This is a genomic window from Leifsonia sp. 466MF, assembly GCF_900100265.1.
In the GTDB taxonomy this organism is placed as follows: domain Bacteria; phylum Actinomycetota; class Actinomycetes; order Actinomycetales; family Microbacteriaceae; genus Leifsonia.
The window spans coordinates 1128186-1182708 of the sequence record NZ_LT629696.1 but is presented as its reverse complement, the minus strand read 5'-3'; the positions used below and the strand labels follow the sequence as shown (position 1 = coordinate 1182708).

61 protein-coding genes and 1 pseudogene (2 of these 62 only partly in view) are annotated in these 54523 nt (G+C 69.9%); 30 read left to right on the top strand and 32 right to left on the bottom strand.

Annotated features, from left to right (window positions below):
* On the bottom strand, nucleotides 1-1158 hold the 5' portion of the coding sequence (locus BLR91_RS05650; protein ID WP_089876486.1) for a PucR family transcriptional regulator. 582 nt of this gene lie to the left of the window's left edge; only the first 1158 of its 1740 coding nucleotides appear in the window; the start codon lies at nucleotides 1156-1158; its stop codon lies beyond the left edge, outside the window.
* 92 nt (nucleotides 1159-1250) lie between these two features.
* Here BLR91_RS05650 and BLR91_RS05645 point away from each other — a divergent pair, with 92 nt between their 5' ends.
* The 4 genes from BLR91_RS05645 to BLR91_RS05630 all read left to right on the top strand — a co-directional run bounded on the left by BLR91_RS05645 (nucleotide 1251) and on the right by BLR91_RS05630 (nucleotide 6390).
* Nucleotides 1251-2747 (top strand): CoA-acylating methylmalonate-semialdehyde dehydrogenase, encoded by a 1497-nt coding sequence (locus BLR91_RS05645; RefSeq protein ID WP_089876488.1) that lies wholly within the window; start codon nucleotides 1251-1253, stop codon nucleotides 2745-2747.
* A gap of 14 nt (nucleotides 2748-2761) precedes the next feature.
* Entirely contained in the window at nucleotides 2762-4180 is a 1419-nt protein-coding gene (locus BLR91_RS05640) for an aspartate aminotransferase family protein (protein WP_231918830.1), read from the top strand.
* Nucleotides 4181-4288: 108 nt separating this feature from the next.
* A complete protein-coding gene (locus BLR91_RS05635; protein WP_089876492.1) occupies nucleotides 4289-5383 on the top strand; it encodes an NYN domain-containing protein in 1095 nt (364 codons plus the stop codon).
* Between the two features lie 56 nt (nucleotides 5384-5439).
* Nucleotides 5440-6390: an NADP-dependent oxidoreductase gene (locus tag BLR91_RS05630; RefSeq protein WP_089876495.1), complete on the top strand. Its 951-nt coding sequence runs from the start codon at nucleotides 5440-5442 to the stop codon at nucleotides 6388-6390.
* Between the two features lie 31 nt (nucleotides 6391-6421).
* On the opposite strand, the gene BLR91_RS05625 is transcribed toward BLR91_RS05630, so the two are convergent.
* The 3 genes from BLR91_RS05625 to BLR91_RS05615 are packed head-to-tail and all read right to left on the bottom strand — an operon-like array spanning nucleotide 6422 to nucleotide 7429.
* A complete protein-coding gene (locus BLR91_RS05625; protein ID WP_018191525.1) occupies nucleotides 6422-6712 on the bottom strand; it encodes a DUF4287 domain-containing protein in 291 nt (96 codons plus the stop codon).
* Between the two features lie 2 nt (nucleotides 6713-6714).
* Nucleotides 6715-7050: a DUF7882 family protein gene (locus BLR91_RS05620; RefSeq protein ID WP_020077261.1), complete on the bottom strand. Its 336-nt coding sequence runs from the start codon at nucleotides 7048-7050 to the stop codon at nucleotides 6715-6717.
* Between the two features lies 1 nt (nucleotide 7051).
* Complete coding sequence (locus tag BLR91_RS05615; protein WP_089876497.1) at nucleotides 7052-7429, bottom strand: DUF7882 family protein; 378 nt, start codon at nucleotides 7427-7429, stop codon at nucleotides 7052-7054.
* A gap of 85 nt (nucleotides 7430-7514) precedes the next feature.
* On the opposite strand from BLR91_RS05615, the gene BLR91_RS05610 reads away from it, so the two are divergent.
* From BLR91_RS05610 to BLR91_RS05600, 3 genes are all read left to right on the top strand, one after another.
* On the top strand, nucleotides 7515-7760 hold the full coding sequence (locus BLR91_RS05610) for a hypothetical protein (RefSeq protein ID WP_089876499.1): 246 nt from the start codon (nucleotides 7515-7517) through the stop codon (nucleotides 7758-7760).
* A gap of 27 nt (nucleotides 7761-7787) precedes the next feature.
* Nucleotides 7788-9191, top strand: a complete 1404-nt coding sequence (locus tag BLR91_RS05605; RefSeq protein ID WP_231918829.1) for an MFS transporter — start codon at nucleotides 7788-7790, stop codon at nucleotides 9189-9191.
* A 491-nt stretch (nucleotides 9192-9682) separates the two neighbouring features.
* Entirely contained in the window at nucleotides 9683-10360 is a 678-nt protein-coding gene (locus BLR91_RS05600) for an alpha/beta hydrolase family protein (RefSeq protein ID WP_089876503.1), read from the top strand.
* A gap of 9 nt (nucleotides 10361-10369) precedes the next feature.
* Here the strand turns inward: BLR91_RS05600 and BLR91_RS05595 are convergent, their stop codons facing one another.
* Nucleotides 10370-10831, bottom strand: coding sequence for a phage tail protein (locus BLR91_RS05595; RefSeq protein ID WP_089876505.1), 462 nt, complete (start codon nucleotides 10829-10831; stop codon nucleotides 10370-10372).
* 111 nt (nucleotides 10832-10942) lie between these two features.
* On the opposite strand from BLR91_RS05595, the gene BLR91_RS05590 reads away from it, so the two are divergent.
* Entirely contained in the window at nucleotides 10943-11482 is a 540-nt protein-coding gene (locus tag BLR91_RS05590) for a sugar O-acetyltransferase (protein WP_089876507.1), read from the top strand.
* Between the two features lie 140 nt (nucleotides 11483-11622).
* Here BLR91_RS05590 and BLR91_RS05585 read toward each other — a convergent pair whose 3' ends face one another.
* Nucleotides 11623-12123, bottom strand: a complete 501-nt coding sequence (locus BLR91_RS05585) for a hypothetical protein (protein ID WP_089876509.1) — start codon at nucleotides 12121-12123, stop codon at nucleotides 11623-11625.
* A 124-nt stretch (nucleotides 12124-12247) separates the two neighbouring features.
* Between BLR91_RS05585 and BLR91_RS05580 the strand changes: the two genes are divergently transcribed.
* On the top strand, nucleotides 12248-12898 hold the full coding sequence (locus BLR91_RS05580; RefSeq protein ID WP_089876511.1) for a hypothetical protein: 651 nt from the start codon (nucleotides 12248-12250) through the stop codon (nucleotides 12896-12898).
* Between the two features lie 12 nt (nucleotides 12899-12910).
* Here the strand turns inward: BLR91_RS05580 and BLR91_RS05575 are convergent, their stop codons facing one another.
* From BLR91_RS05575 to BLR91_RS05560, 4 genes are read right to left on the bottom strand one after another with little or no spacing between them, the layout of a single operon-like run.
* A complete protein-coding gene (locus tag BLR91_RS05575; protein WP_089876513.1) occupies nucleotides 12911-13171 on the bottom strand; it encodes a hypothetical protein in 261 nt (86 codons plus the stop codon).
* Nucleotides 13164-13556 carry an ADP-ribosylation/crystallin J1 gene (locus BLR91_RS05570; RefSeq protein WP_089876515.1) on the bottom strand — a complete coding sequence of 131 codons (393 nt, stop codon included), beginning with the start codon at nucleotides 13554-13556 and terminating at the stop codon, nucleotides 13164-13166. Before BLR91_RS05570 ends, BLR91_RS05575 begins: the two co-directional genes overlap by 8 nt.
* A 38-nt stretch (nucleotides 13557-13594) precedes the next feature.
* Complete coding sequence (locus BLR91_RS05565; RefSeq protein ID WP_197674312.1) at nucleotides 13595-14020, bottom strand: DUF6228 family protein; 426 nt, start codon at nucleotides 14018-14020, stop codon at nucleotides 13595-13597.
* Between the two features lie 43 nt (nucleotides 14021-14063).
* A complete protein-coding gene (locus BLR91_RS05560; RefSeq protein ID WP_089876517.1) occupies nucleotides 14064-14804 on the bottom strand; it encodes a hypothetical protein in 741 nt (246 codons plus the stop codon).
* Nucleotides 14805-14904: 100 nt separating this feature from the next.
* Here BLR91_RS05560 and BLR91_RS19970 point away from each other — a divergent pair, with 100 nt between their 5' ends.
* On the top strand, nucleotides 14905-15459 hold the full coding sequence (locus BLR91_RS19970; RefSeq protein WP_157694659.1) for a hypothetical protein: 555 nt from the start codon (nucleotides 14905-14907) through the stop codon (nucleotides 15457-15459).
* Between the two features lie 238 nt (nucleotides 15460-15697).
* Here the strand turns inward: BLR91_RS19970 and BLR91_RS05555 are convergent, their stop codons facing one another.
* Nucleotides 15698-17932 (bottom strand): LuxR C-terminal-related transcriptional regulator, encoded by a 2235-nt coding sequence (locus BLR91_RS05555; RefSeq protein ID WP_089876519.1) that lies wholly within the window; start codon nucleotides 17930-17932, stop codon nucleotides 15698-15700.
* Nucleotides 17933-18216: 284 nt separating this feature from the next.
* Here BLR91_RS05555 and BLR91_RS19965 point away from each other — a divergent pair, with 284 nt between their 5' ends.
* Nucleotides 18217-18678: a hypothetical protein gene (locus BLR91_RS19965; RefSeq protein ID WP_157694660.1), complete on the top strand. Its 462-nt coding sequence runs from the start codon at nucleotides 18217-18219 to the stop codon at nucleotides 18676-18678.
* Nucleotides 18679-18837: 159 nt separating this feature from the next.
* Here the strand turns inward: BLR91_RS19965 and BLR91_RS05550 are convergent, their stop codons facing one another.
* The gene (locus BLR91_RS05550; RefSeq protein WP_089881528.1) at nucleotides 18838-19425 is read right to left on the bottom strand and encodes an LON peptidase substrate-binding domain-containing protein; all 588 of its coding nucleotides are present in this window, start codon (nucleotides 19423-19425) and stop codon (nucleotides 18838-18840) included.
* A gap of 50 nt (nucleotides 19426-19475) precedes the next feature.
* On the opposite strand from BLR91_RS05550, the gene BLR91_RS05545 reads away from it, so the two are divergent.
* Entirely contained in the window at nucleotides 19476-19973 is a 498-nt protein-coding gene (locus BLR91_RS05545; protein ID WP_089876524.1) for a DUF427 domain-containing protein, read from the top strand.
* Between the two features lie 741 nt (nucleotides 19974-20714).
* On the opposite strand, the gene ychF is transcribed toward BLR91_RS05545, so the two are convergent.
* The gene (gene ychF / locus BLR91_RS05540) at nucleotides 20715-21788 is read right to left on the bottom strand and encodes a redox-regulated ATPase YchF (protein ID WP_089876526.1); all 1074 of its coding nucleotides are present in this window, start codon (nucleotides 21786-21788) and stop codon (nucleotides 20715-20717) included.
* Nucleotides 21789-21841: 53 nt separating this feature from the next.
* Nucleotides 21842-22588, bottom strand: coding sequence for a class I SAM-dependent methyltransferase (locus BLR91_RS05535; protein WP_231918827.1), 747 nt, complete (start codon nucleotides 22586-22588; stop codon nucleotides 21842-21844).
* Nucleotides 22589-22760: 172 nt separating this feature from the next.
* Between BLR91_RS05535 and BLR91_RS05530 the strand changes: the two genes are divergently transcribed.
* Nucleotides 22761-23342, top strand: a complete 582-nt coding sequence (locus BLR91_RS05530; protein WP_039731421.1) for an exonuclease domain-containing protein — start codon at nucleotides 22761-22763, stop codon at nucleotides 23340-23342.
* 125 nt (nucleotides 23343-23467) lie between these two features.
* Nucleotides 23468-24868 (top strand): DNA recombination protein RmuC, encoded by a 1401-nt coding sequence (rmuC, locus tag BLR91_RS05525; RefSeq protein ID WP_089876530.1) that lies wholly within the window; start codon nucleotides 23468-23470, stop codon nucleotides 24866-24868.
* A gap of 15 nt (nucleotides 24869-24883) precedes the next feature.
* Here the strand turns inward: rmuC and glpX are convergent, their stop codons facing one another.
* Entirely contained in the window at nucleotides 24884-25885 is a 1002-nt protein-coding gene (glpX, locus tag BLR91_RS05520; protein ID WP_018191542.1) for a class II fructose-bisphosphatase, read from the bottom strand.
* Between the two features lie 221 nt (nucleotides 25886-26106).
* Between glpX and fbaA the strand changes: the two genes are divergently transcribed.
* On the top strand, nucleotides 26107-27135 hold the full coding sequence (gene fbaA / locus BLR91_RS05515) for a class II fructose-bisphosphate aldolase (RefSeq protein ID WP_089876532.1): 1029 nt from the start codon (nucleotides 26107-26109) through the stop codon (nucleotides 27133-27135).
* A gap of 79 nt (nucleotides 27136-27214) precedes the next feature.
* Nucleotides 27215-27829 carry a DUF6264 family protein gene (locus BLR91_RS05510; protein ID WP_089876534.1) on the top strand — a complete coding sequence of 205 codons (615 nt, stop codon included), beginning with the start codon at nucleotides 27215-27217 and terminating at the stop codon, nucleotides 27827-27829.
* A gap of 43 nt (nucleotides 27830-27872) precedes the next feature.
* Here BLR91_RS05510 and BLR91_RS05505 read toward each other — a convergent pair whose 3' ends face one another.
* On the bottom strand, nucleotides 27873-28904 hold the full coding sequence (locus BLR91_RS05505) for a 4-hydroxy-3-methylbut-2-enyl diphosphate reductase (RefSeq protein WP_089881530.1): 1032 nt from the start codon (nucleotides 28902-28904) through the stop codon (nucleotides 27873-27875).
* A 73-nt stretch (nucleotides 28905-28977) separates the two neighbouring features.
* Between BLR91_RS05505 and xseA the strand changes: the two genes are divergently transcribed.
* The 6 genes from xseA (at nucleotide 28978) to BLR91_RS05475 (ending at nucleotide 33992) form a co-directional block, all read left to right on the top strand.
* A complete protein-coding gene (gene xseA, locus BLR91_RS05500) occupies nucleotides 28978-30288 on the top strand; it encodes an exodeoxyribonuclease VII large subunit (RefSeq protein ID WP_029042995.1) in 1311 nt (436 codons plus the stop codon).
* A gap of 10 nt (nucleotides 30289-30298) precedes the next feature.
* Nucleotides 30299-30577 carry an exodeoxyribonuclease VII small subunit gene (locus tag BLR91_RS05495; protein ID WP_018191547.1) on the top strand — a complete coding sequence of 93 codons (279 nt, stop codon included), beginning with the start codon at nucleotides 30299-30301 and terminating at the stop codon, nucleotides 30575-30577.
* On the top strand, nucleotides 30574-31236 hold the full coding sequence (locus BLR91_RS05490) for a DUF4245 domain-containing protein (RefSeq protein WP_089876537.1): 663 nt from the start codon (nucleotides 30574-30576) through the stop codon (nucleotides 31234-31236). Before BLR91_RS05495 ends, BLR91_RS05490 begins: the two co-directional genes overlap by 4 nt.
* Before the next feature lie 38 nt (nucleotides 31237-31274).
* A complete protein-coding gene (locus tag BLR91_RS05485; protein WP_172823249.1) occupies nucleotides 31275-31871 on the top strand; it encodes a carbonic anhydrase in 597 nt (198 codons plus the stop codon).
* Between the two features lie 35 nt (nucleotides 31872-31906).
* Entirely contained in the window at nucleotides 31907-33313 is a 1407-nt protein-coding gene (locus BLR91_RS05480) for a class II fumarate hydratase (protein WP_020077235.1), read from the top strand.
* Between the two features lie 100 nt (nucleotides 33314-33413).
* Nucleotides 33414-33992, top strand: a complete 579-nt coding sequence (locus BLR91_RS05475) for an AAA family ATPase (RefSeq protein ID WP_231918826.1) — start codon at nucleotides 33414-33416, stop codon at nucleotides 33990-33992.
* Between the two features lie 130 nt (nucleotides 33993-34122).
* Here the strand turns inward: BLR91_RS05475 and BLR91_RS05470 are convergent, their stop codons facing one another.
* From BLR91_RS05470 to BLR91_RS05460, 3 genes are all read right to left on the bottom strand, one after another.
* Entirely contained in the window at nucleotides 34123-35487 is a 1365-nt protein-coding gene (locus BLR91_RS05470) for a PhoH family protein (RefSeq protein WP_442911231.1), read from the bottom strand.
* Between the two features lie 251 nt (nucleotides 35488-35738).
* Entirely contained in the window at nucleotides 35739-36857 is a 1119-nt protein-coding gene (locus BLR91_RS05465; protein WP_018191554.1) for an aminotransferase class V-fold PLP-dependent enzyme, read from the bottom strand.
* Between the two features lie 62 nt (nucleotides 36858-36919).
* Complete coding sequence (locus BLR91_RS05460; protein ID WP_018191555.1) at nucleotides 36920-37696, bottom strand: isoprenyl transferase; 777 nt, start codon at nucleotides 37694-37696, stop codon at nucleotides 36920-36922.
* Between the two features lie 97 nt (nucleotides 37697-37793).
* On the opposite strand from BLR91_RS05460, the gene trhA reads away from it, so the two are divergent.
* Nucleotides 37794-38639, top strand: a complete 846-nt coding sequence (trhA, locus tag BLR91_RS05455; protein ID WP_089876541.1) for a PAQR family membrane homeostasis protein TrhA — start codon at nucleotides 37794-37796, stop codon at nucleotides 38637-38639.
* A 40-nt stretch (nucleotides 38640-38679) separates the two neighbouring features.
* Here the strand turns inward: trhA and BLR91_RS05450 are convergent, their stop codons facing one another.
* On the bottom strand, nucleotides 38680-39132 hold the full coding sequence (locus tag BLR91_RS05450; RefSeq protein WP_018191557.1) for an Lrp/AsnC family transcriptional regulator: 453 nt from the start codon (nucleotides 39130-39132) through the stop codon (nucleotides 38680-38682).
* A gap of 114 nt (nucleotides 39133-39246) precedes the next feature.
* Here BLR91_RS05450 and BLR91_RS05445 point away from each other — a divergent pair, with 114 nt between their 5' ends.
* Nucleotides 39247-39879, top strand: a complete 633-nt coding sequence (locus BLR91_RS05445; protein WP_089876542.1) for a LysE family translocator — start codon at nucleotides 39247-39249, stop codon at nucleotides 39877-39879.
* A 6-nt stretch (nucleotides 39880-39885) separates the two neighbouring features.
* Here the strand turns inward: BLR91_RS05445 and BLR91_RS05440 are convergent, their stop codons facing one another.
* A complete protein-coding gene (locus BLR91_RS05440) occupies nucleotides 39886-40164 on the bottom strand; it encodes a hypothetical protein (protein WP_089876544.1) in 279 nt (92 codons plus the stop codon).
* Nucleotides 40161-41012, bottom strand: a complete 852-nt coding sequence (gene mca, locus BLR91_RS05435) for a mycothiol conjugate amidase Mca (RefSeq protein WP_089876546.1) — start codon at nucleotides 41010-41012, stop codon at nucleotides 40161-40163. The genes BLR91_RS05440 and mca overlap by 4 nt, the downstream gene beginning before the upstream one ends.
* Before the next feature lie 115 nt (nucleotides 41013-41127).
* Here mca and BLR91_RS05430 point away from each other — a divergent pair, with 115 nt between their 5' ends.
* Nucleotides 41128-41538 (top strand): DUF4307 domain-containing protein, encoded by a 411-nt coding sequence (locus BLR91_RS05430; protein WP_020077226.1) that lies wholly within the window; start codon nucleotides 41128-41130, stop codon nucleotides 41536-41538.
* Between the two features lie 109 nt (nucleotides 41539-41647).
* Nucleotides 41648-42139 carry a transcription elongation factor GreA gene (gene greA, locus BLR91_RS05425; protein ID WP_018191562.1) on the top strand — a complete coding sequence of 164 codons (492 nt, stop codon included), beginning with the start codon at nucleotides 41648-41650 and terminating at the stop codon, nucleotides 42137-42139.
* Between the two features lie 88 nt (nucleotides 42140-42227).
* Here the strand turns inward: greA and ilvA are convergent, their stop codons facing one another.
* The 7 genes from ilvA to BLR91_RS05390 form a co-directional block, all read right to left on the bottom strand.
* Nucleotides 42228-43490 carry a threonine ammonia-lyase gene (ilvA, locus tag BLR91_RS05420; RefSeq protein ID WP_018191563.1) on the bottom strand — a complete coding sequence of 421 codons (1263 nt, stop codon included), beginning with the start codon at nucleotides 43488-43490 and terminating at the stop codon, nucleotides 42228-42230.
* A 50-nt stretch (nucleotides 43491-43540) separates the two neighbouring features.
* Nucleotides 43541-44803, bottom strand: coding sequence for an AI-2E family transporter (locus BLR91_RS05415; RefSeq protein WP_089876547.1), 1263 nt, complete (start codon nucleotides 44801-44803; stop codon nucleotides 43541-43543).
* 129 nt (nucleotides 44804-44932) lie between these two features.
* Nucleotides 44933-45532, bottom strand: a complete 600-nt coding sequence (locus BLR91_RS05410) for a hypothetical protein (RefSeq protein WP_231371268.1) — start codon at nucleotides 45530-45532, stop codon at nucleotides 44933-44935.
* A gap of 20 nt (nucleotides 45533-45552) precedes the next feature.
* Nucleotides 45553-46641: an ABC transporter ATP-binding protein gene (locus BLR91_RS05405; RefSeq protein ID WP_089876549.1), complete on the bottom strand. Its 1089-nt coding sequence runs from the start codon at nucleotides 46639-46641 to the stop codon at nucleotides 45553-45555.
* A 1-nt stretch (nucleotide 46642) separates the two neighbouring features.
* Nucleotides 46643-47509: an ABC transporter permease gene (locus BLR91_RS05400; protein WP_089876551.1), complete on the bottom strand. Its 867-nt coding sequence runs from the start codon at nucleotides 47507-47509 to the stop codon at nucleotides 46643-46645.
* Complete coding sequence (locus BLR91_RS05395; RefSeq protein ID WP_020077223.1) at nucleotides 47497-48495, bottom strand: ABC transporter permease; 999 nt, start codon at nucleotides 48493-48495, stop codon at nucleotides 47497-47499. Before BLR91_RS05395 ends, BLR91_RS05400 begins: the two co-directional genes overlap by 13 nt.
* Nucleotides 48474-49610: an ABC transporter substrate-binding protein gene (locus BLR91_RS05390; protein ID WP_089876553.1), complete on the bottom strand. Its 1137-nt coding sequence runs from the start codon at nucleotides 49608-49610 to the stop codon at nucleotides 48474-48476. Before BLR91_RS05390 ends, BLR91_RS05395 begins: the two co-directional genes overlap by 22 nt.
* A 140-nt stretch (nucleotides 49611-49750) precedes the next feature.
* Here BLR91_RS05390 and BLR91_RS05385 point away from each other — a divergent pair, with 140 nt between their 5' ends.
* The 4 genes from BLR91_RS05385 (at nucleotide 49751) to BLR91_RS05370 (ending at nucleotide 52497) form a co-directional block, all read left to right on the top strand.
* Nucleotides 49751-50980 (top strand): winged helix-turn-helix domain-containing protein, encoded by a 1230-nt coding sequence (locus BLR91_RS05385; RefSeq protein ID WP_089876555.1) that lies wholly within the window; start codon nucleotides 49751-49753, stop codon nucleotides 50978-50980.
* Nucleotides 50977-51423 (top strand): hypothetical protein, encoded by a 447-nt coding sequence (locus BLR91_RS05380; protein ID WP_089876557.1) that lies wholly within the window; start codon nucleotides 50977-50979, stop codon nucleotides 51421-51423. Before BLR91_RS05385 ends, BLR91_RS05380 begins: the two co-directional genes overlap by 4 nt.
* A gap of 68 nt (nucleotides 51424-51491) precedes the next feature.
* Nucleotides 51492-52271: a hypothetical protein gene (locus tag BLR91_RS05375; protein WP_089876559.1), complete on the top strand. Its 780-nt coding sequence runs from the start codon at nucleotides 51492-51494 to the stop codon at nucleotides 52269-52271.
* A 40-nt stretch (nucleotides 52272-52311) separates the two neighbouring features.
* On the top strand, nucleotides 52312-52497 hold the full coding sequence (locus BLR91_RS05370) for a hypothetical protein (protein WP_089876561.1): 186 nt from the start codon (nucleotides 52312-52314) through the stop codon (nucleotides 52495-52497).
* Between the two features lie 19 nt (nucleotides 52498-52516).
* Here BLR91_RS05370 and BLR91_RS05365 read toward each other — a convergent pair whose 3' ends face one another.
* The 3 genes and pseudogenes from BLR91_RS05365 to BLR91_RS05355 form a co-directional block, all read right to left on the bottom strand.
* Nucleotides 52517-53251, bottom strand: a complete 735-nt coding sequence (locus BLR91_RS05365; protein WP_089876563.1) for an ABC transporter permease — start codon at nucleotides 53249-53251, stop codon at nucleotides 52517-52519.
* A gap of 304 nt (nucleotides 53252-53555) precedes the next feature.
* Nucleotides 53556-54081: pseudogene (locus BLR91_RS20465) on the bottom strand (ABC transporter ATP-binding protein); the annotation flags it as partial.
* A gap of 11 nt (nucleotides 54082-54092) precedes the next feature.
* A protein-coding gene (locus tag BLR91_RS05355; RefSeq protein WP_231918825.1) for a TetR/AcrR family transcriptional regulator crosses the window boundary here: on the bottom strand, nucleotides 54093-54523 show its 3' portion. The gene runs 217 nt beyond the window's last position; the window shows 431 of its 648 coding nt (coding positions 218-648); the start codon falls outside the window, past its right edge — the gene reads right to left on this strand; the stop codon is at nucleotides 54093-54095.

Sequence of the window (54523 nt, the reverse complement as noted above, 5' to 3'; positions counted from 1 at the left end):
GGCCACCGCGTCGGCACCCGCCGTCCGTGCCGCCTCCACGGCTCGCGCTGCGGCCGACACGGGCAGCGTCCCGGAGCGCAGCCGCACCGCCACCCCGGCGACCAGCCGGCCGGAGAGCGGGAAGCCCGCCGCCTCGAACCGGGCGGTCACGCCGCCCTCCCCGGAGAACCGCCGGCCGATCAGCGCCGCGAGCAGCGCGTCGTGGCTGCGCCGCGTCCACTCGTCGTCGTCGCGGTCGGAGAGCCGGCTGAGCGCGAGCGCGACCGCGGCCTGCTCCAGCACATTGGAACGCCCGGCGGGATGCGGCTCACCAGGCAGCGCGACGAGGTGCCCCCAGCGCATGCCCCGCGCTTCGACCGGGACGATCGTCCACCCACTCGCGCCCGACCGGTGGGCCGCCCGCGAACGCTGCTCCCAGTCGGCGAGCTCGTCCTCGCCCGACGTGTTCGCCCCGCCCGAGACCGGGCCGCCGCCAGCCGCTGGCCCGCCGGCCCGTATCCCACTGGCCGCCAGCCCGCTGGCCGCGATCACCCGGTGGCCGGTGTCCTCCAGCACCACCGGCGAACCGAGCACCCGCGCCGCCTGCTCCACGATGAAGTCGGCCGGGCTCCCGCGCAGGCTGAGCCCGGTGAAGAGCGCGTGGATGTCGTCCCGCGCCCGCAACGCCACCATCTGCTCCGCGATGATGCGCGAGTGAACGGCCTCCGTGATCGCGACGAAGCGCGCCTCCCGGTGGAGGACGACGAACGGCAGCCCGGCCGCCTGGAACTCCTGGACGAGCGCGGCGGGCGCGCTCGGCATCAGGGGTCCGAGTTCCAGCACAAGGCCGGCGACGCCCGCGTCCACCAGCACGCGTCCGAGCCGGCGCAGGGCCGCGGGATCGGCCGGCCAGCCGACGCCGGTGGCGAGCAGCAGTTCGCCGCCGGAGCCCAGCCGGGCCGCTTCGGCCGTCTCGGCGACGTGCACCCAGCGCACCGGCGCATCCAGCCGATCCCGGCCGGTCAGCACCTCAGGCAAGGCGACGGCGACCGGCTCCATGCGGAGCACCTCGCGCACCGTCGGCAGCACCGACGACGACGGCACGACCGGCTGCGCCGCGCCGCCCGAGCCCTCCGGACGAACTGTTCGGACCGCGTGCGGGTCCCGACGATCTGGCATCGCTCCTACCGCCTCTGCTCTGTGATCATTGGGAGGAAAGCTTACTGTCACCGCCGGGCAGAACGTCCGGCGAAACCGCGAGGAGGATCCCCGTGGCCCTGATCCGCCACTTCATCGCCGGCGAAGAGACCGCCGCAGAGTCGACCGGCGCCCTGCGCACCGGCCCGGTGTTCAACCCGGCAACCGGCGAGCGCCAGCACGAGGTCGCCCTCGCCGACGCCGCCGAGACCGAACGGGCGATCGCCGCAGCGCGCGCCGCCTTCCCCGCCTGGCGCGCCACCAGCCTGACCAAGCGCGCCGACGTGATGTTCCGCCTCCGTCACCTGCTCACGGAGCGTCGCGACGAGCTCGCCGCCATCGTCACCAGCGAGCACGGCAAGGTGCTCTCCGACGCTGCGGGCGAGATCGGCCGGGGGCTCGAGAACGTGGAGTTCGCGAGCGGCCTGATCGACAAGCTGAAGGGCGAGTACAGCGAGCAGGTGTCCACCGGCATCGACGTGCACAGCGTCAAGCAGCCGGTCGGAGTGGTCGCCTGCATCACCCCGTTCAACTTCCCGGTCATGGTGCCGCTGTGGATGGTCGCGAGCGCCATCGCCTGCGGCAACACCGTCGTGCTGAAGCCGAGCGAGAAGGACCCGAGCGCCTCCGTGTTCCTGGCGAAGCTGTCCCGCGAGGCCGGACTGCCGGACGGCGTCCTCAACGTCGTCCACGGCGACAAGGAGGCGGTGGACACCCTCCTCGACTCCCCCGACGTCGCCGCGGTCAGCTTCGTCGGATCCACGCCGATCGCCCGCTCGATCTACCAGCGCGCGTCGGCGAACGGCAAGCGCGTCCAGGCGCTCGGCGGCGCCAAGAACCACATGGTGGTGCTGGCGGACGCCGACATCGACGCCGCCGCCGACGCCGCGGTCTCGGCCGCCTACGGCTCCGCCGGCGAGCGCTGCATGGCGGTCAGCGTGGTGGTCGCGGTCGGCGACGTCGGCGACCGGCTGGTGCCGGCCATCCAGTCGCGCCTCGGCGCCCTGCGCATCGGGCCGGGCACGGATGCGGCCAGCAAGATGGGCCCGCTCATCACGCGCGAGCACCGCGACAAGGTGGCGTCGTACGTCACAGGCGCCGCGGCGGAGGGCGCGACGGTCGTGGAGGACGGCACCGCGCGCTCGTTCGACGGCGACGGCTTCTTCGTCGGAGTCAGCCTGCTCGACAACGTGAAGCCCGGCATGAAGGCGTACGACGACGAGATCTTCGGCCCGGTGCTGTCAATGGTGCGCGTCGACACCTTCGACGAGGCGATCGAGCTCATCAACGCCAACCCGTACGGCAACGGCGTCGCCCTGTTCACCCGTGACGGCGGGGCGGCCCGCCGCTTCGAGTTCGAGGTGGAGGTCGGGATGGTCGGCATCAACGTGCCCATCCCCGTGCCGGTCGGCGCCTACTCGTTCGGCGGCTGGAAGAACTCGCTGTTCGGCGACTCGCACATCTACGGACCGGAGTCGTTCCACTTCTACACGCGCAGCAAGGTGGTCACCACGCGCTGGCCCGATCCCCTGCATTCGCGCATCGAGCTGGCTTTCCCGGGCAACGCGTGAGCGAGGAGACGACGATGACGGACACCATCCCGACCACCGGCACGCGGACCGGCTACCTCGACCGGCACGGCGTCGAGCATCCGTTCGGGGATGCGGCGGCGGAGCGCCAGGTGCGCAGCGACGACCGCGCGCACGTCTTCCACTCGTGGAGCGCCCAGGCGAAGATCGACCCGCTGCCGATCGCCGCGGGCGAGGGCTCCACGTTCTGGGACTACGACGGGAATGCGTACCTCGACTTCAGCTCGCAGCTGGTGAACCTGAACCTGGGGCACCAGCATCCCGATCTCGTCGCCGCCATCCAGCAGCAGGCGGGCCGACTCGCCACGGTGCAGCCGTCCATGGCGAACGACGTGCGCGGCGAGCTCGCTCGGCGCATCGCCGAGGTGGCTCCGGGGACGCTCAACAAGGTCTTCTTCACCAACGGCGGGGCGGATGCGAACGAGTACGCGGTGCGCCTGGCGCGCGCGGTGACCGGACGCCGCAAGGTGCTGTCGATGTACCGCTCGTATCACGGCGGCACCTCGACCGCGATCGCCCTCACCGGCGACCCGCGGCGCTGGGCGAATGAGCCGAGCGACCCGTCGGTCGCGCACTTCTTCGGCCCGTACCCCTACCGGAGCGCCTTCCACTCGACCTCGCCGGAGGAGGAGACGCAGCGCGCGCTGGAGCACCTCGAGAACGTGATCGTGCTGGAGGGCGCCGGCACGATCGCGGCGCTCATCGCCGAGACCGTCGTCGGCACGAACGGCGTGCTGGTGCCGCCGCCCGGGTACCTCGCGGGCGTGCGGGAGCTGTGCGACCGGTACGGGATCGTGTACATCGCCGACGAGGTCATGGTCGGCTTCGGGCGGATCGGCGAGTGGTTCGCCGTGGATGCGTTCGACGTCGTGCCCGACCTGATCACCTTCGCGAAGGGCGTCAACTCCGGGTATGTGCCGCTCGGCGGCGTCGTCATCTCGGACGCCATCGCCGCGCGGTTCGACGATGTGGCGTTCCAGGGCGGCCTCACCTATTCGGGACACCCGCTGGCCTGCGCCGCCGGGGTCGCGACGTTCGACGTGTTCGAGCGGGACGGCATCCTGGAGCGGGTGCGCGACCTCGGCTCGCGTGTGGTCGAGCCGGAGCTCCGGTCGTGGCAGGAGCGGCACCCGTCGCTCGGCGAGGTGCGCGGCCGCGGCCTGTTCTGGGCGCTGGAGCTGGTGCGCGACCGCGAGACGCGGGAGCCGCTGGTGCCGTTCAACGCGGCGGGACCGGATGCGGCGCCGATGGCCGAGGTCGCGGCGGCCTGCAAGGCCGCGGGCGTCTGGCCGTTCACCCACTTCAACCGCGTGCACGTCGCGCCGCCGCTGGTCATCGAAGAGGACGAGCTGCGTCGTGGTCTCGCCGCGATCGACGCGGCACTCGACGTCGCGGACCGCTACGCGCGGGTCTGACCGGCGAGTGGATGGGCGGCACCTCGTGTCGTCCATCCACAGCCGCAGCTTGTCCACATCCTGCTTCCCGCCGGTCGGCTCACGGCGGCCGCAAGCTATCGTGGCAGCATGAGTGAACCCGGAGACGGCCGTGTCGCTGTCTACATAGACTTCGACAACATCGTCATATCCCGCTACGACCAGGTGCACGGTCGTGGCTCCTATATGCGCGATCGGCCCAAGTCGAGTTCGACCGCGCCCAAAGCGGGCTTCGCCGAGAAGCTGGCGGAAGCGCGCGTCGACCTGGGTGCGGTGATCGACTTCTCCTCGTCGTTCGGCACGCTGGTGCTGACGCGGGCGTACGCCGACTGGTCGTCCGCCGTCAACGCCGAGTACCGCGGCCAGCTCGTGGGCCGCGCGGTCGACCTCGTTCAGCTCTTCCCGGCCGCCGCCTACGCCAAGAACGGCGCCGACATCCGGCTCGCGGTCGACGCGGTCGAAGACCTCTTCCGGCTTCCCGAGCTCACGCACGTCGTCATCGTCGCGGGCGACTCGGACTACATCCCGCTGGCCCAGCGGGTGAAGCGCCTCGGGCGCTATGTGATCGGGATCGGCGTCGCCGGCTCGACCGCGAAGTCGCTCGCCGCGGCGTGCGACGAGTTCGTCAGCTACGATGACCTCCCCGGCATCGCCCGTGACGAGGCGGAGGACGCGGACGACGTCGAGGTCGCGGCCGGCACCGAGCCGGTGACCGCGGTCGCCGCGGAGCCTGCGGGTGACCAGGCCGAGACGGATGGCGCCGCTGCCGAAGCCGGGGCGGTGGATGCGTCGGCTCCAGCCGCCGAGCCTGCCCAGCGGCCGACGCGCGGCAGCCGCAAGCGCGCCGCGGCCACGACCAGCGCCGACGACGCGGACGAGGAGCAGAGCGAGGACCCGCAGCACGTGGCCACCCGCCTCCTCGCCCGCGCCATGCAGCTCGGCCACGAGAAGGACGACTCGCCGTGGCTGCACAGCTCGACGGTCAAGGGCCAGATGAAGAGGATGGACCCGTCCTTCAGCGAGAAGGCCCTCGGGTACCGCTCGTTCAGCGACTTCATCAAGTCGCGCGGCGACCTGGTCGAGCTCGACGACAGCTCGACCGCCCAGATGCTTCGCCTCGCACCGACCCGCCCGCGCCGTGCCCGGCACAGCGGCCGCGCTGCGGACCGCGTCTCCGCCACCTGAGACGGCATGGTGGAGGTCTTGAGCCGGCGCACAGCCGACGGGAGTTGACTGCGACCATGGCGAGCCAGAAGACAGGACGACAGTGGCGAGCGACCCGCTGGGGCGGGCCGGAGAGGTGGGAGTTCGCGGAGGTCGAGGTTCCGGAACCTCGGCAGGGCGAGGTCACGATCGAGGTCCGCGCCGCGGGCGTCAACCCGGCGGACTACAAGCACGTGTCCGCACCCCGAGAGGGCCTCGAGCTCCCAGTCCCGATCGGCTACGAGGTGGCCGGCGTCATCGCGGCCATGGGTCCGGATACCGAGATCGCGTCCGGCGGCGGGGCCGTCGGCGACGCGGTTGTCGCGTTCCGCATCCAGGGCGGCTATGCCACCGCCGTCACCGTCCCGGCGAAGGACGTGTTCGCCAAGCCCGCTCGGCTGGCCGACGAAGAGGCCGCGAACCTGCTGCTCGTCGGCACGACGGCCGCCCAGATGCTCGACGTGACCCACGTGCGCGCGGGCGAGACCATCCTCGTGCACGGAGCATCGGGCGCGGTCGGCGTGAGCATCCTCCAGCAGGCGGCCGAGATCGGCGCACGCGTCATCGGAACGGCGAGCGAAGCGAGCTTCGCCCGGGTGCGCCGCTTCGGCGGCCTGCCGATCGCATACGGACCGGGGCTCGCAGAGCGGGCGACGGAAGCCGCCCAGGGCCCCATCGCCGCGGCGCTCGACACGGTCGGAACCGACGAGGCGATCGACGTCTCCCTCGAACTCGTCCCCGACCGGCTGCGCATCGTCACGATCGTCGCGGCCCAGCGCGCACAGCAGGAGGGCTTCCCCGCCGTCTTCGGCGCGCAGCCGGAGAGCCAGGCGTTCCGCGATTCCGTGCGCGGCCCGCTCCTCGAGCTGGCCGGCAGCGGCCGCCTTCAGGTCCCGATGGCGCGGACGTATCCACTCGCCGATGCGCCGGAGGCCCTCGCGTTCCTGAAGGAGGGACACCCGGGCGGCAAGCTCGCGCTGCTGCCCTGAGTGCGGCCAGGCGGGCCGCGAGGCGAAGGAATCAGCCGGCGGGCTTGGTCGCCTTCCCGTCGAGCCACAGCGTCGCCGACTCGTCCCGGTGCACGCCGTCCGTCCCGACGAACTTCGTGTCGATCTGCGGGCCCTTGGTGATCACATGCACCATCGCCATCCCGTGCCCGCGCCCCAGCCCGTAATCGTCCTTCAGCCAGGCGAGGATCTCACCCGCCTTGGTGCCCGGGCCGAACCCGCGCTCCCCCGCCTCCGCGACCAGTTCGCGCGGCGTCTTGCCGGTCTTGTCCTCGACCGCGTCGAGATAAGCCTGGAACGACATCCTCAGTCCCCTCTCTCGTCGCGCTCGACGATGGCCTCCGCCTCCGCTTCGGAGACGACCACCATTCCACCGGTGCGCTGGCTCGTGCGCAGGAGCACATCCATCCACTTGTCGTTGAGTCGCGGCGGCTTGGTCCCGCTGAACACGAACGCCAGCGGGATGTCCCGGCTGATCCAGAGGCTCACCCGGCCTCCGCCGAGGTCGGCGGGGATCTGCCAGTTCAGCAGGAAGCTCTCGTGGCGGCGCAGCTTCGTGACGACGGCGATCTTGACGTGCGCCAGGGTGCGGTCGTCGAACTCGTACTCCTGCGGCGCGGTCCCGTAGACCAGCCTTCCCACGTCACGCCCCCTCGCGGCGCTTGCCGTTCCTCGTCCGGCTCGCCCGATAGGTGCCCTCCGGGACCTCTTCGCGGATCTCCGCGCGCAGGTCGTCCTCGAGCATCAGCCCGGAGTTGCTGTTGGCCCGCTCGCCGAGGATGGTCAGCCAGTCGCGGTTCAGCTCCGGCAGCTCCGGCCGCGCGAACACGAACTGCAGCGAGATGGAGGGGTCGAGCCAGATCGACCGCAGCACGCCCTCGGAGCCGGCCGTGCGATCCGTCCAGATGAGGAGGAAGCCCTCCCGGCGCCGCAGCTTGGTCTGGACCACCGCTTGGAGGTGCGCGAGCACCCGGTCGTCGAACGTGAAGCCGTCGGCCCCGTCGTAGATCAGCGTTCCCACGCGAGTCCTTCCTGTCTGGATCACTTTCTCCAAACCACCGCGCGCCGTCAAGTCACGGTTGTGCGAATCGCCGTAAAGTCCGGTCATGGACGCACTTACGCGAACCATCAAAGCGGCCCTCCTCTACGAGGACGGCCGGACCCTCGACAGCGTCGTGGTCGTGCCCCTGATCGGCGGGTGCCCTCCCGGCGAGATCCGCGTCGCCACCCTGTTCGCCGGGGCCCTCGCCTACGACGTGTACGAGCTGGCCGACGAGGAGGAGTACTCGTCGATGCCCGCCTACCCCTACCGCTCCACCATCCCCGTCACGACCGAGGACCTCGACGACTGATCGCGCGATCCGGGTAGCGTGGACGGGGTGACCCGCTCCGACGATCCTGCGCGCCCGCGCGCGGGGGCGGCCGTCGCCGCGCTCAGCCTCGGCACGCTGCTGAACCCGCTCAACTCGTCGATGATCGCCGTGGCCCTCGTGCCGCTGCAGCACGACTTCGGTGTGGATGTGACGGCCGTGACCTGGGTCATCACGTCGTTCTACCTGGCGTCGGCCGCCGGCCAGCCGCTGATGGGTCGACTCGGCGACCGCTTCGGCCCGCGCCGTCTGTTCCTGTTCGGGATGCTGGTCGTCGTCCTCGCCTGCGCGCTCACGCCGTTCGCAGGCTCCCTCGCCGCCGTCTGCGTCGGCCGAGTGGCTCTCGCGGTGGGGACGGCGACCGCGTTCCCCTCGGCGATCGCCCTGCTGCGACCGCTCGCGGCGGCCTCCGGGGTGGGGACGCCGCGACTGCTCGGCCGCATCCAGATCGCCAACACCTCCGGCGCCGCCATCGGGCCGGTGCTCGGCGGCGCATTGATCACGTTCCTCGGCTGGCAGTCGATCTTCTGGGTGAACGTGCCACTGGCCCTGATCGCCTTCGTCGGCGTGTGGTTCTTCGCACCGGCGGACGCCGAGCGGGAGCGGGTGCCGCTGGGGCGCACGCTGGCCGAGTCCGACATCCCGGGCATCCTGCTGTTCATCGCGACCCTCACGTCGCTGCTTGTCTTCCTGCTCGACCTCGAACCTCAGCCGCTCTGGTGGCTGCTGCCGGTGTGCGCCGTGGCCGCCGTACTGTTCGTCTGGCGGGAGTTGCGCACAGCGCACCCGTTCCTCGATCTGCGGCTGCTGGCGGCGAACCGGCGTCTGCTGCTGGTGTACCTCAGCTTCGCGATCTTCAACGTCGTCTACTACTCCGCCTTCTTCGGTCTGCCGCAGTACCTGCAGACGCACGGAGGCTACAGCGCGGGCGTCGCCGGACTGCTCATGTTCCCGCTCGCGGCCGTGACCATCGTCGTCACGCCGCTCGCCGCGCGCGCGATCGAGTCCGTCGGGCTGCGGCCGACGTTGATCACCGGTGCGATAGCGCTCGTCGTCGGGGCCGCCCTTCTCGCCGTCGCCGCCGCGACGACGGCACCCTGGGTCGTGCTCGTGCTCACTGCGGCGCTCGGCATCCCCTACTGCGTCGTCAGCATCGGGATGAATCAGGCGCTCTACTCGGCGGCCCGCCCGGAGGACAGCGGTGTCGCCGCGGGCATCTTCCAGACGTCGCGCTATGTCGGGGCGATCGTCGCGACCACGGTGCTCGGACTGCTGTTCAGCGGTGGGACGACCGCGGGCAGCTGGCTGGCGGCCGTCGGCGTCGCGACCGTGCTGGCGGTGGTGCACCTGGCGCTGCTGGTGTTCGTGCGGCCCGGGCGGGCGCGGCGTGCGGCCGCCGCCGCTGCCTCCTGACCGCGGCTGCCGGCGTTTTGGCCTGGGGGTCGCAACACGCCGTTATGGGCGCGCCAGAACGGCGTGTTGCGACCCACAGGCGGTCGGCCGGTCGCCTGCGCTCAGGCGACCAGGGTGGTGCCGGGGGGCACCATGCGTTGCTGGGCGATCGACGACGCACGGCAGAGCGGATTTCGGCAGCCCACCGCGACCGTCACCACTGCCCATGCCCCGCGTGACGTCGGCACCAGCCGCCGTTCCGCGGAGATCGGCCCTCCGCACACTCTGCACACCCGTGAGTCCGCGACCATCGTGATCATCCCCATCCGACCCGTGGCGCCCGCATCGCCTCTTCCATGGTCCGCCCGGCGGCGTGCGGAAGCAAGAGTTGCGGCGAATGCCGGGCGGTCGGGATGTGCGCAATTCCGTCCCCAGCCGCGCACCGCACCGACTCATCCACAGTCGGGGCGCGCACCGCCCTCTACCGGGCCCGCACGGGTAGCGTCGACTCCATGCAGATCGACGTCCCCACTTCGGTCGGCCCCGGCCGACTGACCGTCTCCGCGGCCGAGCATCCCGCCGCGGTGCTCTGGCTCGGTCACGGCGCCGGCGGCGGCATCGAGGCGGCCGACCTCGCTGTCCTCGCCGCCCGGCTGCCCGGCGAAGGCATCACCGTCGTGCGCTACGAGCAGCCGTGGCGTGTCGCGGGCAAGCGCGTGGCCGCCCGCCCGGACACCCTCGACATCGCGTGGCAGGAGACGGCGCCCCGGGTGCGGGAGCTCGCCGGCGACCTTCCCCTGGTGACGGGTGGCCGCAGCGCGGGCGCGCGGGTCGCCTGCCGGACGGCGACGGCCCTCGGCGTTCGAGCTGTCGTCTGCCTTGCGTTCCCGTTGCACCCGCCGGGCAAGGCCGATCGGTCGCGGCTCAACGAACTGCTCGAGCCGGTCGTCCCTGTGCTCGTCGTCCAGGGCAGCGGCGACCCATTCGGGTCAGCGGCTCTCGTCGCCTCCGAAGTGGGGGCGGCGGAGGTCGGCACCTCCTCGGCCGAGGCAGCCGATCGCATCCGGGTGGTGGAGGTCCCGGGCGCCGATCACGGCATGAGGGTGCCGAAGGCGTCCCCGCTGGGTGCAGCCGGTGTGCGAGACCTCATCGCTTCGACCGTCGCGGAGTTCGTCCGCGCCGTCGTGTGACGGAGGAGGTCAGTACTCGCCCTTGATCACGAAATAGGACCCGCGGATGGTCCCCGCGAGCCGGGACTTCTGGCGCGCGAACTTGAACGACGACAGCTCCTCCGGCACGTCCATCCCGTCGGAGAGCTTGAATCCGACCGCCCGCTTGCCGCCCTCGGCGAGCGTGTACATCACGTTGATCGACAGTCCGGACTCGTAGAAGACGTACGTCATCCGCATCCCGTCGACCTCGAAGTCCGTGGCCTCGAGCGCCGGAGAGCCGATGACGATGTCGCGCTCGTCTTTCAGGACACGCGCCACCCGGTCCACCGCATCCTGCTCTTCCTCCGCGGTCCCGACGGTGAAGACGTGGTCGTACTTGTTGCGGTAGTACCGCGCTTCGTTCGCGCGGAGGCCGGCGAGCGCGTCCGCGACGGGCGACGATTCCAGCCCGACGGTGGAGACGTTCGCGAAGTCGACGACGTACGGCATGGGTCCTCCTGGATGTGCGGTGTCGAGCCTTACCGTAGCGTGCGCCGCGCTCTGGACGCGCGCTGGCGTGTCCGCTGCCCGCACGCACCGCGTCCGCGTCAGGATCGTGGGGTGTCCGAGCTGCTGATGCGCATCCACAGTCCCGAGTTCCAGGCGATGTCCGAGCGGGTGCTGGAGGTGACCGCGATCACCTCGCGGCTGAACGTCCTCCCCTTCGACGACGAGGAGGGCAAGTCCGCACTGTTCGAGCAGATCCTGGGCCGCCCTCTCCCGCCACGGGTGACCATCTACCCGCCGTTCTTCACCGACCACGGCCGCAACCTGGAGCTGGCGGAGCGGGTGTTCATCAACCAGAACTGCACGTTCCTCGACTACGCGGGCATCACCCTCGGCGAGAGCGTCATGGTCGCCCCGAAGGCGACCTTCATCACCGTCGGCCACCCCGTCGACACCGACGACCGCCGCATCTGGCTGACCGGCGGCCCCATCACGGTCGAGGAGAACGTGTGGATCGGCGCGGGAGCCACCATCCTCCCCGGCGTCACCATCGGCCGCGACTCCGTGATCGCCGCCGGCGCGACCGTCGCGGAGGACGTGCCCGCGCGGACGCTCGTCGCCGGCCCGAAGGCGGCGGTGCTGCGGAGCTGGTGAGGGGGCCGGCGGCCGCGGAACCGGAGGATTCCCGCTCCGACACACCGCGAGCCCGCAGGAAACGGAGGACCGCGCGCTCCCGAGGTGGCGCACTAGCCTCCGTTTCGGCTGAATCGGGCGCCTCGATGCATCCCGAGTCGTCAGAAACGCACGCTCGACTTTCCCGCGCGCCGACGGCTCCACTCCCGTGGCCAGCGAACGTGAGCGCACGAGAACGCGAGGAGCAGCCAACCCGCGAGCAGTGTCCATGGATTCGGCTCCAACACGTCGAAACGCTCCCCGAAGTCGTCACTGATCGTGGTCCGCGCCGCGAGAACGAGGGAACCGACGATCAGCGCCGCGCCCGCGGACATCCCGACGAAGGCGAGTTCGGCATGGTCGCGCCAGAAATGGCGGGCACGAGGAATCAGGCGGAGCGGAAGGCCTCCCGCCATGACGATGACCGTCGTCACGATGGCCGCCGCGGCGCTCAGCATGAACCACCCGATCATCGTCGGGATGCCGTCATAAGAGCCTGCCGCGAGGCAGACGACCAGCCCTGCGAAGCCCATGACGGCGAGGGTCAATGCCGACTGTCCACCCGCCTCCAGGAGCCCGCGCAGGATGCCGGCCGTCACGCCGTTCTGCTGCCCGCCACGCATGCGTCCACGCTAGTGAGGCGCAGCCCCGGAGGGATCATCCCTCAGAGGGATCCTCGGCGGGACGACGAGCACGCGTCCGCGCGCGAAGGACACGTCGAGCGGCATGAGATGACAGGATCGACCCGTGACCGCCGAATCGACCGACGAGCCGCTGAAACGACCTGCCGGCTCCGGGCGGACGACCGAGGTCCGGCTGCGGCAATCGAGTCGGGGTGCACGCGTGGCGGCCATCACCACGCTGATCGTCTTCCTCCTCGCCTGCCTGCTGGGTCAACTCCATCCGTCCCCGGATGTGTCAGCGCTCGATCGGAGTCTGGCCCCGCTCATCTGGGCTGCCGACTGCCTGCTCGCTGTCGCGGTGGTGAGGTCCCTGCTCGTCGGGGTCTACCTTTCTGAGCGCCACATCCGGGTGCGGAGCTGGTTCCGCACCTACACGATCCCGCTCGATGCCGAGACCCGGTGCCGACCCGACAGGTGGCGCAGTTGGTTCGTCACCCGCGGTACCTCGTACCGGTCGGTGCAGATGCTGTTTCTGTCCTGGACGCGCGAAGGAAGACGCACCTTCCGCTCGTTTCCGGCGACGGCCGTACGCCGCTCCCGCGCCATCGCCCAGGCGGACGTCGTCAACGCGTTCATCAGCGCCACCGCAGCGGGCGCGGCGCCGGCCGTCCGGGACTTCGCTCGCGGATCCGAATGGCTCCGGATCACCGCCGACTCCCGTCGACGGCTGGCTGAGCGGGACGCCGAACGGGACCACCGCGGCGTGCGCGCATGAATGGCGCGGCTGCTACTTGGTGAAGACCGCGTCGAGGACGCGCCCGTCGACGAGGTTCAATCGCACGCGCCAGCACGACCACGTATGAGCGACGACGGCGTCATCCACCAGCCGAGCATCCGTCCATGCGTCATCGGAGCCGAAACCGGTCGGAGTCGCAGTCCAGAGGACGGCCCCATCGGGCTGGACAAGTGAGACGGACTCGAACAGGTTCCCATCCGGGTGTGGGTCCAGCCGGAGGGTGACTCCTCCACCGCTGTCATGGTCACTCACGGTCGTGGGCCTCCACCACATCGCCGTCCGGCCCGCGCCGGAAGCTGCGCGTCACCTCGATGCGCCCGACGATGTTGCCGTTGAGTTCCTCGACCTGCTCGGCGGGAATCCAATACTCGAGGATTGTCTCACCGCCGACCTGCCGCACCTCGAAACGGTCCAAGAAGTCCTTGCGCACGCGGAAGCGGGTGACGTGCCCGACGCCGGACGCTTTGACGTTCCAATCTCGCGCAATGCGGACCGCGTAGTCCTCGTTGAGCACCGGATAGAAGATCGGCTGGTCCGGCAACCGCGGAGGCCATCGTGTCCAGCCGGATTCCTCCACCAGCACCAGCTCTTCGGGCCCCGTCGGACGCCAAAGCGTGACGGTTTCGACGTCGGTCATGGCTCATATGCTAAACGGACGTTCGAGCCTCGCTTCGACTATTGCGACCTGCGTTCAGCAAGGAGGTCGGCGAGATCCCTCGCACCCCGGCTGAGTTCTTCCCCGGGCTCGATGAGCAGCGTCGACCGAGCGGACCAACGACGGTGCGGTCCCCCCTGAAGGCGCACGTCGAGCTCGACGTGGCCACGGTGCGCCGCTGCGATCGACAGCTCGCCCTCGACCGACTCCCACACGCGTTCGCCGGTCCATCCGCGCCAGTCCTGAGCCAACTGCCTGAAGAACTCGACCAAGTCGTCGAACCCCTGCGCGTAGTTGGCGACGACTTCCGTGCGGGCGTTCAGGCCTCCGACTTCCAGGACGGCAGTCACGTATTCCGCTGAACCATCTCCTGCGCGACGCACGTCGCCGAACCGCAGCGCACCGCGTTCGTTGCCGATGGTCGCAGCATCCACGAGATCGATCATGGCGCAGGACCGATGGATGCGCGTGCCCGCGCGCCGCGACGGCTCAGCTCAACGGGCGGACGCGGAGATGCGGACCAGCCCAGGTCACGAAGAGCTCGTCCGCGCCGTGCGTCTCGAGGATGATGCTCAGCTCTTCGAATTCGAGGATCACGCCGTCCAACGCGTCGAGGGAGGTGCGGGTCGTGCGATAGCCGAGGAGTCGCTCGCCGACGACGGCGCGATAGGGGTCCTCCCGCGTCACATCGAACTCGCGCCACGCGCCGGACGCCCGAACGAACCTGCGGTTCTCGTCCGATAGCGGTTCGGCGAAAGGATCCTGCCAGCGGGTGACGCCGACCGCGAGCCGCTCGCCATCACCCCCGGCGTCGAAGCGGCGAACCTCACCGGAGTCGAAACAGAGTTGAATGGGACCGTCGTCCGACGGCGCCGAGCGCCCGTCGACATAGCGAAGGCGCTGGATGCTCTCGACCCGCGACCCAACCACCTGATCGATCAAGGTGAGCCGACCGTCGAGGTAGTCCATCTGATTCCTGCTCCACGATCCAGCGTCCGGCATGGATTCGGTGCGAGATGCGGCGGGGTCCACCCTCTGGGAAGCGATGAATTCCGCGTCGGCGTCACCGAGGAGGAAGACACTGCGGGTTGGATCCGGCTGCATCGGCTCTGCACCGGCCTTCCACAGCTCCGGCAGCACGTGCCAGCTGATCCGTTCGCGCTGGTGCGCGACCAGCCATTCACGGGTGGATGGCGAGACGGCTTCCCACCATCGAGGCTCCTCGGTCATACGGGAGACCATACCTGGCGGAGTCGTGCGGGCCGGCGACACGACGCAAGGGAAACTCCACCGGCGTTCCGTCACGGATTGGCGTTCATATCATTGCGGTATGTCAGCGATCCCGGCGAAGCAGGTTCACCGCGAGTTGGCCACGCTTCTAGGGCCCCTCCTCGAGAAGGATGGCTTCCGTCGGATCCGCCCTGGATGGACAGCCGCTTGGTCCAAGACCGTTGGCGAACGGTTCCTCCTCGTGTGGGTACAGCTATCGCGATCCGGCGACCCGTTCGGCTGGTACGGGACCTCGCTCAATGTCGAATTCGAGTTGAGCGAAACTGCCGTGCGCGGGACCGGTCGCTCCAGGGAACGACTGACCCGCTTGCTCTCGCACGAGCAGCGGGAGGAGGTTCGGCGCAATCAGAATGCGTTTATCGCCCGGCTGCCTCCGGCTCCCACCGTCGCACTCTCGCAACTTTCCGCTTCTTTACGATCTCAATACCTTGCGCAGGGCGATCAACGCAATGAACCATATGCGGCCAACGAGGACGTCTGGTTGCGGTATGCCGACGCCCGAGACCTTCAGAGCTGGTTCCCGCTCCTGCAAGAAATGGTGCCCGCAGCTGTTCGCGAAGCTGTTATCCGTTTCGGAGTCGACCTTCAGCAGTAGTGCGGATTACTCCTAGGGCGCGCCTCGTCTCCAGGATCGCCCACATCCCCGCTGCTGCTCGGCTCAAGCCCGAGGGCGGCACTGATCTCAGACACCGTTCGTTCGTGACTGTAGATCGAGAGAGTGGACCGGTTCGCGAGGATCACAGCCATCTCTCTTTCGCTCAGAACACGGGTGATCCATCACCCGGCTACCGAACCGAATCTAGCGTGCTGACAGGGGATTTCCGCCGGCCGCGTCAGACCGGCGTGAGCTCGGTCGCCTTGCCGAGGAGCTCCAACTCGACCCCCCGCCGCACCGCCTCCGAACGCGACGACACCCCGAACTTCTGGAAGATCGCGCTGATGTGGGTCTTGACGGTGTTGGGCGAGACGTAAAGGCGCTGTGCGATCTCCGGTCGGGTCAGGTGAGTCTGCAGGTAGGGAAGCACACGCTGTTCGGCTTCGGTGAGCGCCACGGAGTCGGCACGACGCTCCCGTGTCCGCGTGTGCTCGGCAAGCAGATTCCGGGCGAACGCGCTCCGTGTGTCCAAGGCGTCGCCTGGGAGCCCCGGGGGAAGGACTTCACCGATCTCATCGAGGAGGATCCGGGCCGCATCCGCATCCCCGACGGCCAATTGCGCACGGACGAGGAGCAGCCGGGTCGGGATGCTGAGGAGCGGCACGGCGCTCCCGCATCGTTGGCGTTCTGACATGGCCCTCGCCAGGTACCGTCTCCCCGATAGGGTTCGGCCGGCATGGAGTTCCAGACAGGCGGCGGACGCGTGCGCGTACGCGGACATGACGTAGCCTTCGATGCCTCCCGCCCGGATGGTGTCCAAGGCTCTCTGGATGTGCGGCGCCGCCTGCTCCCACGCTCCGGCCTCGATCGCGAGGAAGGCGAGCTCGGACTCGCAGATCACGATGGAGGCGGGATTGCCGTGGACGCTGGCGATGTGGATCGCCTCACCGAGAACGATCCTGGCGCGCTCTTCATGGCCGGCATGGAGCAGGGTGCTTCCGAGTATCTGAACGGCGGGGTCTCGCCACGGACTCTCCAGCGGTTCGACCTCAGCCGCGAACTCTGCGTCCTCGAGGGCTGATTCGATGCCGTCGCGCATCATGATGGCCCGGATCATCGCCTTCGCCGAAGCGACATTGATTCCGGCGGCGGCAGCGTCGTCAGGAACCATCCCCAGCAGGGTGCCCCACTTGCGGGCGTCGTCATCCGATCCCGCGAGGACCGCGAACCAGGCGAAGACGACAACGGCTGACGGGTTCGCCAGGAGGTTGGCGTCGCCGATCTCACGCAGCCACCGGCCGAGTGTCGCGCTCTGACCCGCCTCGTAGGCCGGGAGACCGGCGGCGGTCACCAGGGCCGTCGCGGTGGGGAACTCCCCCGCCGCGATGGCATGATCGATAGCCGCGGGGAGTTGCCCGCGCTCGGCGAACCACTGCGATGCTCGAGCGTGCAAGGCCGGCACCAGCGAGGCGGACTCGAGCTGCAGCTCATCCGACAGGTACTCCCTGAACAGGGGATGCAGGCGGAACGCGCGGCCGTCCACGTCCGCGGTGACGAAAAGCTGGCGCGATTCCAGGTCCCGAAGGATCCGGATCGAATCGTCACGTTCCAGTACGGCATCGCACAGGTCCGGGATGTGGGTGGTGAGGATCGAGGTGCGGAGCAGAAACTGGCGGGTGTCCTCCGGGAGGTCGCGCACGCATTCTCGATAGAGGTAGTCGGCGAGTGCGCTGTGGTCGCTCGTGACGGCGAACGGCCTGCTTCTCGAGAGCAGTGCGTACATGTGCAGCCCGGCCGCCCAGCCCTCGCACCGGTCCACCCAGTCCGCAAGGATGCTCTGGTCCACGTGAGCACCCGCTTCGTCGGCGATCCGCGCCGCCCCGTCGAGGTCGATGCGCAACTCGGCCGCCCCGACCCTGGCTGCCGACATCTCGACGCGACCTCGGGCCAAGGCCGCCAGATGCTGCCGGCTCGCCAGTACCACCTGCGATCCCGCCGGCACCCGAGCCAAAGCCACCTCCAAGGCGTCGATGCATCCGACCGTTCTCAGCACGTGGACGTCGTCGATGAACAGGACGAACGGGCGTTCGCACCGTGAGAGCGCAAGAGCCAGCGCCGGGGCGAGCCTGCTCAGCACTCCCGTCTGGGTGGTCGCGATCTGCGTGAAGACCGACTCGGCCTCCGATGCGAACGCCGTGCACACGCGGGCCAGGAGGCGGATCAGCGCCGCCGGATCGTCATCGTCTTCGCGGAGTGTGAGCCAACCGGTCGCCCGATCTTCGTCGTGTTCCCATTCGGCGAGGAGCGACGTCTTCCCGTAGCCGGCGGGCGCCTCGACCGTGACGATCCGGGAGGTACTGGCGCGCAGCGATTGGATGAGATCCTGCCGGCGAACATAGGCCGGGTCGAAGAGCGGAGCGGTGGTCTTGCTCTCGAAGAGCAGAGTTTCCAGATCGTCGTTCGCCGAACCCATCCGATATCCCATCGCCGCACGGGCTGGAAGGCTCGTGCGAGCCACCAGGACATAACCGCATCACATGCATTTATAGCGGGGCGCGCCGCAGCCATGGAGAACGCGTCGTACGGTGCGGCGATGCGGACGACCAGCCCCCTGAAGCCCCTGACGGTCGAGGACCGCGAAATGCGCGCTGCTACCTGGTGAGACCGCGTCGAGGACGCACTGGCGAGGCTGCCGTCACCCTCGGGTTGGGGGGATCGCCGAATGGTATCCGAGGCTAGCTTGATCCCATGCCGGGGGTGTCAGCACGCGTGATGAAAGCGGCCGCAGTGGGAGCTGCCATGGCGCTTGTCACAGCTTCGCTGACCGGTTGCTACGGCACCCCGGGCCAACATGAATACGATCTGATCGACGCGGTTGCCGAGCAACTAGAGGTCACTCGCGCCGGCGTGGTTCTCACCGAACGGCATTACGGGCAGATGCGACGCATGAGTGGCCCAGGCCCGACCGTCGAGTTCAGGATAGCCACCGATGATCCACTTGCCTCCGCCACCATCGTCAGCAACGCGGTCCGAAATGGGTGGGAGGACTCATCGAGTATGGATCAAATCGTCACAGGGAGAGCCTCCGTATCCATTGGCGACTATTTCCTGGAGCTGGCGATCGCTCCCTGGACGGCTAATGGGCCGGTCCCCGGCGCTGAGGACAAGACCCGGACATCGAACCGCTCGGGAATCGATGTCACAATCACTCAGTCCTGAGCTGCTCTGCTCTGCTCTGCAGGGATATTGCAGCGTTATGGCGCGAAGAACGCACACAAACGGTCGCCTGTGACGCCACGCTAACTGCAGGATGCCCGCCCGCCGGCGACAAGTCCTGATCAGCTACACAATGAAGCGGGAATCCACGCGTCAAACGCCTCACTCGGCGGACCAGAGCTCCTCGGCTTCGATGACCAGATCGATCGTCTGACGCAGGAGACCTCCCATCGATGTCGATCTCAGCAGGGTGTACCTGTCGTACTCGCCCAGCGGGGCGATCGCCGCCAGTTGCCACGCGGCCTCGACGGGGTCGTTCGACAGCTCGATATCGGCATCCGACTGCGGCTCCGCGACACGGGCGACCACGCGGCGGACAACCGATTCAGCCTCGGCCCGTAGAGGATCGAGTGCCTCGGACCACTCCAGATCCGGCAGCATCGAGAGCTCAGCCCGGGGATACGGGTCGTCGTCGAGCCATCGCTCGACCGTGAACCGCCGGGTCCCCACGCCGACGATGAGCAGGTCGTCGGCGCCCACGGCGGCGCTCACAAGACGCGCCATCGTCCCGACCGAGGCGCGCTGGTCGCCGCCCCCGGCTTCGAATCCGCGCTCGATGAGCACGACGCCGAACTCGAAACCCGGTTCGACCTCATCGAGCAGGCGCCCGACCAGCGTGAGATACCGCGGCTCGAACACCCGCAACGGGATGGGCACGGAGGGGAACAGCACTGATCCGAGCGGGAACATCGGCGAGGCGGCCATGCTCCAGTGAAGCACCGCGGACTTAGAGTGAACAGGTGCCCCGACCGCGCCCCGAGATCCCGGGACCGGGGCAGGAGTCTGTGTGGGACTACCCGAGGCCGCCGCGCATCGAGAGCGTCGCCGTGCCTGTCACGATCCGTCTGGGCGGGCAGCTCATCGTCGAAACCCGGGACGTTGTCCGGGTGCTCGAGACAAGCCATCCGCCGGTCTACTACCTCCCGATAGCGGACTTCGCGATCGGCGCCTTGGTCGACGCCGACGGCTCGTCGTTCTGCGAGTTCAAAGGCACCGCACGATATCTCGACGTGCGCGGCGGAGGCGAGGTTCGGCGCGCGTGCGCGTGGAACTACCCGCATCCGTCGCCGGGGTTCGAGCCGCTCCGAGACCGCGTCGCCGTCTACGCCCAGCAGATGGACGAGTGCACGGTCGACGGCGAGACCGTCACGCCGCAGCCCGGAGAGTTCTACGGCGGCTGGATCACGAGAGCCGTGGTCGGGCCCTTCAAGGGGTCGCCCGGGTCACGGCACTGGTGAACGCCGTGGCGATCTACACGTTGAAGCGGAACTCCACCGAGTCACGTCACGGATACGTATATCGCGAAGGGGAACGCCGCTTCCACACGGGCGACCGACTGAGGCGGCAGAATCAGTGCATGCCCACGCCCGCCCCGTCCGTTCTCCCGTTCCGCATCGAGAATGGCTGGCCCGTGCGGCTAGCCGGTTGCCGCGTCACGCTCCGGGAGACGGGGATTCTTCTGGGTTCCCTTTATTTCGATGTGGAGGAGTGGGCCGATCTCGACCTGCACGCCGTTCATTCCATACGCATCGACGACCACCCAGCGACACACGGAACAAGCATCCGACGTCCGGACGGTTCCGAGGAGTCAACGACATTCACCATTCCGATGGCCCCGGTGCCGGTTCCCGAAGACGTCCTCAGCACGCCCCGCACATTCGGGGAATGGGTGTCGGATGTTCACGGAAGCTCAGGTCGGCTTCTCGTCTGGGATGACACGCTCACATGGTGGTGGGCGCACGATCCCGAACTCGAGGCTCTGTTGATGTGCGCTCCGGTCGGCCGATACTCGCCACGCTCTGACGAATTGTCGTGGCTTCCGTTTGGCACCGAGACCGGGCGACGATCAATCGAGAGGCTTCACGCGCGATTCGGGATAGAGGCACGCACAACGGCCGATTCCACCCCTGAGGAATAACACACGCATCCGCGTGGCGAATGCAAAGCGCGGCCCGACACGACGTGCGACCGCCGCCAGCTCAAACGTTGAACCGGAACTCCACCACGTCGCCGTCCTGCATGACGTAGTCCTTGCCCTCCATGCGCGCCTTGCCGCGCGAGCGGGCCTCGGCGACGCTTCCGGCATCCATCAGGTCGTCGAAGGAGATGACCTCCGCCTTGATGAAGCCCTTCTCGAAGTCGGTGTGGATGACGCCGGCCGCCTGCGGGGCCTTCCAGCCCTTGTGGATGGTCCAGGCACGCGACTCTTTCGGGCCGGCCGTCAGGTAGGTCTGCAGGCCCAGGGTGTCGAAGCCGATGCGGGCGAGCTGGTCGAGGCCGGACTCCTCCTGGCCGGTCGACGCGAGCAGTTCGGCGGCGTCGGCCGCGTCGAGGTCGATGAGTTCCGACTCCAGCTTGGCGTCGAGGAAGACGGCCTGCGCGGGCGCGACCAGGGCGGCCAGCTCGGCGCGACGGGACTCGTCGGTGAGCACATCCTCGTCCACGTTGAAGACGTAGATGAACGGCTTGGCGGTGAGCAGGCCCAGTTCGCGGACCGGCTCCAGGTCGATCGACGAGGTCGACAGCGGCTTGCCCGAGTTGAGGTACTCGATCGCGGCGCGCGCGGTCTCCAGGACCACCGGCTCCAGCTTGCGGCCCTTGACCTCCTTCTCGTACCGCTGCTCCGCCTTCTCGAGGGTCTGCAGGTCGGCGAGGATGAGCTCGGTGTTGATGGTCTCCATGTCGCCCGCCGGGTCGGTCTTCCCGGCCACGTGGACGACGTCGGCGTCGCTGAACCCGCGCACGACCTGGGCGATGGCGTCCGCCTCGCGGATGTTCGCCAGGAACTTGTTGCCCAGGCCCTCGCCCTCGCTCGCGCCCTTCACGATGCCGGCGATGTCGACGAACGACACCGGAGCGGGCACGGTCCGCTCGCTGTGGAACAGCTCGGCGAGGCGGTCCAGCCGCGGGTCGGGCAGGTTCACCACGCCGACGTTCGGCTCGATGGTCGCGAACGGGTAGTTCGCGGCGAGCGCGTCGTTCTTGGTCAGCGCGTTGAACAGGGTGGACTTGCCCACATTGGGCAGCCCGACGATTCCGATAGTGAGAGCCACGGTCGTCCATTCTACGGGGCGGGTGGGTTGCGGCCGGCCGACGGTCGGGCGGCTCAGCCCTCCAGCGTGGCCCGGTAGCTGCGGGTCACGTACGGCAGCTCGAAGGTGTCGCGCCCGGCGAGGTCGGGATGCTCGCGAGCGAGGCGCCGCAGCGACTGGATCACGGCGGCCTGGCCGTCCGGGTCCTTCGTGATGAAGTAGCTGCGGGAGCGCGCCAGATCGAGCAGGCCGTCGACGGTGAGCGCCTGCACCCAGCGGGTCTCGTGACGTTCCAGCGGACCGAACGGCGGCGGGACCACCGGGTCGGCCTCGTCGTCGAACACGGCCGAGCCCGCATCCATCAGCTCCCCGAGCTCGCGCACCCAGCCGACGCTCTCGTCGCGCTCGTTCCAGATCAGCCCGAGCCGGCCGCCGGGGCGGAGCACCCGGGCGACCTCGGGAACAGCTCGGTCGGCGTCCACCCAGTGCCACGCCTGAGCGACGACCACCAGCCCGAAGGCGTCGTCCGGCAAGGGGATGCGCTCGGCGGCGCCCTCGCGCGCATCCACGTCGGCGAGACGCTCCTGGAGCACGCGCAGCATCGCGGGCGACGGGTCCACGGCGGCGACCTCGAGTCCGCGCTCGACGAGCGATGCCGTGAGCTTGCCCGTCCCTGCGCCCAGGTCGAGCACCGGCCCCTCCACCCCGTCGAGGAGCCAGCTGACCGCCTCCGCCGGGTACGTCGGCCGGGCCGCGTCGTAGAGGTCGGCGGCGCGGTCGAACGAGGCGGCATGGAGGTCGCGCTGCTGACGGGATCGCATGCCGCCGATCGTACGCGTCGCGACCGACACACGCCCGGCCGCGCGGTTGAGGTGCACGTAGGTGCGCATTCACACGGCGTGTCGACCGCAACAACGTGCACCTCGCGGCGGGATGCGGCGGCGCGCGGGCGGGATGCCGGGCGGCGTCGGTGGGCCGTGTCAGCATGACGACGTGACCCTGGACTTCACCGCCATCGACTTCGAGACCGCCAACTCCTCCGCCGCATCGGCCTGCTCGGTCGGACTCGTCAAGGTCAGAGACGGCAAGGTGGTCGACCGGGCGGGATGGTTCATCCGGCCGCCGCTGGGGCACGACGTCTTCCAGGAGTGGAACGTGCGCATCCACGGCATCCGGCCCGAGGATGTGGCCGACGCGGCGGGCTGGGTCGACCAGCTGGCCGATCTGGTCGAGTTCGCCGAGGACGACCACCTCGTCGCCCACAACGCGGGCTTCGACATGGGTGTGATCCGTGCGGCGTGCGCGGCGACCTTCGTCGCCTGCCCGGAGTACAGCTACCTGTGCAGCCTGCAGGTGGCGCGTAAGACGTACCACCTGGAGTCGTACCGTCTGCCCGTCGCGGCGATGGCGGCCGGGTTCGAGGACTTCGCGCACCACGACGCGTTGGCGGACGCCGAGGCGTGCGCGGCCATCATGATCCACGCCGCCCGGCGGCACGACGCGGCCACGATCGCCGACCTCGCCGAGCTGACCGGCGCCCGGCTCGGACGCATCGGCGTTCCCATCGCCGCCTGATCGAGTCGTGACATGGTGCGGCGATTCGCCGCGGATTGGAGCGATTCCGCGCGTCTCGGCGAGATGGGATCGGACTCGCGGGGCGCGGAAGCGGCAGTGTCGGCGGCTGCTGACACACTGAGGGCATGGACATCCTCGCCCTGCTCCTCGGCCTCCTGATCGGCCTCGTCGTCGGCGCCATCGGCGCGGGCGTCGCGGTCCTTCGTCTCCTGCGTTCGCGGACGTCGGCCGAGCCCGCCGCACCGGTCGTCGACCCGGTCGTGCTCGCCGCCCAGCATCAGGCCGAGCTCGCCGAGCTGCGGGCGACCGAGACAGCGGTGCAGTCGGAGATCCGGGCCGATCTCGCCGCTGCGCACAGCCGGGTGGATGCGCTGCAGGATCAACTGCGCGCCGCCCAGGAGCAGTACCGCGAGACGGTGGAGCAGCATCGCGCCGAGGCGGAGGCCCGCGCCGAGCGTGAGCGCGCCGAGAGCAAGGTGCTGCAGGCCCTCGCGCCGGTGCGCGAGAGCCTGACGGACATGCAGCGCAAGGTCATCGAGCTCGAGACCCAGCGCAACCAGCAGCACGGGCAGCTCGCCCAGCAGCTGCGGTCGGCGGCGGAGTCGGAGGAACGGCTGCGCAGCACGGCGGAGGCCCTCGCGTCGGCCCTCCGCTCCAACAGCACCCGCGGTGTCTGGGGCGAGACCCAGCTGCGGAGCGTCGTGGAGGCCGCGGGTCTCATCGAGCGCGTCGACTTCGACGTGCAGTCGAGCATCCACTCGGAGTCCGGCGCAGGCCGGCCCGACATGATCGTGCGTCTCCCCGGCGGCAAGAGCATCGCGCTCGACGCCAAGGTGCCCTTCAACGCATACCTCGAGGCCAGCCAGATCCCGGCGACGGCGACGGGTTCGGAGGCCGCGCAGCGGGAGGCGCTGCTCAAGCAGCACGTCAAGGCCGTGCGCGACCACATCACGGCTCTGGGCAGCAAGGCGTACTGGACCGGTCTCGAGTCCTCCCCCGAGCTCGTCATCGCGTTCATCCCGAGCGAGTCGCTCGTGTCGTCGGCTCTCGAAGCCGATCCCTCCATCATGGAGTTCGCCTTCGGCAAGCGGGTCGCGCTCGCGTCGCCCGTGACCCTGTGGTCCGTACTCAAGACCGTGGCCTTCAGCTGGCAGCAGGATGTGCTCACCCAGGAGGCCAAGCAGCTCTTCGACCTGAGCCGGACGCTGTACAGCCGGCTCTCCACCACGGCCGGTCACATCGAGAAGCTGGGCCGGTCGCTGGAGCGCACGGTCAAGGACTACAACGGCTTCGTCGGGTCGTTCGAGCGCCAGGTCTTCCCCGCGGCCCGCAAGCTCAACGCGCTCGACGAGTCGAAGGTCATCGGCGTGATCGAGGGCATCGAGGAGGCGCCGCGCGAGCTGACGGCGTTCGAACTCGTCAGCGAGCTGGAGCCGCGCGACATGCACGGGATCGACAAGCTCGCCATCGAAGAGCAGGAGCGCGCCCACGCCCTTGAGGCAGAGCGCGACACCGGCGCAGCCTAACCCGCGCGCCGGACCTCAGAGCTGGTCGGGCTCCAGCCACTTCTCCGCGAGGTGGTCCGCCACCACGCGACGGGCGGTGCCCGACTTCGACCGGAGCACGATCGACTCCGTCCGGATGATCGGTCCCTTACGGCGCACGCCCTCCACCAGGCCGCCGTCGGTCACACCGGTCGCGACGAAGAACGTGTTGTCGCCCTGCACCAGGTCGTCCGCGCTCAGAATGGTGTCCATCTTCAGCCCCGCGGCGATGCCCTTCGCCCGCTCCTCGTCGTCGCTCGGCGCCAGCATGCCCTGCATGAACCCGCCGAGGGCCTTGATCGCCGCCGCCGTGATCACGCCCTCCGGGCTGCCGCCGATGCCGACGCACATGTCGATCCGCGACTCGTAACGAGCCGCGTTGATGCCACCCGCGACATCGCCGTCGAGCAGCAGCCGCGTCCCGGCTCCCGCCGCCCGGATCTCCTCGATCAGGCCCTCATGCCGCGGCCGGTCCAGCACCGCCACCCGAACCTCCGTGACCGGCTTGCCCAGCGCCTTCGCCAGCGCCCGGATGTTCTCACCGATCGACTGCGAGAGGTCCACGACACCGTGGCCGGCCGGACCGGTAACGATCTTGTTCATCCGGAACACGCTCGACGCGTCCAGCATCGATCCCCGGTCGGACACCGCGATGACCGACAGCGCGTTCTGCCGCCCGGCCGCCGTCAGCGAGGTGCCGTCGATCGGGTCGACCGCGATATCCACCGCGGGCCCGCGTCCGTTGCCGACATGCTCGCCGTTGAACAGCATCGGCGCGTTGTCCTTCTCGCCCTCGCCGATCACGATGACGCCGTCGAAGTTGACCGTCCCGAGGAACTTGCGCATCGCATCCACCGCTGCACCGTCGGCCGCGTTCTTGTCGCCGCGCCCGATCCACGGCGTCGCCCGGATCGCCGCCGCCTCCGTCGCCCGCACCAGCTCCATCGCCAGGTTCCTGTCCGGGTGCTGGAAGTGCGTGGCGGTGTCGGTCATGCTCATGGTGGGTCCTCCCGGACGGATTCGGAACGTCGTCGTCGATACCGGAGCGGGATGCCCGCCGCCGGACGCTGCAAGTGTATCGACCGCCCCCTGCCGCGTCAGGGGGTCCGCACGGATGTGCACCCGCGCGGAGCCCGGGCGTCCGCGAGACGCGCCCCGGGCGCACCGGGGCGCCTCGGTATGATGAGGGCGTTCGACACCCCGATCCTCAAGGAGCCGCAATGCCCATCGCCACGCCGGACCAGTACGCAGAGATGCTCGACAAAGCGAAGGCCGGCGGCTTCGCCTACCCGGCGTTCAACGTGTCGTCGTCGCAGACGATCAACGCCGTGCTGCAGGGTCTCACCGAGGCGGGGAGCGACGGGATCATCCAGGTCACCACCGGCGGTGCCGACTACTTCGCCGGCCAGACCGTCAAGGCCCGCGCGACCGGCGCGCTCGCGTTCGCCCGCTTCGCCACCGAGGTCGCCAAGAACTACCCCATCACGGTAGCGCTGCACACCGACCACTGCCCGAAGAACGCCCTCGACGACTTCGTGCTGCCCCTCATCGCCGCCTCCGAGGAGGAGGTGAAGGCGGGCCGCAACCCGATCTTCCAGTCGCACATGTGGGACGGCTCGGCGGTCCCGCTCGACGAGAACCTCGAGATCGCGCAGGAGATGCTCAAGCGCACCAAGGCCATCAACGCCATCCTCGAGGTCGAGATCGGCGTGGTCGGCGGCGAAGAGGACGGCGTCCGTCACGAAGGGTCCAACGAGGCCCTCTACACGACCCTCGCGGACGCGGAGAAGGCGGTCGACGCGCTCGGTCTCGGCGAGAACGGCCGCTACATGGCCGCACTAACGTTCGGCAACGTCCACGGCGTCTACAAGCCCGGCAACGTCAAGCTGCGCCCGGAGCTGCTCAAGGAGATCCAGGACGGCCTGGCCGCCAAGTACGGCCACGGCCCGAAGCCGCTCGACCTCGTCTTCCACGGCGGATCGGGCTCGACCGACGAGGAGATCGCCGAGGCGGTCCGCAACGGCGTCGTCAAGATGAACATCGACACCGACACGCAGTACGCGTTCACGCGCTCGATCGCCGGCTACATGTTCGAGAACTACGACGGCGTGCTCAAGATCGACGGCGAGGTCGGCAACAAGAAGGCGTACGACCCGCGCGCCTGGGGCAAGGTCGCCGAGACCGGGATGGCCGCGCGCGTCGTCGAGGCGACGCAGCAGCTCGGCTCGGCCGGTCACTCCGGCAAGTAGCACTCACGGGCGGCGGACGCAGCACGCTCCGCCGCCCGCACCACGCGAGCCACGGGCTCCAGCAAGGGAGGCGGCCACGATGGCCGAGCAGGAACCGCAGCCGGACGACCGGCCGCGCCCGCAGTACGGGGAGCTCGCGCCTCCCGGTTGGGTGTGGCGTCCGCCCGCGGATGCCGACCGTCTCGACACCTCGCGCCCGCTGGAGCGGGAGGACGACGTTCCGCCCGTGCCGGCGACCCCGGTCCTCGGGCCGCGTCCACCGGCCCCCGGTGCTCCGCCGGCGAACGTGGACGGCCGGCCGGCGCCCACCTGGAACCTCACGCTGACGGTCCTGCTCGGCGTATTCGGCTTCTTCGGGATGACGTACTCGATCGCGACGCTGCAGGCGATCCCCGCATCCATGCAACTGCTGCACAGCACGAACGGGCTCGGCGAGTACGTGCCCGTGCCGCTGGTCGGGACGCTCGTGCTCATCGGCTCGATCGTGATCGCGGTCATCTGGGTGGTGTCGGCCGGCTTCGCCGCGTGGCTGCTGGTGAAGCGCCGCCTGGCGTTCTGGGTGCCGCTCGTCGCGGGGATCGTCGCCATGCTCGCGCTGATCATCTTCGCGGGGGCCATCCTCGCGACGGACCCGGTGCTGCTCGGGTTCTACGGGGGCGTCACGCCGCCGTCGACTCCGGTGCAGACGCCGTAGCGCGCCGGCTCAGCGCCCGCGACCGCTCAGCGCCCGCGACCACTCAGCGCCCGCGACCACCAAGCGCTCGCGCATCCTGCTTGCCCGTGATGTCCTTGCGGAGCTCCTTCGGCAGCGAGAACATCAGGTCCTCCTCGGCCGTCTTGACCTCCTGCACGTCGCGGTAGCCCGCACCGGCGAGGTCGTCGAGCACCTCCTGCACCAGGACCTCGGGCACGGATGCGCCGCTCGTCACGCCGACGGACGAGACGCCGTCCAGCCACTCCTGCTTGATCTCGCTGGCGTAGTCGACGCGGTAGGCGGCCTTCGCGCCGTACTCCAGAGCGACCTCCACCAGGCGAACCGAGTTGGACGAGTTGGCGGAGCCGACGACGATGACGAGCTCGGCCTGCTCGGCGACCTTCTTGATGGCGACCTGCCGGTTCTGGGTCGCGTAGCAGATGTCGTCGCTCGGCGGGTCCTGCAGGTTCGGGAAGCGCTCGCGGAGGCGGCGGACCGTCTCCATCGTCTCGTCTACCGAGAGCGTGGTCTGCGACAGCCAGACGACCTTGTCCGGGTCCTTCACGACGATCGAGTCGACGTCGTCCGGCCCGTTGACCAGGGTCACGTGGTCCGGAGCCTCGCCCGCGGTGCCCTCGACCTCCTCGTGACCGGCGTGGCCGATCAGCAGGATCTGGAAGTCGTCGCGCGAGAAGCGCACGGCCTCGCGGTGCACCTTGGTCACGAGCGGGCAGGTCGCGTCGATGGCCCGGAGCCCGCGCTCGGCGGCGGCGTTCACGACGGCCGGGGACACCCCGTGCGCCGAGAACACGACGTGCGCGCCCGACGGCACCTCGTCGACCTCGTCCACGAAGATGGCGCCCTGCTGCTCAAGCTCGGACACGACGTGCACGTTGTGGACGATCTGTTTACGCACGTAGACGGGGGCACCGTACAGGTCGAGCGCCTTCTCGACGGCGACCACGGCGCGGTCGACACCGGCGCAGTAGCCGCGGGGCGCGGCCAGCAGCACCCGCTTATGTCCGACGACCGGGTTATCCTGAAGCCGTCGCCTGGCGCCGGGAATGCGCGGCATCGGGAGGCTGATGGTTGCGTCGCTCACCCCTCGATCCTACGTGAGCGCGCTGAGCACGGAATGGGAGACGGCGGTGAGCCAGACGACCACGGTCGCAATGCAGGCGGCGCCGCCGACCGTCGACGCGCCGTGGCCGGTCGCGCTGCTCAACAGCAAGATCAAGGGATGGATCGACCGGCTCGGCACCGCCTGGGTCGAGGGCGAGATCACCCAGTGGGGCATCTCGGGCGGAAACGTCTACGGAAAGCTCAAGGACCTCAACGAGGACGCCACGATCAGCTTCACGATCTGGTCGTCGGTGAAGGCGCGCATCCCGGCCGACCTCAAGCAGGGTGACCGCGTCGTGGCCGCCATCAAGCCCAACTTCTGGGTCAAGGGCGGCACGCTCACCATGCAGGTCTACGACATGAAGCACGTCGGCCTCGGCGACCTGCTCGAGCGGCTGGAGCGGCTGCGTCAGCAGCTCGCCGCCGAGGGCCTGTTCGCGGTCGAGCGCAAGAAGCGCCTGCCGTTCCTCCCCCACACCATTGGTCTGGTGACCGGCAAAGACTCCGACGCCGAGAAGGATGTGCTCCGCAACGCGCAGCTGCGCTGGCCGCAGGTGCGCTTCCGGGTCGTGCACGCGTCCGTCCAGGGCGAGCGCACCGTGACGGAGGTCGTCTCGGCCATCCGCACATTGGATGCCGACCCCGAGGTCGAGGTCATCATCGTTGCGCGCGGCGGCGGCGACTTCCAGAATCTCCTCGGCTTCAGCGACGAGCGGCTGGTGCGGGCGGCCGCAGCCGCGCTCACGCCGATCGTCAGCGCCATCGGGCACGAGGCCGACCGGCCGCTGCTCGACGAGGTCGCCGATCTGCGCGCCTCCACCCCGACGGATGCCGCGAAGCGCGTGGTGCCGGACGTCGCGGAGGAGCTCGCACGCGTCCAGCAGGCGCGCGCCCGGATGGGTGTGCGCGTCACGCAGCGGATCGCGCACGAGATCGACCGGATCGGACACCTGCGCACGCGACCCGTGCTCGCCTCCCCCTCGTGGATCGTCGACGCGCGGGCCGAAGAGCTCACCCGCTACGTCGCCCGCGGCACCGAGCTCGTCGGCCGCTGCGTCGAACGCGAGACCACGCGTGTCGCCGAGCTGCGCGGCCAGCTCCGTGCGCTGTCCCCGCAGGGGACGCTCGACCGCGGCTACGCGATCGTGCAGACCTCCGCCGGTCACGTCGTCACCGAACCGGCCGAGGCAGGGGTCGGCACCGAACTGCGGGTCACCGTGTCGGGCGGTTCCTTTGCCGCCACGGCCGGCGACGAGCTCCCGTCGCCCGCGGGTCACGGCACGTCGGCCGGAGCCGATGGATCGTCGGCTCCAGCGGACCCTCAGCGGGACAAATAGAATGGACGTCATGCCCAGTTCCGAGACCGCCCCCGCGGGCGACCCGCTCAGCGCGCTCAGCTACGAAGAGGCGCGCGACGAGCTGATCCGCGTGGTCGGAGAGCTCGAGCAGGGGTCGGCGACGCTCGAAGAGTCGATCGCCCTGTGGGAGCGCGGCGAGGCTCTTGCCCGTCACTGCGAGGAGTGGCTGATCGGCGCGAAGGCGCGACTCGATGCGGCGCGCTCGGGCGCAGGAGCCGCTTCGCAGTCGTCAGAAGCCCCACAGTCCTCAGAAGTCATGGGCGGATGAGCCCCCGCACCAGCAAGCCGCCCGCGGTCGTCGCCGAACTCGGCCGTCCGGAGACGCCGGAGGAGACGGCCGCCCGCAAGGCGCAGAACTCGGCGAACCACCGCAACCGCCAGACGATCAACAACCTGATCTACTCGTTGATCGCGACGCTGGCGCTGGTCGCCGTGATCGTGCTCGTCGTGCCGCGCGGCAACCCGACAGCGACGAAGCCGCCGGTCGACTACGCGTCCGTCGCGCAGGAGGCGCAGGGCAGCGAGCCGGACCGCCTGCTCGTGCCCAAGCTCCCCTCGACCTGGAAGTCGAACAACGCCGAGCTGCGCACCAAGACCGCCGATGGCGTCGACTCCTGGTACATCGGGCTGATCACGCCCAAGGAGCAGTTCATCGGCGTCACGCAGGGATTCGGCGCGAACGACAGCTGGGTGTCCGATCAGGTCGCCAAGTCTCGGATCGCGGGCACCCGCGAGATCGACGGCGTGACCTGGGACGTCTACGACAATCGTGCGCCGGGTTCGGGCAACGGGAACGTCGAGTACGCCCTGGTGACCCACGCCGGGGACAGCTCCATCATCGTGTTCGGCACCGCGATCGACGCCGAGTTCCGCACGGTGGCGTCGTCGCTGGCCGATCAGATCCACTCACTCGGAGGAGAACGATAACCGTGCCCACCACGCGCCCCGGAAAGATCTGGAACGCCATGCTCGAGGGCAACGCCCGCTTCGTCGCGGGCGAGCCGCAGCATCCCCATCAGGATGTGACCCGCCGCGAGGTCGTCGCCGGCGGCCAGGAGCCGGTGGCCGCCATCTTCGGGTGCGCCGACTCCCGTCTCGCTGCCGAGATCATCTTCGACCTCGGGCTGGGCGACGCCTTCGTGGTGCGCAATGCCGGGCAGGTCGTCTCCGACTCGGTCGTCGGGTCGCTGGAGTACGCGGTGGCGGTGCTCAACGTCCCGCTCATCCTGGTGCTCGGCCACGACAGCTGCGGCGCGGTGGCGTCGGCCATCGCCTCCCAGGCCGCGGACGCGGATCCGCTCCCGCCGCACATCGCCGACCTGATCGCGCCGATCGTCCCGGCCGTGCACCGCGTCGCCGGCCCGGGTGCGGTCGAGCCGTCCGCGGTCGACGCCTCGGCCGTGGGCCGCGAGCACCTGCGCGACACCGTCTCCGAGCTGCTCGCGCAGTCGGAGATCATCTCTTCCGCGGTCGCCGAGAACACCCTCGCGATCGTGGGCGCCAACTACCGGCTCGCGGAGGGCCGGGTCGTCCCCGACGTCGTCGTCGGCATGCGCGACTGACACCAGCTCCCGCCAACAGAAAGGAAATACACACCGTGGTGGACACCCAGGCGGACGCCGAGTACCGCATCGAACACGACACGATGGGCGAGGTGCGCGTCCCGAAGGACGCCCTGTACAGCGCGCAGACGCAGCGCGCGGTCGAGAACTTCCCCATCTCGGGCGACGTGCTCGAGCCGGCCCAGATCGCCGCACTGGCACGCATCAAGAAGTCGGCCGCCCTCGCGAACGCCCGCCTCGGCGTGCTCGACCAGGAGATCGCCGACGCGATCGCCGCGGCCGCAGACGAGGTGGCCTCCGGCGCGCACAACGCCGAGTTCCCGATCGACGTGTACCAGACGGGCTCCGGCACGTCCTCGAACATGAACATGAACGAGGTGCTGGCGACCCTCGCGTCGCGTCGCCTCGGCCGTCCGGTGCACCCGAACGACCACGTGAACGCCTCCCAGTCGTCGAACGACGTCTTCCCGACCTCGGTGCACATCGCCGTGACCGGCGCGCTCATCGACGAGCTCATCCCGGCCCTCGATCACCTCGCGGTCTCGCTGGAGGCCAAGGCGGAGCTGTGGGCGGAGGCCGTGAAGAGCGGCCGCACGCACCTCATGGATGCGACCCCGGTCACCCTGGGCCAGGAGTTCGGCGGCTACGCCGCGCAGATCCGCTACGGCATCGAGCGCATCCGCGCCGCCCTCCCCCGCGTCGCCGAGGTCCCGCTCGGCGGCACCGCGGTCGGAACCGGCATCAACACGCCGCTCGGCTTCCCGCAGCTCGTCATCGAGCTGCTGACGGACGAGACCGAGCTGCCGATCACGGAGGCGCGCAACCACTTCGAGGCGCAGGCCAACCGCGACGCGCTCGTGGAGGCGTCCGGCGCCCTCCGCACGATCGCCGTCTCTCTGACCAAGATCGCGAACGACCTCCGCTGGATGGGCTCCGGCCCGAACACCGGCCTCGGCGAGCTCCACATCCCGGACCTCCAGCCCGGATCCTCGATCATGCCCGGCAAGGTCAACCCGGTCATCCCGGAGGCCGTGCTCATGGTGGCGTCGCGGGTCGTCGGCAACGACGCGACCATCGCCTGGAGCGGGGCGTCGGGCCTGTTCGAGCTGAACGTCGCCATCCCGGTCATGGGGACCGCGCTGCTGGAGTCCATCCGGCTGCTCACGCAGGCCAGCCGCGTGCTCGCCGACAAGACGATCGACGGCCTCGAGGCCAACCTCGACCGTGCCCGCGCCTTCGCCGAGTCGAGCCCCTCGATCGTGACCCCGCTCAACCGGGTGATCGGCTACGAGGCCGCCGCGAAGGTCGCCAAGCACGCCGTCGCCAAGGGCATCACCGTGCGCGAGGCCGTCATCGACCTCGGCTTCGTCGAGCGCGGCGAGGTCACCCTCGACCAGCTGGACGCGGCCCTCGACGTCCTCTCCATGACCCACCCCGGCTGAGGTCTCCCACCCCCGTCGACTACGCAAAAACTGCACGCAGAATCCCCATTCTGCGTGCAGTTTTTGCGTACTCGACGGGGGGCGGAACTAGGGTCGAGGGGTGTTGTCGTACGGGGATGCGCTGCCGGGGAGGCCGCGGAGGGTGGTGGTTGCGGGGGTGTCGGGCAGCGGTAAGACGACGCTCGCCGGGCGCATCGCGCAGCTGACCGGCGGACCGCACACCGAGATCGACGGACTCCGACACGGGCCAGGATGGGAGCCGCGGCCGGAGTTCGTGGATGACGTAGATGCCTTCACCGCGGCCGAGGCCTGGACGACCGAGTGGCAGTACTCCGCGGTCCGCGACCTGCTGGCCGAACGCGCCGACCTCCTCGTCTGGCTCGACCTGCCGTTTGCCCGGGTGACGCTGCCGCGGGTCGTCCGCCGGACGCTGCACCGCCGCATCCACCGCACGGAGCTCTGGAACGGCAACCACGAGCCGCGGCTCCGCACGATCTTCCGCGACCCGGAGCACATCATCCGCTGGTCCATCTCGTCCCGCAACACGTACGCGGAGCGCGTCCCAGTCGCCGAGCGCGCGCACCCGCACCTCGTCGTCGTGCGCCTCCGTTCGACGCGCGAGGTCGAACACTGGCTCGCTGGCCCGCTTCAAGCCGCCACCGCAACCAACAGCTCCTGAGTTTTTCGCGCGACACGCCGCCTTTCGCGCGAAAAACTCAGGAGCGGATTGCGTGGGTCGGCAGCAGTCATGCGCCCTCCCCCGTCACCATGGAGACGAGGGAGGGCGGCGATGTATGACGCGCGATGGGCTACGCGAGCTCGTTGGCCTCCAGCATCTCGGTGACGAGGGCCGCGATCGCGGAGCGCTCCGAGCGGCTCAGCGTGACGTGCGCGAACAGCGGGTGGCCCTTGAGGGTCTCGATCACGCTGGCGACGCCGTCGTGCCGGCCGACGCGGAGGTTATCGCGCTGCGCGACGTCGTGGGTCAGGACGACGCGCGAGTTCTGGCCGATCCGGCTGAGCACCGTGAGGAGCACGTTGCGCTCCAGCGACTGCGCCTCGTCGACGATCACGAACGCGTCGTGCAGCGACCGGCCGCGGATGTGCGTGAGCGGCAGGACCTCGAGGATGCCGCGGTCGAGCACCTCGTCCAGCACGTTCTGCGAGACCAGCGCGCCGAGCGTGTCGAAGACCGCCTGACCCCACGGGTTCATCTTCTCGCCCGCGTCGCCGGGCAGGTAGCCGAGCTCCTGGCCACCGACCGCGTACAGCGGGCGGAACACCATGATCTTCTTGTGCTGGCGCCGCTCCAGCACGGCTTCGAGGCCGGCGCAGAGCGCGAGCGCCGACTTGCCGGTGCCCGCGCGGCCGCCGAGCGAGAGGATGCCGATCTCCGGGTCGAGCAGCAGGTCGATCGCGAGCCGCTGCTCCGCCGAGCGCCCGTGCAGCCCGAAGACGTCGCGGTCGCCGCGCACCAGCTTCACCTCGCCCTCGGCGACGACGCGGCCCAGGGCCGAGCCGCGGTCCGAGTGGATGACGAGGCCGGTGTTGACGGGGAAGTCAGCGGCCAGCTCGGTGCGCATCCACTCGTCTTCGTACAGCGCGGCCATCTGGTCGCTGCCGAGCGAGATGTCGGCGAGCCCGGTCCAGCCGGAGTCGACGACCTGCTCGTGCCGGTACTCCTCCGCGGCGAGGCCGATGGAGGCGGCCTTCACCCGCAGCGGCAGGTCTTTCGAGACGACGGTGACATCGAGCCCGTCGTTGGACAGGTTGAGGGCGACCGCGAGGATGCGCGAGTCATTGTCGCCGAGCTGCATGCCGCTCGGCAGGACGGACATGTTCGAGTGATTGAGCTCCACCCGCAGCGAGCCGCCATCACCGACGGGGATCGGGAAGTCGAGCCGTTCGTGCTCGACCCGGAGGTCGTCGAGGTTGCGCAGCGCCTGCCGCGCGAAGTACCCCAGCTCGGGGTCGTTGCGCTTGCCCTCGAGCTCGCTGACGACGACGACGGGGATGACGACAGCATGTTCCGCGAAACGGAAGATGGCCTTCGGATCGGAGAGGAGGACGGACGTGTCGAGCACATACGTGCGCTCTTTCGTCTTCGCCGCTCCCGCTGCCTCGCCGTTCGACCGGGTTGCTGCCTGTCGGGTTGCTGATTCCGCCACGACCACTCCCACCCCGCCGCTCCCTCGGGAGCCGGCGGATCTCACTGACGAGACGGCCGCTTGGTTTCGAGACGAACTTTTGTGGCCGTCTCGATCGGGCGCGGTGCCCGATGGGTTGAACCTACGCCCGGGCACCGACATCGGTTCGACCGCGCCGCCGCGTGTCGTGTTACGACGACGTGAACAATCGCCCCCACTTCGGGGAGGGCGCCGACGCGGGTCAGGCGACCGGATGAGGGGATGCCCGGGAACCGCGATCAGGCCGCCGACGCGTACGACGTGAAGGCCGCCCGCAGCATGTCGAGCGTCTCCTCCGTCGTCCCCGCGTGCACGCTGATCCGCGCGTTCGTCGCACGCACCGAGGCCGTGACGCCGTGGTTGTGGAGGGACGCGCCGAGCACGGTCAGCTGCTCGGGTAGCGGCTCCAGCACGATCATCCCGGCGCGCTCGGCGGGGCTCCGCGAGGAGCTGACCGGCACGGCGAACTCGTCGGCGAGCTGCAGCACGCGCTCGACGTTGTCGGAGATGGCCGCGGAGATCGCGCTCACGCCGACCGCGTCGACCTCTTCGAGCGCCGCCGCGAAGCGCGCCTCCGCGACGAGGTCCGGGTTGGAGATCGAGAAGGCGCCGGCGCCGCGCACCGGCTCGAGCACCTCGTCCCACGGCTGCTGCGGCCCGGAGCCGGTCCAGCCGCTGAAGACGGGCGTCAGGTGGTCGATCGCGCGCTCGCTGAGCGCGAGGAATCCCGTGCCCCAGCCCGCGCGCATCCACTTCTGACCGCCCGACACGACGACATCGGCGACCTCCCACGGGGCGTCGACGACACCGAAGCCCTGGATGGCGTCCACGATGAGCAGGCGGTCGCCGATCACCTGACGGATGCCGTCGATGTCGGCGAGGTAGCCGGTGCGCGAGTCGACGAGGCTCACCATGACGGCCGAGGTGCTGTCGGTCAGTTGCTCGCGGATGCGCGACGGCGTCACACGGCCGCCGTCGGTCTCCAGCCAGGTCGGCGTGATGACGCGCAGGGCCCGGGCCGCGCGCTCGGCGGCGTAGGTGAGGGACGGGAACTCGGACAGCGACAGCAGCACGTCGCCGCCGGTCAGCCCGAAGGCGGCGTGCAGCAGGCCGCTCGACGCGTTCGGCTGGAAGCTGACCTGGTCGGCCGGGAACCCGGTGAGGGCGCTGACCCCCTCGCGCACGCGCTCGTCCTCCGTGCGCATCCGCTCGATGGTGCCGTAGCGCGCCTTGGAGAGGATCTCGTACTGCCCGATCGCCTCCGCGCGTACGGTCGCGGACAGCGGTCCGACCCGTCCGTAGTCCAGATATCCGGGCTCTTCGCCGAACCCGCGGGCGTACTCCTCGACCGTCGTCACCCTCCGATTCTGGCCGAACCCGACCGGCCTCCGGAAATCGGCGACGAAACGAACGCGCCCGCTCAGCCTCCGAAACGGCGGTGCCGGCGCGAGTAGTCGCGGACGGCGCGCAGGAAATCGACCTCGCGCAGGTCCGGCCCCAGCGCCTCCACGAAGTAGAACTCGCTGTGGGCACTCTGCCAGAGCATGAAGTCGCTGAGGCGCTGCTCCCCCGATGTGCGGATGACGAGGTCGGGATCGGGCTGGCCGCCGGTGTAGAGGTGCTCGCCGATGAGGTCGGGTGTCAGGAGGTCCGCGAGGGTCTCCAGGCTGCCGCCCTCGGCGTGGTGCGCGGCCACGATGCTGCGCATGGCGTCGGTGATCTCCTTGCGGCCGCCGTAGCCGACCGCGAGGTTGATGTGCATCCCGGTGTTGGCGGCGGTGCGCTTCTCCGCATCCGCCAGCGCCTCCAGCAGGCGGGGCGGGAGGCCCGTCGCCGACCCCACGTGCTTGACCCGCCAGTCGCGGTAGTGGGAGAGGTCGTCGGCCAGCTGGGCGATGATGTCGATCAGGTCGCCGAGCTCGCCGCTCTCGCGGTTGGTGAGATTGTCGGACGACAGCAGATACAGCGTGACGACCTGGATGCCGAGCTCGTCGCACCACTCCAGGAACTCGCGCATCTTCGCCGCACCGGCCCGGTGGCCGTGCGCGACGGTGGTCAGCCCGGCCTGCCGGGCCCACCGCCGGTTGCCATCGATGATCATGGCGACGTGCTTCGGCATCGACTCGCGATTGAGGTCGCGGCGGAGACGCTTCTGGTAGAGCCCGTACAGCAGCCCGCTACCCTCCCGCCGGCCCATCCCCGGCGTTCCGCGTCTGCTCACGCTGCTACGTTAGCGCGGCCGACGGCGCCCGGCTCACAGCATCCGGCCACCCGTCCTCCCCTACTCTTGGTCTATGTCGCCCCGAGAGAGTCAGAACCCCGGTACGACCGACGACCGCGAAGCCGATGAAGACGTCGCCGAGCTCCTCGCGGAGCCGACGGCCGACCTGAGCACCTCGGATGCGGCCGTTCAGGCGGACGAGCGCGAGGCGCGCGACGGCGGCCCGGAGCTGCCGAACATCCCGCTGCTGGACGCCTCCCCTGCCTTCCCCGGCGAGGTCAAGCCGACGTGGCGTGGCTGGATCCACGCCGCGACATTCCCGGTCACCATCGTGGCGGGCATCGTGCTGATCTCCCTGGCCCACGGCGCTCCGGCCAAGTGGGCGTCGGCGGTGTTCATGCTCACCTCGATGCTGCTGTTCGGGAACTCCGCCCTGTACCACCGCTTCAACTGGCGGCCGCGCGCCAAGATCATCCTGAAGCGCATCGACCACGCGAACATCTTCCTGCTGATCGCGGGCACGTACACCCCGCTCGCCGTGCTGGCGCTGCCGCCGGAGAAGGGCATCCTGCTGCTCACCCTGGTGTGGGCCGGCGCCCTCATCGGCATCGGCTTCCGCGTCTTCTGGATCAGCGCCCCGCGCTGGCTGTACGTGCCGATCTACGTCGCGCTCGGCTGGGCCGCGATGATGTACATCGTCGACCTCGTCGATGCCAACGTCGCGATGATGGTGCTCGTGCTCGTCGGCGGACTGATGTACACGGTGGGCGCGGTCATCTACGGCATGAAGCGCCCGAACCCGTTCCCCGGGCGCTTCGGCTTCCACGAGATCTTCCACACGCTGACGGTGCTGGCGTTCCTCTGCCACTGGACGGCGACGCTCCTGATCGCACTGCATCCCGCCTACAACGCCGGCTGAGACCTGCGGAACCAGGCGACCGGGATCAGGTGGCGCGGGATCAGGTGGGCAGCGCCCGCCGCCCGGTCACCTGCTTCATGACCAGGGTCGAGGACAGCTTGCGGACGCCCGGAAGCGCTCCGAGCGGCCCGTCGAACAGCTCCTGGTACCCGGTGAGGTCGGCGGTCAGCACCCGCAGCATGTAGTCCGGGTCGCCGAACAGGCGCTCGGCCTGCACGATGTTCGGGATGGCGAGCACGCCCTCCTCGAAGGCCCCGACGGTCTCCGGGTCGGTCCGGTCGATGGTGACGAACACGATCGCCTCGAAGTCGAGCCCGACCGCCGCGGGAGAGACGACCGCGCGATACTGCTCGATCACGCCGGCGCGCTCCAGTTCGCGCACCCGGCGGTGGCACGGCGACAGTGTCAGGCCGACGCGTGCGGCCAGGTCGGTGAGGCTGAGCCGGCCGTCCTCCTGCAGCGCAGCGAGGATCTCCCGATCGATGGCGTCCATGCAGCAGATTCTTCCACGAATGGATGCAGAAGGCACGAAAGTCGCAAGCACTTTCGGTCGCTCACGCCATAGCTTTCCGGTAGACCGCAGAGCGCGGGCGGAGGGAGGACGGCGATGGATCCGGCACTGGTCTTCGGCTTCTGGGGAGTGGCCGCCCTCCTCGTCTGCACGCCCGGTGCCGACTGGGCGTACGCGGTGACGGCCGGGCTCGGCGGCCGGACCCTCCTGCCCTCGATCGGCGGCATCCTCTTCGGGTACCTCGTGGTCGTCATCGCGGTCGCGGTCGGGCTGGGAGCGCTCGTCGCCGCCAACCCGGTGCTGCTCGACGTGCTCACGGTGGGTGGCGCGCTGTACCTGCTCTGGCTCGGGATCAGCGGGCTGGCACGGTCGGCGACGCCGATCGCCGCGCAGACCGGCACGGCGACGGGCGGTTCGTCGTCGGTCGCGTCCTTCCTGCGGGGAGCCGGCGTCAGCGGCTTCAACCCCAAGGGCCTGCTGGTGCTGGTCGCGCTCGTGCCGCAGTTCACCAACGCGCACGGCGGGTGGGCACCGGCGGCTCAGATGCTGATGCTCGGCGGGCTGTTCGTGGCGACGTGCGCGGTCGTCTACCTGACCGTCGCCGTGCTCGCCCGGCGCCTGCTGGCGGCGCGCCCGCGCGGAACCGTCGTCATGGCGCGCGTGTCGGCGATCGCCATGACGCTGATCGGCGTCGCGCTGCTCGCCGAGCGGGTGGCGCAGGCGTTCTGACGAGCGTTACGGCCGGCCGGAACCGTCGGAGCCGTCGGAGCCGTCGCCGCGGCGCTCCGCTTCTTCCGCATCCAGCTTCTCCGCGATCTCGGCGCGGTACCGCACGCGACGGATCCGGCGCACCATGTCGAGCACCAGCAGGACGACGACCACGGCCAGCAGGAACGTGACGACGAACCCGAGCACGCCCGGGGTGACCGAGTCGTCGTCGGGCGTGCCGGAGGGCGTGGGGGTCGGGGTGGCGGCCAGCCAGACGGAGGCGCGCAGCAGGGCGTCGGCGATCACGCACGCACCCCCGCGAAGAGGTCGGTCTCGGGCATCTCGGTCTCCACTTTCGAGTCGATGAGCTGGAACTCCTCCGTCGGCCAGGCGGCGCGCAGGATGTCGTTGGGCCAGAAGAAGAAGGCGCTGTCGGGCGCGACCTGGCTGGCATGGGAGCGCAGGGCGGCATCCCGCGTCTCCAGCACGTCGCCGACGGGGACGCGCGTCGTCGCGAGCGGCGGCTGGTCGTCCATCCAGGAGCGCATCTGCCGGAGCTGGTCGAGGAGCGGCGACGACGGGTCCGCCGCGAGCAGGGCGTCGTGCACCGCGCGGATGCGTTCTCCGTTGAAGATGCGGTCGTAGTAGAGCTTCGACACCTGCCACGGCTTCCCGAGCTCCGGGAACCGGTCGGGGTCGGCGGCCGCGCGGTACGCCTCGACGCCGACGACGTGCGCACGGATGTGGTCGGGATGCGGGTATCCGCCGTTCTCGTCGTACGTGACGAGCACGTGCGGGCGGAACGAGCGGATCAGCTTCACCAGCGGCGCGACGGAGGTCTCGAGCGGGATGGACGCGAACGAGTTGAGGGGGAGGGAGCCGTCCTCACGCGCCATGCCGGAGTCGACGTAGCCGAGCCACCGGTGCTGGATGCCCAGCACGGCCTGAGCCGCCGCCATCTCCTTCCGGCGGAGTCCGGGCAGATCGCGGGCCGCCATCGCGAGAGCGTCGGCGGGGAGCCGCTCGTTGAGCACGTCGCCGCGCTCCCCTCCGGTGCAGCTGACGACCATGACCTCGTCGCCGCGGCGGACATACGACGCGTACGTCCCCGCACCCTTGCTGGACTCGTCGTCCGGGTGGGCGTGCACGGCCATCAGCCTGCGGGCGGCAGCATTCACAGCTTTCTCTCCTAGTCTGGTCTCAGCCTACCGTCGCCCGACGGGGGGCTCCTGAGCGGAAGGCGGGGCTGGACGGCATGGCGGTGCACGCATGACGACGACCCACCGCGTCCCCACCCTCGACACCCGCTACGGCCGGACGCCTCAGCGCAAGCGGCGCGACCGGTGGCTGCTCATCTTCGGAGGGATCGCCGCGGTCGCCATCGCCACGGTCTGGGCGTTCTGGGCCGGCTGGGACAACGACCAGGCGAACCTCGAGACCACCGACACCGCCTACACGATCCCCGACGACAGCCATGTCGACATCTCGTTCTCGATCAACGCGCCCGTCGGGACCCCGGTGACGTGCGCCCTCCAGGCCCTCAACGAGGACTTCGCCATCGTCGGCTGGCGCATCGTCGAATACCCCGGTTCCGCGAGCCGGTTGACCGCCCACACCGAGTCGATCCGCACGATCATGAAGCCCAACACGGGTTTGATCAACACCTGCTGGCTGTCCTAGTATTGTGCGGATACGCCCCGGCCGTGGCCGGGGCGTCGACTTTAGCACCGGTACCGAACCGGACCATCAGCCGAGGCGGCGTCCAGCCGCAGGCGCGAAGGAGTTCATCATGTCTCAGGAGTCTCAGGTCACGTTTCTGACCCAGGACGCGTACGACCGTCTCTCGGCCGAACTCGAGGAGCTCAGCGTCAACGGCCGTAACGAGATCGCGAAGCGCATCGAGGCGGCCCGCGAGGAGGGCGACCTCAAGGAGAACGGCGGCTACCACGCGGCCAAGGACGAGCAGGGCAAGATCGAGGCCCGCATCGTCCAGCTGACCAACCTGCTGCGGAGCGCCACCGTCGGCGCGGCGCCGGAGAGCCACGGCGTCGTCGAGCCGGGCACCGTCATCACCGCGACCATCGCGGGCGACGAGAGCGTGTTCCTCATCGGCAACCGCGAGATCGCGGCCGGCACCGACCTCCCCGTCTACAGCGAGCAGAGCCCGCTCGGCGCGGCCATCCTCGGCCTGAAGGTCGGCGACAAGACGGAGTACACGGCTCCGAACGGCCGTCAGATCGCCGTCGAGGTCACCAAGGTCGAGACCTACACCGGCCAGTAAGCCGCTCCCGCGCATCCACGCCGACAGCTCCTGAGTTTTTCCGCCGTTTCCTCGCGAAACGGGCGAAAAACTCAGGAGCTGTTCGCGTTTATTCGTCGTCGACGACGACCGGATCGTAGCCGGCGGCGCGGAGGGCGTCGATGACGTGCCGGCGGTGGTCGGTGCCGCGCGTCTCGACGCTGACGTTCAGCTCGACCTGGGTGATCTGCATCCCGCGCCCGTGCCGGGTGTGCAGCACCTCGACCACGTTCGCGTTGACGCCCGCGAGGATCTCGGCGATGCGCGCCAGCTGGCCGGGGCGGTCCGGGAGCATGATCGTCAGCTTGAGGTAGCGGTCGGAGGCGGCCAGACCCTGGCTGATCACGCGCTGCATGAGCAGGGGGTCGATGTTGCCGCCGGAGAGGATGGCGACGGTCGTGCCGTCGGCGGTGACGGATCCGGCGAGGATGGCGGCGACGCCGGCCGCGCCCGCGGGCTCGACCACGAGCTTGGCGCGCTCCAGGAGCACGACCATGGCGCGGGCGATGTCGTCCTCCGACACGGTGACGATCTCGTCCACCGCCTCGCGGATGATCTCGAAGTTGAGGGCGCCCGGCCGCCGCACGGCGATGCCGTCGGCGATCGTGCCGGTGAGGGAGATATCGGTCGGCTCCCCCGCGGCGAGCGACGGCGGGTACGCGGCGGCGTTGGCCGCCTGCACGCCGACGATGCGGACCGTGCGTCCCGTGATCGCCGCGCGCTGCTTGATCGCGCTGGCGACGCCGGAGATGAGGCCGCCTCCGCCGATCGGCACGACGACGGTCGAGACGTCGGGGACGGCGTCGAGGATCTCGAGGCCGAGCGTCCCCTGGCCGGCGACCACGTCCGGGTGGTCGAACGGCGGGATGAGCACGGCGCCGGTCTCGGCGGCGAAGTCGGCGGCCGCCTGCAGCGTCTCGTCGACGATGCTGCCGCTGAGCACCACATCCGCCCCGTAGGCGCGTGTGGCCTGGAACTTCGGGATGGCGACGCCGACCGGCATGAAGATCGTCGCGTGGATGCCGAGCTCGCGCGCGGCGAAGGCGACGCCCTGCGCGTGGTTGCCCGCGGAGGCGGCGACGACGCCGCGTGCGCGCTCCTCGGCGCTCAGCTTCGACATCCGGTTGTAGGCGCCGCGGATCTTGTACGAGCCGGTGCGCTGCAGGTTCTCGCACTTGAGCAGCACCGGGGCGCCGAGGATCTCGGTCAGGAACCGCGAGCTCTCCATCGGCGTCGGCTGGGCGACGTGGGCGACGATGGCGCGCGCAGCCTCGAACTCGTCCAGGCTGGGGCCTGCGAACGGGGTGCGCGTGTGATCGGTCGCGGTTGCCACGCGCTCAGCCTAGCGGCGCTCGTATGCCGGCGACTGTATGCGTGCTCGTGCTACGACCTCGCGGGCGGGCGGCGCACCGGCCGCGGGACCGTCTCCCAGATCGCCCGCTCCGGCGGCGTGTAGTTCTCCGGCGGCACATTCCGCCAGACCCCGCTCGCGATGTAGTGCACCATCACGTTCAGAACGGCGACGAACGGCACCGCGAACAGCGCGCCGGGGATGCCTGCCAGCAGCGAACCGGCCGCGACGGCGAGCACCACGGCGAGCGGGTGCACCTTGACGGCGCTGCCCATGATGAGCGGCTGCAGGATGTGTCCCTCGATCTGCTGCACCAGCAGCACCACGCCGAGCATGATCAGCGCGAACACCCAGCCCTTGAAGACGAGCGCGATGAAGATCGCCAGCGCCCCGGTGACGACCGCTCCGACGACCGGGATGAACGAGCCGAGGAACACCAGCACCGAGATCGGGATGACGAGCGGCAGCCCGAGGAAGAACGCCCCGAGGCCGATGCCGAGCGCGTCGATCGAGGCGACCAGCACCTGCACCTTCGCGAAGTTCTTGAGCGTGACCCACCCGGCCTGTCCTGCTCCGTCGATCGCCGCGCGCGACCGCTTCGGGAAGACGCGGACGATCCATCCCCAGATGCTCTTGCCGTCGATGAGGATGAAGATGGTGCTGAACAGCACGAGCAGCGCGCCCGCGAAGACGTGGCCGAGGGTGGAGCCGACCGACAGCGCACCCGAGAGGAAGACCTGGCCGTCCTGCTGGATCGACTTCCCGATCGAGGCGAACGCGTTGCTGATCTGGTCGGGGCTGAGTCCGAGCGGTCCGCTCGTCAGCCAGGCCTGCAGGTCGTTGAAGGACGCGACCGACTGCTTCTGCAGCTCCCCGCTCTGCCGCGTCACCTGCCAGATCGCCAGGTACAGCAGCCCGCCGACGACGACCACCAGCGTGATCAGCACGACGACGATCGCCAGCCACTTCGGCCAGCGGTGCCGCACCAGGAAGTCCTTGAACGGAACCAGCAGGCCCGCCAGCAGCACCGCGATGAGCACGGGGATGACGATGAGCTTCAGCTGGATGATCAGGAAGATGACGACGGCGAGGACCGCACCGATCACCAGCAGGCGCCACGACCACGCGCCGGCGATGCGCATCCCGCGCGGGACCGTCTCGTCGGCGGACTCGATCGGCTCGCCGAGCTCTCGGCGGCGGCGCTGGAACCAGGCGCGGGCCGGTGCGCGGTTGGCCTCGGGGCCGGCTCCGGGCGCAGTCGTGGGCGACGGGACGGGGCGGTCGATGTCGGACATGACCGTCAGTGTAGGCCGCGGCTCCGCTCGTTCGCCGAAACGGGGCCGCGGCTCCCGGCCCCTTGACAGCCGGGCGGATCCGGGGCCGGCCAGGGCCCTGGATCGGTGCCTCGGCTCAGGGGCGCCGGCTCACAGCTGCAGGATCAGCGGCGGATACTCGATGGCCGTGCGGTACCACTGCCAGGTGGCTCCGCCGGTCTGCTGGATGGACGCGTACGTCACCTGCGTCGGCGGCACGTGTTTGAGCCCGACGACGATGGCGACGTTCCCGTTCACGATCCGCGGCCCGAGCCCGGTGGGCATCGTGCCGCCCGCGTAGCCGCCGACCGTGAGGTTCACGCTGCCGTTCGCCGCGATGACGAAGGTGACGACGTAGTCGCCGACCGCCGTCGCCCCATAGTCGCCCGGCGTGAAGTGCACCGAGACCCCCGGTCCGCCGGACGGTGTCGGGCGGTAGGTGAACGACGCGTACGGGGTGCCGGTCGTGTCCGTCTGCATGATGTCGGACGCGATGAGGGTCAGGTTGGTCCGCCCCTTCCCCACGGTGTGCGTGGGGCTGATGGTGTCGATGGGGCGGTACCAGGGAAAAGTGATGACATCGTGCACCGAGATGCGGTGCGCGATGTCCGTGAGGGACTGGGTCTTCTCGAACGTTGCGGGATCGATCTGCACAGCGACTTCTGCGTCCTCCCCCGCACGCCCACCCCGATTCGGAGTCTCGCTGGACATGCGCGGACTCTACTCCGCGGTCAGCGCGCCGGGACTGCCCCATTTCCGGCGTCCCGCGGCGCGACGGTGACCGGAGACCCGGTGAGCCCCACGGCGACCCGCTCGCCCGGCTCCGGCCGCTCGCGGGCGCCGTGCTGCAGCGACAGCTCGGTGCCGTCCTCCAGCCGGACGCGCGTGCGGCGCAGCGCGCCGAGGAAGCTCGTCGTGAGCACCACAGCCGGGATGCCGCCTCCGGCGAGCACGACGTCCTCCGGCCGCAGATACGCGGTCACGGGGCCGTCGACCGCATCGGAGGCGAGCGGCACCTCGTGTCCGAGCACGCTGAGCCGCCCGCCGGCGACCACGCCGTCCACCCGGTTCGTGAGGCCCACGAACTCGGCGACGAACGCGGTCGCGGGGCGGTGGTACAGCTCCTCCGGGCTGCCGATCTGCTCGATGCGCCCCGCGCGCATCACGGCGACCCGGTCGGCGACGGCGAGCGCCTCCTCCTGGTCGTGGGTGACGAAGAACGTGGTGATACCGAGCTCGGTCTGGATGCGGCGGATCTCATCCCGGAGCTGGACCCTGACCTTCGCGTCGAGCGCCGACAGCGGTTCGTCGAGCAGCAGGACGCGCGGCTCGGTGACGAGGGCGCGGGCGAGGGCGACGCGCTGCTGCTGGCCGCCGGACAACTGGTGCGCGTACCGGCCCGCGTGGTGGTCGAGGCCGACCAGCTCGAGGGCTTCCGCGGCGCGGCGACGGCGGTCCGCCGGGGCGACCTTGCGCATCCGCAGTCCGAACTCGACGTTCTGGCCCGCGGTGAGGTGCGGGAACAGCGAGTACGACTGGAACACCATCCCCAGGTCGCGGCGGCTGGTGGGCTCGTCGGTGACGTCGCGTCCGTCGATGAGGATGCTGCCGCTGTCCACCCGCTCGAGTCCGGCGAGCGAGCGGAGCGCAGTGGTCTTTCCGCACCCGCTGGGGCCGAGGAGGGCGATCAGCTCCCCCGGCGCGGCCTCGAGGTCGAAGCCCGACAGGCCGACGCCGCCGCCGAAGTCGCGGACGAGGTCGCGCAGCTCGACGGTGGATCCGGTGCGGGAGGAGAGGAGCGGGGTCTCGAGGGCGGTCATGTCAGCCTTTCGCGGTGCGGCGCCGGACGCTCACGAGGCGGTCGACGACGACGAGGAGGACGAACGCGAACACCAGCGCGAGAAGCGCGAAGATGACCGCGACGAAGGGGTCGGACTGCGACACCAGCAGCAGGGAGGTCTGCAGGTTGACGCGGGAGAGCAGCGAGGCGATGGTGAACTCGCCCAGCACGACGGCGACGGACAGGGCGGAGGCGGCGAGGATGCCGCGCCGGAGGTTCGGCACGAGCACCCGCCAGAACACCGTCCACCAGCCGGCGCCGAGCGACCGGGCGGCCTCGCTGAGGGTGATCATGTCGACGGCGGCGACGTTGCTCTGGATCGCGCGATAGGCGTACGGCAGCACGGTGATGCCGTACGCGAAGGCGAGCGTCCAGGCGCCGGACCCGAAGACTTCGGTCACCACCGCGTAGGTCGGAGCGAGCCCGACGACCATCACGATCGCCGGGATCATGATCGGCAGCAGGCAGATCCCCTCCAGCAGCCTCCGCAGCTTCGGGAATCGCAGTTCGACGAGCACGATCGTCGGCAGCAGCACGAGGAGCACGATCGCGACCGTCACCACCGCCAGCACGAGCGAGTTGCCGAGGCCCTGGTAGACGCGGTCGTACCGGGTGGTTTCGCCCGAGAACACGGCCACCCAGCGGTCGAGGTTGTACACGCCGGGCTTCGCGGTGCGCAGGGTGAACTCGACCATCGAGAACAGCGGGATGAGGAAGAACAGCCCGAGGAGCGTCCAGATCACGGCACGGACGACGGGACCCGGGCCGAGCCGCAGCTCGGGCGCTCGGCGGCGGACCGGGCGCGGGCGGACCGGGCGCGACTCGACCGCGCGGCTCATCGCTGCCACCGCGCCGTCCGCCGCACCAGGGCCGAGTAGCCGAGCATGACGACGACCATGACCAGCAGCATCCCGAGCGCCATCGCCCCGGCCAGGTTCGCCCGGCCCAGCACGGTCTCGCTGATGAGCGCCTGCCGGATCTGCAACGACACGATGTTGTTCGCCTGGCCGACGAGGGCCGCGGCCGTCGCGTACGACGAGAACGCGTTGGCGAACAGCAGCAGCAGACTGCCGAGGAACGACGGGAGCAGGATGGGGCCGCCCACGCGCGTCCAGTACGTCCAGCGGCTGCCGCCGAGCGTCGCCGTCGCCTCCAGCCATTGCGGGCGGAGTCCTTCTAACGCCGGCATGAAGGTGATGACCATGAGGGGGATCTGGAAGTAGAGGTACGGGAGGATGAGGCCGGGCACCGTGTACAGCCAGACGCCGTTCTCGTAGATGTTGATGTGTGCGACGTTCCGCAGCAGCACGGTCACCAGGCCCTGCGCGCCGATCGTGGCGATGAAGGCGAAGGCGAGCATGACGCCGCCGAACTGTGCGAGGACGCTGCTGGCCGAATCCACCAGGGAGCGGGTCACGCCGCCGGACCGCGAGCGGAGCAGGGCGAAGCAGAGCGCGGCTCCGGCGATCGCGCCGACGACGGCGGTCACGGCCGAGAGCCAGAACGCGCCGAAGAAGGAGCCGGCGATGGCCGGCTCGGCGAGACCGGTGAGGTTCGCCCAGGTGAAGCGGCCGGCGTCGTCGAGGAACCCGCTGCCCACCGCGACGACGGTCGGGATGGCGAGGAACACGATGACGTAGAACGCGAACGGGGTCAGCCCCAGCACGGCGGCCGCGCCCGTCCGGCGGCGGCGTGCCGGCCGCTCGACAGCGGGCCGGGCCGACGACGGCCGCCGCCGGGTCTCCGTCTCGGAGACTCCGGCGGCGGTGCGTCCGACCGCAGGCGCCGCGGCGCCTGTGACGGTCTCGGTCATCAGCCGACCGCGTTCGCCCACTTGGCGTTCAGCAGGGTGCCGGCGTCGGTGGCCTGCTTGTCGCTCATGACGGCCACCTCATCCAGCTTGCCCGGGAACTCGTCCTTGTCGAGCGTCCCGGCCTTCTCCATCGCGTCGACGCGCGCCGGGTAGGCGCCGCCCTTCAGCCATGCGTTCTGGGCGGCGTCGCTGTAGAGGTACTCCTCCCAGAGGCGCGCGGCCGCGGGGTGCGGGGCGTCCTTGTTGATGGCCTGGTTGTAGTAGCCGACGTACGCGGTGCCCGAGAGCACGACGTACTTCCAGTTCACGCCGCCGCCCTTGATGGTGTCGGAGGTGGCGTAGCCCTTCTGGTTGAACGACCAGTCGAGAAGCACCGGGGTCTCACCCGAGGCGATGGTGTTCGGCTTGCCGTCGGCGGCGTTCCAGTTGCCGGCCTTCTTCAGCTTGGTGAACCAGTCGATGCCGGGGGTCAGGTCGTCGAGCGTCCCGCCGTTCTGCAGGGTGGCGTACGCGACGGCGCCGGCCGCTGCGGCCGCCTGGGTCGGGTTGCCGTTGAGCGCGACCGCGCCCTTGAACTCCGGCTTCAGGAGGTCGTCGAACGACTTCGGAGCGGTCTTGATCTTGTTGGCGTCGTAGCCGACCGCCATGACGCCGTAGTAGCCGACCTTCCAGAGGCCGTCCTTCTCCTTCTGGTTGTCGGGGATGTCGTCCCAGCCGGTCGGCTTGTACGGCGCGAAGTACTCGGTGTTCGCGAGCGCGACCGAGGAGCCGACGTCGAAGGTGTCCGGAGCGGTGTCCTGGCCCTTGAGCTTCTTGGCGGCGTCGATCTCCTCCTGGCTGGAGGCGCTGTCCTGGCTCGGGTTGATCGTGATGCCGTACTTCTTGGTGAAGCCGTCGAAGATCTCCTGGTAGTTCGCCCAGTCGCCCGGCGTCGCGATGATGTTGAGGCTGCCCTCCTTCTTCGCGGCCGCGACCAGCGCGTCCATCCCGCCGGCCGACGCGACGTCGGTGGCGGAGTTGATCTTCGCGGTGTCTGCGGTGCTGGCGCTCGCGCCACCGGAGCAGGCGGAGAGCGAGAGTGCGACGACGGCGGCCGCGGCGGCGAAGCCGGCGACACGTGCGCGCTTGTTGATCACGGGTTTCCTCCAGTGCAAGGTGTCGACCGGGCGGAGCGCCCGGACGTGGTCACGGTAGGAAGGCCAGGCGTCCGGGCGGTCGCGTGCCGGTGACGCGGCGGTGAACGTCCGGTGTCCGGGGTTGTCGATAGGGTCGTCGCGTGGTCGAACAGGTCTCCCCCGCACTCGCACGTCGCATCGCGCTGGCCGCGCAGGGTTTCGGCCGGCCGCATCCCGACGCGGTCGGCACCCGGCAGCTCAACGGGCTGATGGACCGCCTGAGGCTGCTGCAGATCGACTCGGTCAACGTCTTCGAACGCAGCCACTACCTCCCGGCGTTCGCACGCCTGGGTGCGTACGACCGCGGCCTCCTCGACCGGCTCACGTTCGACGCGCGCAGCCCGTACACCGAGTACTGGCCGCACGAGGCCGCCTTCATGCGCACCGAGGACTGGCCGCTGTTCGCCTGGCGGATGCGCGACTACCGCACCCGGTACGGCGGTCCGGGGAGCTGGTTCGAGGTCAACGAGAGCACGGTGGAGTGGCTGCGCGGCGAGCTCGCCGCCAACGGTCCGCTGGTCGCGGGTGAGATCGAGCACGACGCCAACCACCGCACGGGTCCGTGGTGGGGCTGGTCGGAGGTGAAGCGCGCGCTCGAGCGGATGTTCCTCTTCGGCGAGGTGGCCATCGCCGGGCGCACGCGATTCCAGCGCCGCTACGGGTTGGCCGCCGACGTGCTGCCGGCGAGCGTATTGGAGCAGACCGTGAGCGATGAGGATGCGGTCCGCGAGCTCCTGCGCCGGGCCGCGGTCGCGCACGGCATCGGCACGGCGCGCGACTTCGCCGACTACTACCGCATCAAGGGCCCGCGCGTCTCCGTCGCCCTGCAGGAGCTGGAGGATGCGGGCGAGCTCGTCCCCGTCCAGGTGCCCGGCTGGGAGAGCGCCGGCCGGCTGCTGCGCGCGTGGATGCACCGCGACGCCCGCAAGCCGAGGCAGATCGAAGCGGCGGCGCTGCTGTCGCCGTTCGACCCGGTGGTCTGGTATCGCGACCGGGCGCTGCGGATGTTCGGCTTCCACTACCGCATCGAGATCTACACGCCGGCGCCGAAGCGCGTGTACGGGTACTACTCTCTGCCGATCCTGCTCGACGACGCCCTGGTCGGGCGCATCGACCTGAAGAGCGACCGCCAGGCGGGCGTCCTGCGCGTGCAGTCGGCATGGACGGAGCCGGGCGCTCCCCCGGCGACGATCGACCGGCTCCTCCCGCTTCTGGATTCGACGGCCGCGTGGCAGGGGCTGGAGCGCGTCGAGGTGGCCGAGGGCGCGCGCGGCGACCTCGCGCCGCTCCTCGCGGGCGCGCTGCGCGCGGGGGTAGGGTTCGGGGCATGACGACGTCACCACTGGACTATCTGGATCAGGACGGGGCCGACGAGGCCGACTACGAGACGCCGATGCGCGAGCTGTACGCCTACCACGACGGCGACACCTGGCTCGACGGGATCGTCACCGGGGTCAGGCCGCACGCGGCCGCAGACGGCGGCACGCTGGTGCAGTTCGACGAGCGGCTGTGGGTGCCCGCGCGCGAGGTGCGGCAGTCGGACCACTACATCGCGGTGCTGCTCAACCCCGACTCCGAGGTCTACGCCGAGGTCATCCAGTCGTTCGTCGACGGGCAGCCGAAGGACGTCATCCGCGACGTCTCGATCGTGGGCGACGACAACGTGGGCACCGAGTGGCGTCCGATCGACGAGCCGCGCACGGGCTCGCGCGTGCGCTACCGCTACACGGGCACGGCCGAGCTGCCGGTGTCCGATGAGGAGGCGACGGCATAAGCCGGCGGTTCTCCGCAACCTCGGGCGCACCCCGGGGCGATGACGGTCGTCCGCTTTAGAATCGGCGAGTGTCCCAGGTACGTCGCGTCGCTGCTGACGGCGCCCGCCTGTTCGTCTGGATACTGCTGCCCGTCCTGCTCACCGCCTGCGCGTCGGTCCTCGGCGTGATGGCGGCCGGCGATCCCGGTGCCGCTCCGACTCTGCGCTTCTGGGCCATCATCGTCACGATCGCCCTGGGCATCCTCCTGCTCGTCAAAGGCGTCCGCGACTACCTCTGGGGACGGTCCCTCGACAGCGCGCGCTACGACGCGGTCCGTGAGTTGCACAACACCCTGGGTCCCGCGCTCGACATGATGACCAAGATGGCCATTGTCGATCGCGATGAGGGCGCCGCTCGACGCGCGCTCCTGGAGAAAGTTGCCGAGGTCTGCTGCAGCGCCCTGGTCGCGATGACTCCCAAGAGCGCCGAGGTGCGGGCCGTGGTCTTCGAGCTGTCGGCGACGTCCGGGCTGCTCGAGCCGATCGCTCGTTTCGGGCGACGGGACGTTCCACGGACGTTCGACCTCACGTCGCCCGCCGGCGAGGAAATCGTGGCCTTCCTCGAGGACGCCTCGACGACAGGGGCTGAACTCTATCCCGACATCAAGAAGCACGCTCCCGTCGGATACGCCGGAGACAGGGACAGGTATCGCACGTTCATCCGGGCGCCCATCTGGGCGAACGACGTGGTCTTCGGGATGATCGCCGTCGACGCGCCCCGCAGGAAGAGTCTCGTGGACGGGGACAAGCTGCTGGCCGAACTGGTCGCCGCCGAGCTCGCCACGGCGTTCGCCCTGAACGCGCCGTGAGGGCCGGGACAATGTCGGCGCCAGGTCTTACACTGGACCCATGAGCACGCACATCGAGGTCTCCCCGAACGGGGTCGGATTCATCCGGGTGCGCACGCGCAAGTCCATCCCGGGCGAGCCCGCCGCGGCGAAGGCCGCTCGCCTTCAGTCGTGGCTCTCCGGCAGCACCGAACCCCGCCCGACCGCCGCCCCCACCGGCAGCGGCGACGCGCCGAAGTCGAAGTAAGCCGCTACGAAGTAAGCCGCTAGGCGGTGCGCCGCTGCAGGGTCAGCGCCCCGAAGACGACCGCGGCGACCGCGAACGCTCCGATGATGAGGAGCTGACCGCCGACGTAGGCGGCGTCGTGCGAGTTCGTCGCGACGGCGTTCAGCGCATCCACCGCGTGCGACAGCGGCAGCCAGTCACTGATCTCCTCGAGGCCGGCCGGGAGCTGGTCGCGCGGCAGGAAGATCCCGCCGAGCAGGATCTGCGGGAACACCAGCAGGGGCATGAACTGGACGACCTGGAACTCGGTGCGGGCGAACGCGCTCGCGAACAGTCCGAGAGTGCTGCCGAGCACGGCATCCGTCACCGCGACGGCGACCAGCAGCCACGGGTCGCCCTTCACGTCGAGCCCGCACACCCACAGCGCGTACGCCGACGCGATGAGGGCCTGCACCACCGCGAGCAGCCCGAACGCGAGCGTGTAGCCGAGGATGAAATCGCTGCGGCCGAGAGGCATCGACAGCAGACGCTCCAGGGTGCCGGTCCTCCGCTCCCGCAGTGTGGTGATCGAGGTCACCAGGAACATCACGATGAACGGGAACAGGGCGAGGATGGCCGGGCCGATGGTCTGGAACACCGGGGTGTCGGTGAAGATCCAGGCGACGAGGCCGACGAGGAGCGCGGGCACCACCAGCAGGAGCACCACGGTGCGCGGGTCATGACGGATCTGGGTGAGCACGCGGCCGGTGGTCGCGAGCGTGCGCGTGGGGTTCATGGCGTTTCCACCTCCGTTCCGCTCTCCGACTCGGCATCCGGCTCCGCTTCCGGCTCCGCGTCCGGCAGAGCATGCCGGGCGTGGTGGCGACGCAGCAGCGCGAGGAAGGCGCCCTCGGCGTCGACGGCTCCCGTCTCGGCGAGCAGCTCCGCCGGGGTCGCATCGGCGAGCACGGCCCCCTCGCGCATCAGGATGAGGCGGTCGCAGCGGCTGGCCTCATCCATCACATGGCTCGACACCAGGAGGCTGGTGCCGGCCTCGGCGAGGCGGTGGAACAGCGCCCACAGCTCGACGCGGAGCAGCGGGTCGAGCCCGACCGTCGGCTCGTCGAGCACGAGGAGGTCGGGCGAGCCGAGCAGGGCCGCGGCGAGAGAGACCCGGCTGCGCTGACCTCCCGACAGGGTCGAGACCAGGCGACCGGAGTGCTCGTCGAGGTCGGTCGCCGTGATCGCGCGGTCGACGTCGGCGCGGCCGGCGCCCAGCACCCGGCGGAAGTACTCGAGGTTCTGGCGGATGGTGAGGTCGTCGTAGACGCTGGCCGCCTGGGTCACATAACCGACGCGGTGGCGGAGCGCCGCGGTTCCGGCGGGCTGGCCGAGCACCGTCACGATGCCCGACTTGACCTTCTGCACGCCGACGACCGCGCGCATCAGCGTCGTCTTGCCGCAGCCGCTCGGCCCCAGCAGGCCGACGACCTGGCCGCGCGGGATGCGGAGGTCGAGCCCGTGCAGGACGTCGGCGCGGCCGCGCCGCACCCGCAGCCCCTCGATGGCGATCGCATCGGCGAGGGCGTCGTCGCCCGCTTCCGCGGACGTTCTCCGCGAATTCATCATGTGATGAATTATTCGCCTGTGGGAGGCTCCGCGTCAAGAGGCGCGTCCGGCGCTCCGAACAGGTGCCACTGCACGACGGCGCCGACGCGACGCGCGAGCTCCTCCCGGGGCGTCCCGGCGATGGGCTCGACCCGGAGGGCGTACCGCGTCATGATCAGGCCGACCAGCTGGCTGGCGGCGAGCTCGGCGCGCAGTTCCGCATCCTCTCCCCCGACCAGCCCCGCGAGCTTCGAGAGGACCTCGCGCAGCAGGAACTCGCGCACCATGCGCGTGCCCGGGCCCGAGCTGAGGGCGGTGCGCAGGATGACGACCATGCGGCGGCCGGACTTCTCGTCGTCCAGACGCTCCAGCAGGTAGGCGACCAGCCGCTCGCCGATGTCGTGCTGCGTGCCGGCGAGGATGAGATCCACCGCGCGGTCCGGCCGGAGCGGCGCCTCGA

Excerpts from the sequence above, each read along its gene's own strand:
- greA (WP_018191562.1), top strand. The coding sequence starts at position 41,648 with ATGTCTCAGGAGTCTCAGGTCACGTTTCTGACCCAGGACGCGTACGAC.
- rmuC (WP_089876530.1), top strand. The coding sequence starts at position 23,468 with ATGGACATCCTCGCCCTGCTCCTCGGCCTCCTGATCGGCCTCGTCGTC.
- BLR91_RS05600 (WP_089876503.1), top strand. The coding sequence starts at position 9,683 with ATGCAGATCGACGTCCCCACTTCGGTCGGCCCCGGCCGACTGACCGTC.
- BLR91_RS05365 (WP_089876563.1), bottom strand. The coding sequence starts at position 53,251 with ATGAACCCCACGCGCACGCTCGCGACCACCGGCCGCGTGCTCACCCAG.
- trhA (WP_089876541.1), top strand. The coding sequence starts at position 37,794 with ATGTCGCCCCGAGAGAGTCAGAACCCCGGTACGACCGACGACCGCGAA.
- BLR91_RS05555 (WP_089876519.1), bottom strand. The coding sequence starts at position 17,932 with ATGGGTTCGGCGAACGACGATCTGGAAACTCTGCTCTTCGAGAGCAAG.
- BLR91_RS05585 (WP_089876509.1), bottom strand. The coding sequence starts at position 12,123 with ATGCGTGGCGGGCAGCAGAACGGCGTGACGGCCGGCATCCTGCGCGGG.
- BLR91_RS05510 (WP_089876534.1), top strand. The coding sequence starts at position 27,215 with ATGGCCGAGCAGGAACCGCAGCCGGACGACCGGCCGCGCCCGCAGTAC.
- BLR91_RS05595 (WP_089876505.1), bottom strand. The coding sequence starts at position 10,831 with ATGCCGTACGTCGTCGACTTCGCGAACGTCTCCACCGTCGGGCTGGAA.
- BLR91_RS05450 (WP_018191557.1), bottom strand. The coding sequence starts at position 39,132 with ATGGACGCCATCGATCGGGAGATCCTCGCTGCGCTGCAGGAGGACGGC.
- mca (WP_089876546.1), bottom strand. The coding sequence starts at position 41,012 with ATGGCCGTGCACGCCCACCCGGACGACGAGTCCAGCAAGGGTGCGGGG.
- BLR91_RS19970 (WP_157694659.1), top strand. The coding sequence starts at position 14,905 with ATGTCAGCGATCCCGGCGAAGCAGGTTCACCGCGAGTTGGCCACGCTT.
- BLR91_RS05630 (WP_089876495.1), top strand. The coding sequence starts at position 5,440 with ATGGCGAGCCAGAAGACAGGACGACAGTGGCGAGCGACCCGCTGGGGC.
- BLR91_RS05560 (WP_089876517.1), bottom strand. The coding sequence starts at position 14,804 with ATGACCGAGGAGCCTCGATGGTGGGAAGCCGTCTCGCCATCCACCCGT.
- BLR91_RS05570 (WP_089876515.1), bottom strand. The coding sequence starts at position 13,556 with ATGACCGACGTCGAAACCGTCACGCTTTGGCGTCCGACGGGGCCCGAA.
- BLR91_RS05445 (WP_089876542.1), top strand. The coding sequence starts at position 39,247 with ATGGATCCGGCACTGGTCTTCGGCTTCTGGGGAGTGGCCGCCCTCCTC.
- BLR91_RS05505 (WP_089881530.1), bottom strand. The coding sequence starts at position 28,904 with ATGCCGCGCATTCCCGGCGCCAGGCGACGGCTTCAGGATAACCCGGTC.
- BLR91_RS05460 (WP_018191555.1), bottom strand. The coding sequence starts at position 37,696 with ATGGGCCGGCGGGAGGGTAGCGGGCTGCTGTACGGGCTCTACCAGAAG.
- BLR91_RS05550 (WP_089881528.1), bottom strand. The coding sequence starts at position 19,425 with ATGTTCCCGCTCGGATCAGTGCTGTTCCCCTCCGTGCCCATCCCGTTG.
- BLR91_RS05495 (WP_018191547.1), top strand. The coding sequence starts at position 30,299 with ATGCCCAGTTCCGAGACCGCCCCCGCGGGCGACCCGCTCAGCGCGCTC.
- BLR91_RS05640 (WP_231918830.1), top strand. The coding sequence starts at position 2,762 with ATGACGGACACCATCCCGACCACCGGCACGCGGACCGGCTACCTCGAC.
- fbaA (WP_089876532.1), top strand. The coding sequence starts at position 26,107 with ATGCCCATCGCCACGCCGGACCAGTACGCAGAGATGCTCGACAAAGCG.
- BLR91_RS05415 (WP_089876547.1), bottom strand. The coding sequence starts at position 44,803 with ATGTCCGACATCGACCGCCCCGTCCCGTCGCCCACGACTGCGCCCGGA.
- BLR91_RS05490 (WP_089876537.1), top strand. The coding sequence starts at position 30,574 with ATGAGCCCCCGCACCAGCAAGCCGCCCGCGGTCGTCGCCGAACTCGGC.
- BLR91_RS05405 (WP_089876549.1), bottom strand. The coding sequence starts at position 46,641 with ATGACCGCCCTCGAGACCCCGCTCCTCTCCTCCCGCACCGGATCCACC.
- BLR91_RS05410 (WP_231371268.1), bottom strand. The coding sequence starts at position 45,532 with ATGTCCAGCGAGACTCCGAATCGGGGTGGGCGTGCGGGGGAGGACGCA.
- BLR91_RS05535 (WP_231918827.1), bottom strand. The coding sequence starts at position 22,588 with ATGCGATCCCGTCAGCAGCGCGACCTCCATGCCGCCTCGTTCGACCGC.
- BLR91_RS05565 (WP_197674312.1), bottom strand. The coding sequence starts at position 14,020 with ATGATCGATCTCGTGGATGCTGCGACCATCGGCAACGAACGCGGTGCG.
- BLR91_RS05370 (WP_089876561.1), top strand. The coding sequence starts at position 52,312 with ATGAGCACGCACATCGAGGTCTCCCCGAACGGGGTCGGATTCATCCGG.
- BLR91_RS05610 (WP_089876499.1), top strand. The coding sequence starts at position 7,515 with ATGGACGCACTTACGCGAACCATCAAAGCGGCCCTCCTCTACGAGGAC.
- BLR91_RS05430 (WP_020077226.1), top strand. The coding sequence starts at position 41,128 with ATGACGACGACCCACCGCGTCCCCACCCTCGACACCCGCTACGGCCGG.
- BLR91_RS05485 (WP_172823249.1), top strand. The coding sequence starts at position 31,275 with ATGCTCGAGGGCAACGCCCGCTTCGTCGCGGGCGAGCCGCAGCATCCC.
- BLR91_RS05635 (WP_089876492.1), top strand. The coding sequence starts at position 4,289 with ATGAGTGAACCCGGAGACGGCCGTGTCGCTGTCTACATAGACTTCGAC.
- glpX (WP_018191542.1), bottom strand. The coding sequence starts at position 25,885 with ATGAGCATGACCGACACCGCCACGCACTTCCAGCACCCGGACAGGAAC.
- BLR91_RS05380 (WP_089876557.1), top strand. The coding sequence starts at position 50,977 with ATGACGACGTCACCACTGGACTATCTGGATCAGGACGGGGCCGACGAG.
- BLR91_RS05625 (WP_018191525.1), bottom strand. The coding sequence starts at position 6,712 with ATGTCGTTCCAGGCTTATCTCGACGCGGTCGAGGACAAGACCGGCAAG.